The sequence below is a fragment of the Spirillospora albida genome, assembly GCF_000718255.1.
GTDB classification, from domain to species: Bacteria; Actinomycetota; Actinomycetes; order Streptosporangiales; family Streptosporangiaceae; genus Spirillospora; species Spirillospora albida.
In genome coordinates this window covers 54,892-112,562 of the sequence record NZ_JOFJ01000001.1, presented here as the reverse complement: position 1 = coordinate 112,562, position 57,671 = coordinate 54,892, and the positions used below count along the sequence as shown (strand labels likewise).

Annotated in this window: 44 protein-coding genes, 3 pseudogenes and 3 CRISPR repeat arrays (2 of these 50 only partly in view); of the genes and pseudogenes, 17 read left to right on the top strand and 30 right to left on the bottom strand. The window is 72.0% G+C overall.

Annotated elements, in window-relative coordinates; genetic code table 11:
* Positions 1–3,263: the 5' portion of a WD40 domain-containing protein gene (locus IE99_RS0100520; RefSeq protein ID WP_030144851.1), read on the bottom strand. Its footprint begins 2,539 nt before the window's first position; the window shows 3,263 of its 5,802 coding nt (coding positions 1–3,263); its start codon is at positions 3,261–3,263; its stop codon lies beyond the left edge, outside the window.
* A gap of 66 nt (positions 3,264–3,329) precedes the next feature.
* On the opposite strand from IE99_RS0100520, the gene IE99_RS0100515 reads away from it, so the two are divergent.
* Complete coding sequence (locus IE99_RS0100515; protein WP_245623004.1) at positions 3,330–4,562, top strand: ArsB/NhaD family transporter; 1,233 nt, start codon at positions 3,330–3,332, stop codon at positions 4,560–4,562.
* Here IE99_RS0100515 and IE99_RS0100510 read toward each other — a convergent pair.
* Genes IE99_RS0100510 through IE99_RS0100500 form a run of 3 tightly spaced genes read right to left on the bottom strand, consistent with a single transcriptional unit; the run spans position 4,559 to position 7,146 of the window.
* Complete coding sequence (locus IE99_RS0100510; RefSeq protein WP_051711728.1) at positions 4,559–5,437, bottom strand: inositol monophosphatase family protein; 879 nt, start codon at positions 5,435–5,437, stop codon at positions 4,559–4,561. The genes IE99_RS0100515 and IE99_RS0100510 overlap by 4 nt on opposite strands.
* The gene (locus tag IE99_RS0100505; protein WP_051711726.1) at positions 5,434–6,111 is read right to left on the bottom strand and encodes a hypothetical protein; all 678 of its coding nucleotides are present in this window, start codon (positions 6,109–6,111) and stop codon (positions 5,434–5,436) included. Before IE99_RS0100505 ends, IE99_RS0100510 begins: the two co-directional genes overlap by 4 nt.
* 21 nt (positions 6,112–6,132) lie before the next feature.
* Entirely contained in the window at positions 6,133–7,146 is a 1,014-nt protein-coding gene (locus tag IE99_RS0100500) for a hypothetical protein (protein ID WP_030144847.1), read from the bottom strand.
* A gap of 145 nt (positions 7,147–7,291) precedes the next feature.
* On the opposite strand from IE99_RS0100500, the gene IE99_RS0100495 reads away from it, so the two are divergent.
* The 3 genes from IE99_RS0100495 (at position 7,292) to IE99_RS0100485 (ending at position 11,198) form a co-directional block, all read left to right on the top strand.
* The gene (locus IE99_RS0100495; protein ID WP_084219221.1) at positions 7,292–8,443 is read left to right on the top strand and encodes a sensor histidine kinase; all 1,152 of its coding nucleotides are present in this window, start codon (positions 7,292–7,294) and stop codon (positions 8,441–8,443) included.
* A gap of 75 nt (positions 8,444–8,518) precedes the next feature.
* Positions 8,519–10,636: an excinuclease ABC subunit UvrB gene (uvrB, locus tag IE99_RS0100490; protein WP_030144845.1), complete on the top strand. Its 2,118-nt coding sequence runs from the start codon at positions 8,519–8,521 to the stop codon at positions 10,634–10,636.
* Positions 10,637–10,703: 67 nt separating this feature from the next.
* Positions 10,704–11,198, top strand: a complete 495-nt coding sequence (locus tag IE99_RS0100485; RefSeq protein WP_030144844.1) for a GNAT family N-acetyltransferase — start codon at positions 10,704–10,706, stop codon at positions 11,196–11,198.
* 116 nt (positions 11,199–11,314) lie between these two features.
* On the opposite strand, the gene IE99_RS0100480 is transcribed toward IE99_RS0100485, so the two are convergent.
* The 6 genes from IE99_RS0100480 to IE99_RS0100455 all read right to left on the bottom strand — a co-directional run bounded on the left by IE99_RS0100480 (position 11,315) and on the right by IE99_RS0100455 (position 16,706).
* A complete protein-coding gene (locus IE99_RS0100480; protein ID WP_030144843.1) occupies positions 11,315–13,054 on the bottom strand; it encodes an ABC transporter ATP-binding protein in 1,740 nt (579 codons plus the stop codon).
* Positions 13,044–13,475 (bottom strand): lasso peptide biosynthesis B2 protein, encoded by a 432-nt coding sequence (locus IE99_RS0100475; protein ID WP_030144842.1) that lies wholly within the window; start codon positions 13,473–13,475, stop codon positions 13,044–13,046. Before IE99_RS0100475 ends, IE99_RS0100480 begins: the two co-directional genes overlap by 11 nt.
* 46 nt (positions 13,476–13,521) lie before the next feature.
* Complete coding sequence (locus tag IE99_RS0100470) at positions 13,522–13,779, bottom strand: lasso peptide biosynthesis PqqD family chaperone (RefSeq protein WP_030144841.1); 258 nt, start codon at positions 13,777–13,779, stop codon at positions 13,522–13,524.
* Positions 13,776–15,629, bottom strand: a complete 1,854-nt coding sequence (locus tag IE99_RS0100465) for a lasso peptide isopeptide bond-forming cyclase (protein ID WP_037558418.1) — start codon at positions 15,627–15,629, stop codon at positions 13,776–13,778. The genes IE99_RS0100470 and IE99_RS0100465 overlap by 4 nt, the downstream gene beginning before the upstream one ends.
* 18 nt (positions 15,630–15,647) lie before the next feature.
* Positions 15,648–15,755 carry a keywimysin-related RiPP gene (locus IE99_RS31605; protein ID WP_157609940.1) on the bottom strand — a complete coding sequence of 36 codons (108 nt, stop codon included), beginning with the start codon at positions 15,753–15,755 and terminating at the stop codon, positions 15,648–15,650.
* Between the two features lie 369 nt (positions 15,756–16,124).
* Positions 16,125–16,706, bottom strand: a complete 582-nt coding sequence (locus IE99_RS0100455) for a DUF4126 domain-containing protein (protein WP_030144839.1) — start codon at positions 16,704–16,706, stop codon at positions 16,125–16,127.
* A 159-nt stretch (positions 16,707–16,865) separates the two neighbouring features.
* On the opposite strand from IE99_RS0100455, the gene IE99_RS0100450 reads away from it, so the two are divergent.
* Positions 16,866–17,879: an SGNH/GDSL hydrolase family protein gene (locus IE99_RS0100450; RefSeq protein ID WP_245623003.1), complete on the top strand. Its 1,014-nt coding sequence runs from the start codon at positions 16,866–16,868 to the stop codon at positions 17,877–17,879.
* A 51-nt stretch (positions 17,880–17,930) separates the two neighbouring features.
* On the opposite strand, the gene IE99_RS0100445 is transcribed toward IE99_RS0100450, so the two are convergent.
* A complete protein-coding gene (locus tag IE99_RS0100445; RefSeq protein WP_030144837.1) occupies positions 17,931–18,509 on the bottom strand; it encodes a TetR/AcrR family transcriptional regulator in 579 nt (192 codons plus the stop codon).
* Between the two features lie 72 nt (positions 18,510–18,581).
* On the opposite strand from IE99_RS0100445, the gene IE99_RS0100440 reads away from it, so the two are divergent.
* The gene (locus IE99_RS0100440; RefSeq protein ID WP_030144836.1) at positions 18,582–19,154 is read left to right on the top strand and encodes a dihydrofolate reductase family protein; all 573 of its coding nucleotides are present in this window, start codon (positions 18,582–18,584) and stop codon (positions 19,152–19,154) included.
* A gap of 3 nt (positions 19,155–19,157) precedes the next feature.
* Here the strand turns inward: IE99_RS0100440 and IE99_RS0100435 are convergent, their stop codons facing one another.
* A complete protein-coding gene (locus IE99_RS0100435; protein WP_030144835.1) occupies positions 19,158–20,627 on the bottom strand; it encodes a flavin-containing monooxygenase in 1,470 nt (489 codons plus the stop codon).
* A gap of 101 nt (positions 20,628–20,728) precedes the next feature.
* Between IE99_RS0100435 and IE99_RS0100430 the strand changes: the two genes are divergently transcribed.
* The 3 genes from IE99_RS0100430 to IE99_RS0100420 all read left to right on the top strand — a co-directional run bounded on the left by IE99_RS0100430 (position 20,729) and on the right by IE99_RS0100420 (position 24,342).
* The gene (locus IE99_RS0100430) at positions 20,729–21,340 is read left to right on the top strand and encodes a TetR/AcrR family transcriptional regulator (protein WP_084219184.1); all 612 of its coding nucleotides are present in this window, start codon (positions 20,729–20,731) and stop codon (positions 21,338–21,340) included.
* A 152-nt stretch (positions 21,341–21,492) separates the two neighbouring features.
* Entirely contained in the window at positions 21,493–23,358 is a 1,866-nt protein-coding gene (locus IE99_RS0100425) for a hydroxysqualene dehydroxylase (protein WP_211258692.1), read from the top strand.
* A gap of 78 nt (positions 23,359–23,436) precedes the next feature.
* Positions 23,437–24,342 (top strand): DMT family protein, encoded by a 906-nt coding sequence (locus tag IE99_RS0100420; protein ID WP_030144832.1) that lies wholly within the window; start codon positions 23,437–23,439, stop codon positions 24,340–24,342.
* Here the strand turns inward: IE99_RS0100420 and IE99_RS31600 are convergent.
* Both IE99_RS31600 and IE99_RS0100415 read right to left on the bottom strand, forming a co-directional pair.
* On the bottom strand, positions 24,250–24,777 hold the full coding sequence (locus IE99_RS31600; protein ID WP_157609938.1) for a hypothetical protein: 528 nt from the start codon (positions 24,775–24,777) through the stop codon (positions 24,250–24,252). The two genes, IE99_RS0100420 and IE99_RS31600, sit on opposite strands and share 93 nt — an antisense overlap.
* A 73-nt stretch (positions 24,778–24,850) precedes the next feature.
* A complete protein-coding gene (locus tag IE99_RS0100415; RefSeq protein ID WP_030144831.1) occupies positions 24,851–25,501 on the bottom strand; it encodes a GNAT family N-acetyltransferase in 651 nt (216 codons plus the stop codon).
* 31 nt (positions 25,502–25,532) lie between these two features.
* Here IE99_RS0100415 and IE99_RS33600 point away from each other — a divergent pair.
* Together IE99_RS33600 and IE99_RS28685 are read left to right on the top strand one after the other, a co-directional pair.
* A pseudogene (locus IE99_RS33600) lies at positions 25,533–25,793 on the top strand (DUF6461 domain-containing protein); the annotation flags it as partial.
* A 147-nt stretch (positions 25,794–25,940) separates the two neighbouring features.
* Positions 25,941–26,884 (top strand): annotated as a pseudogene (locus tag IE99_RS28685) (alpha/beta fold hydrolase).
* A 33-nt stretch (positions 26,885–26,917) separates the two neighbouring features.
* Here IE99_RS28685 and IE99_RS0100405 read toward each other — a convergent pair.
* Positions 26,918–27,259, bottom strand: a complete 342-nt coding sequence (locus IE99_RS0100405) for a winged helix-turn-helix transcriptional regulator (protein ID WP_030144830.1) — start codon at positions 27,257–27,259, stop codon at positions 26,918–26,920.
* Positions 27,260–27,306: 47 nt separating this feature from the next.
* Here IE99_RS0100405 and IE99_RS33330 point away from each other — a divergent pair, with 47 nt between their 5' ends.
* Positions 27,307–27,873, top strand: coding sequence for a carboxymuconolactone decarboxylase family protein (locus tag IE99_RS33330; RefSeq protein ID WP_030144829.1), 567 nt, complete (start codon positions 27,307–27,309; stop codon positions 27,871–27,873).
* A gap of 4 nt (positions 27,874–27,877) precedes the next feature.
* On the opposite strand, the gene IE99_RS0100395 is transcribed toward IE99_RS33330, so the two are convergent.
* Together IE99_RS0100395 and IE99_RS0100390 are read right to left on the bottom strand one after the other, a co-directional pair.
* A complete protein-coding gene (locus IE99_RS0100395; protein ID WP_051711724.1) occupies positions 27,878–29,422 on the bottom strand; it encodes an adenylate/guanylate cyclase domain-containing protein in 1,545 nt (514 codons plus the stop codon).
* A 93-nt stretch (positions 29,423–29,515) separates the two neighbouring features.
* Positions 29,516–30,487 (bottom strand): helix-turn-helix transcriptional regulator, encoded by a 972-nt coding sequence (locus IE99_RS0100390; RefSeq protein WP_030144827.1) that lies wholly within the window; start codon positions 30,485–30,487, stop codon positions 29,516–29,518.
* 92 nt (positions 30,488–30,579) lie between these two features.
* Here IE99_RS0100390 and IE99_RS0100385 point away from each other — a divergent pair, with 92 nt between their 5' ends.
* Positions 30,580–31,005 (top strand): VOC family protein, encoded by a 426-nt coding sequence (locus tag IE99_RS0100385; protein WP_030144826.1) that lies wholly within the window; start codon positions 30,580–30,582, stop codon positions 31,003–31,005.
* Between the two features lie 85 nt (positions 31,006–31,090).
* Positions 31,091–31,744: pseudogene (locus IE99_RS33595) on the top strand (VanZ family protein); the annotation flags it as partial.
* A gap of 45 nt (positions 31,745–31,789) precedes the next feature.
* Positions 31,790–36,030: direct repeats of the CRISPR family, unit length 29 nt; unit sequence GGGACCATCCCCGCGTGCGCGGGGAGCAC.
* A gap of 86 nt (positions 36,031–36,116) precedes the next feature.
* On the opposite strand, the gene cas2e reads toward IE99_RS33595, so the two are convergent.
* The 10 genes from cas2e to IE99_RS0100335 form a co-directional block, all read right to left on the bottom strand.
* The gene (gene cas2e / locus IE99_RS0100375) at positions 36,117–36,467 is read right to left on the bottom strand and encodes a type I-E CRISPR-associated endoribonuclease Cas2e (protein ID WP_030144824.1); all 351 of its coding nucleotides are present in this window, start codon (positions 36,465–36,467) and stop codon (positions 36,117–36,119) included.
* A complete protein-coding gene (gene cas1e / locus IE99_RS0100370) occupies positions 36,464–37,417 on the bottom strand; it encodes a type I-E CRISPR-associated endonuclease Cas1e (protein ID WP_030144823.1) in 954 nt (317 codons plus the stop codon). Before cas1e ends, cas2e begins: the two co-directional genes overlap by 4 nt.
* Positions 37,417–38,106: a type I-E CRISPR-associated protein Cas6/Cse3/CasE gene (gene cas6e / locus IE99_RS0100365; RefSeq protein ID WP_030144822.1), complete on the bottom strand. Its 690-nt coding sequence runs from the start codon at positions 38,104–38,106 to the stop codon at positions 37,417–37,419. The genes cas1e and cas6e overlap by 1 nt, the downstream gene beginning before the upstream one ends.
* Positions 38,106–38,819, bottom strand: a complete 714-nt coding sequence (cas5e, locus tag IE99_RS0100360) for a type I-E CRISPR-associated protein Cas5/CasD (protein WP_030144821.1) — start codon at positions 38,817–38,819, stop codon at positions 38,106–38,108. The genes cas6e and cas5e overlap by 1 nt, the downstream gene beginning before the upstream one ends.
* On the bottom strand, positions 38,816–40,015 hold the full coding sequence (gene cas7e / locus IE99_RS0100355; RefSeq protein WP_030144820.1) for a type I-E CRISPR-associated protein Cas7/Cse4/CasC: 1,200 nt from the start codon (positions 40,013–40,015) through the stop codon (positions 38,816–38,818). Before cas7e ends, cas5e begins: the two co-directional genes overlap by 4 nt.
* Positions 40,012–40,668 (bottom strand): type I-E CRISPR-associated protein Cse2/CasB, encoded by a 657-nt coding sequence (gene casB / locus IE99_RS0100350; RefSeq protein ID WP_030144819.1) that lies wholly within the window; start codon positions 40,666–40,668, stop codon positions 40,012–40,014. Before casB ends, cas7e begins: the two co-directional genes overlap by 4 nt.
* Positions 40,665–42,356 carry a type I-E CRISPR-associated protein Cse1/CasA gene (casA, locus tag IE99_RS0100345; protein WP_037558414.1) on the bottom strand — a complete coding sequence of 564 codons (1,692 nt, stop codon included), beginning with the start codon at positions 42,354–42,356 and terminating at the stop codon, positions 40,665–40,667. The genes casB and casA overlap by 4 nt, the downstream gene beginning before the upstream one ends.
* A complete protein-coding gene (locus tag IE99_RS0100340; RefSeq protein ID WP_030144817.1) occupies positions 42,346–45,207 on the bottom strand; it encodes a CRISPR-associated helicase/endonuclease Cas3 in 2,862 nt (953 codons plus the stop codon). The genes casA and IE99_RS0100340 overlap by 11 nt, the downstream gene beginning before the upstream one ends.
* A gap of 314 nt (positions 45,208–45,521) precedes the next feature.
* A CRISPR array of direct repeats spans positions 45,522–47,880; the repeat unit is 29 nt; unit sequence GTGCTCCCCGCGCACGCGGGGATGGTCCC.
* 90 nt (positions 47,881–47,970) lie between these two features.
* A CRISPR array of direct repeats spans positions 47,971–49,891; the repeat unit is 29 nt; unit sequence GTGCTCCCCGCGCACGCGGGGATGGTCCC.
* A 1,514-nt stretch (positions 49,892–51,405) separates the two neighbouring features.
* Positions 51,406–51,654, bottom strand: coding sequence for a DUF397 domain-containing protein (locus tag IE99_RS29955; protein WP_051711721.1), 249 nt, complete (start codon positions 51,652–51,654; stop codon positions 51,406–51,408).
* Positions 51,651–52,505, bottom strand: coding sequence for a helix-turn-helix domain-containing protein (locus tag IE99_RS0100335; RefSeq protein WP_051711720.1), 855 nt, complete (start codon positions 52,503–52,505; stop codon positions 51,651–51,653). Before IE99_RS0100335 ends, IE99_RS29955 begins: the two co-directional genes overlap by 4 nt.
* Positions 52,506–52,649: 144 nt before the next feature.
* Between IE99_RS0100335 and IE99_RS0100330 the strand changes: the two genes are divergently transcribed.
* Positions 52,650–53,066 carry an ATP-binding protein gene (locus tag IE99_RS0100330; RefSeq protein ID WP_051711718.1) on the top strand — a complete coding sequence of 139 codons (417 nt, stop codon included), beginning with the start codon at positions 52,650–52,652 and terminating at the stop codon, positions 53,064–53,066.
* Here IE99_RS0100330 and IE99_RS0100325 read toward each other — a convergent pair.
* From IE99_RS0100325 to IE99_RS0100315, 3 genes are read right to left on the bottom strand one after another with little or no spacing between them, the layout of a single operon-like run.
* Positions 53,050–54,198, bottom strand: coding sequence for an NAD(P)H-dependent flavin oxidoreductase (locus IE99_RS0100325; RefSeq protein ID WP_030144814.1), 1,149 nt, complete (start codon positions 54,196–54,198; stop codon positions 53,050–53,052). The genes IE99_RS0100330 and IE99_RS0100325 overlap by 17 nt on opposite strands.
* Before the next feature lie 24 nt (positions 54,199–54,222).
* Positions 54,223–55,857, bottom strand: a complete 1,635-nt coding sequence (locus IE99_RS0100320) for a thiolase C-terminal domain-containing protein (protein ID WP_157609937.1) — start codon at positions 55,855–55,857, stop codon at positions 54,223–54,225.
* A 29-nt stretch (positions 55,858–55,886) separates the two neighbouring features.
* Positions 55,887–56,873, bottom strand: coding sequence for a GlxA family transcriptional regulator (locus IE99_RS0100315; RefSeq protein WP_037558474.1), 987 nt, complete (start codon positions 56,871–56,873; stop codon positions 55,887–55,889).
* Positions 56,874–56,961: 88 nt separating this feature from the next.
* On the opposite strand from IE99_RS0100315, the gene IE99_RS0100310 reads away from it, so the two are divergent.
* Positions 56,962–57,591, top strand: coding sequence for an HD domain-containing protein (locus IE99_RS0100310; protein WP_030144811.1), 630 nt, complete (start codon positions 56,962–56,964; stop codon positions 57,589–57,591).
* 23 nt (positions 57,592–57,614) lie between these two features.
* On the top strand, positions 57,615–57,671 hold the 5' end (the start) of the coding sequence (locus tag IE99_RS0100305) for a TetR/AcrR family transcriptional regulator (RefSeq protein WP_030144810.1). Its footprint extends 576 nt past the window's final position; the window shows 57 of its 633 coding nt (coding positions 1–57); it begins with the start codon at positions 57,615–57,617; the stop codon falls past the right edge of the window.

Sequence of the window (57,671 nt, the reverse complement as noted above, 5' to 3'; positions counted from 1 at the left end):
GCGAGGACCCCGGCGGCCCAGTCCTGGAGGGCTCGGGTGTCGGCGAGGTCGCACAGGAAGTCGACGGTGAGCTGCGACAGGGGGCGGCGGGCCAGGACGCCGGGCGCGGCGTCCCGGTCGAGTTCCCGGGCGACGTGCCGGGCGACGAGCCACTCCATGACGGAGGCGTGGATGAACCCGAACAGGCCCTCGTCGGTGCGGACGAGCAGGCTGCCCGCGCCGACCGCGTGCGTGACCTGGTGCGGCGACAGCCGCCCCTCGGTGAGGCCGGTGAGCGCGTCGGCGACGTCGGTGAGCTCGGCGAGCCGCAGGTACTGCTCGTTGCTCTCCCACAGCCGCAGCGCGAGCGTCCCGACGGCCGTCCACATGTCGTCCATGCCGAGCCCGGACGGCCCGCCGCGGCCCCGCACCCGCTCCGCCTCGTACGCCAGCCACGACGAGAGGATCTCCCTGTACAGGTCGGCGGGGCTGACGGTGGAGCGCGCCTGCGCGACGGACCGGAGCCGCTCTTCGGGCAGGTCGGCGATGAAGCTCAGCATCCGGGGGTTGGACGTGAGGCCGAGCAGCTCCTCGATGTCGGCCAGCAGCCGCAGCCGCGCCTCGGCGGCGGACTCGTCCCCGTACCGGTTCACCAGGTAGGAGCGGACCTGCGGGGGCGCGAAGTCCTCCAGGCCGAGGACGCGCCGGTGCGGCAGCACCCCGACCTTCTCGCCGAGCGCGGTCAGCACCTGCGCCTGCGACTTGAAGTGCTGGGTGCGGCTCGCCACCACGATCTTCGCCTTGTCCTGCGCGGCCTGCAGGAGCGTGTCGAGGTGGTCGGCGGCCTGGTCGTAGGTGACGCGGGTGACGAGCTCGTCGAACCCGTCGAACAGCAGGACGATGCGGCCCTGCCGCAGCATGTAGTGGAACGCCTTCAGGTCGATGAGCTCCTCGCCGTGGTTGGCGAGGTGCGCGGCGACGAGGCCGTCCACCGAGTGGGCCTTGTCGAGGGCGCGCAGCTCGATCAGGATCGGCACGACGTGCGGCAGCTCGCGGGGGATGCGGCGGGCCAGCTCGCGCAGCGCGAACGTCTTGCCGCGGCCGAAGTCGCCGAGCAGCAGCAGGAACCGGCCGTGGTCGGCGGCGAGGAGCCGCAGCATCTCCCCGACGACGTCGTCGTGGACGGCGCCGGTCCCGTGCTGGTCGGTGCCCGTGCGGAAGCGGTCGAGTTCCCGGAACCGCTGCGGGACGTACAGCGACGGCGGGTACAGGCCGCCCTCCGACAGCCGCGCGGTCTGCGCCCCCACGTACTCCGTCAGGTCGACCAGGCCCTGGAACTCGGTGAGGCTCCGGACCCGGATGCCGCGCCGGAGCGCGTCGTCGCGGAGCGCGCGCGGAGGCGTCGGGCCGAGGTAGACGAGCTCGGACCCGTGGTCGGCTCCGTCGGCGTGGACGTGCCGGGCGAACGCGTCCACGTCGTCCTGCGTGACGCGCCCGACATGGGCGCCGATGCGGTACTGCCGGACGAACCCGTCCTCCAGGTGGGTGAGGAGGAGATGCGGCGGGTCGGTGCGGCCGTCGGTGCGGGGCTGGGGGACGACGCGGCGGATCGTGGCGCGCTCGAACCGGGTCTCGCACGCCTCGGTGAGGCGGTCCAGGAGGCGGGAGGCGGGGTCGTCGGGGGCGGGGTCGGAGGGCGTCTCGATCTCGGGGCGGGGCGCGGGGACGGGCGGGACGGCCCGCGCGCCCGGGAACGTCCCGTCCGCTTTCGGCCAGACCCGGCCGAGGCGCTCGGCGCCGCGCCGCTCCATGTCCTCGGGGATCCACCGCTCCAGGCCGTCGCGGCGCAGCACGACGGTCTGATGGCGCCCGGGGCCGAGCGCGGGGACGGCGGGCGTCCCGGTGCCGAGCAGCGGGACCGTCCCGAGGTCGGTCGCCGTGCCCTGGAAGAACGCGTGGACGCGGGCGCCCAGCAGGGACTCGACGATCTCGGTGTCGCGGACCGCTCCGGGCTCGCCCCGCACCGGGGTGTGCTCGATCGCGGCGAGCCGCAGCCACCCCTCGTCCTCGAAGTGCCGGAGCCGCTCGTTGAACCAGGCGGCCTGCGCCCGCCCGACACCGCCGTACCGGTCCTCCTCGCGGTGCGTGTACGGCAGCGTCGAGTTCAGGCCGGCGACGACGACCTTCAGATCCGGGACGGGGAACAGCGTCCACGGCTGGGCGCTGTCGAACACGAGGCTGTCCAGGCCCTGGTAGAACTCCTTGAACAGGCCGGAGAAATGCCGCCACTTCGGCCAGTAGGGCGGCTGCGGCTCGACGTCGTCGGCCTCGCAGGACGAGAAGTACGCCTGGCACGCCGCCTTCGTCACATCGTGCGAGCCGGGCACGATCACGACGCGCTGCGCCTCCAGGCCGAGCAGCGCCCGCAGGCTCGTCAGGAACCCGAGCGCCTCCCCGAACTCCTTGCGGCTCCCCGAGTGCGTCAGGTTCCCCGTCACGACGAGCAGGTCCGGACGGGGGACGCCGGCGTCGGCGAGCCGCGCCACGTCGCTGTAGATGCGGTCCTGGAGCTCGGCCGCCGTGGTCGGCTCCCCCGGCTCGGCGAGCGTCCTGCCGAACCGCGGCCCGGACACGTGCAGCACGCTGACGTGCTCGCGGGGCCTCTCCTCCGCGGCGGCGCGGGCGGGGAACGCCGGCGCCGCGACCGGCGCCCGCCGGACGGGACGCTCCGGCTCCGCCCCGGAGCGCCCGGCGCCCTCGACGCTGCCGGCCAGCGGCGGCCGCCCGGACGCGGGCCCGCCGCCCGGGAACGCGGGACCGTCGAGAGGGCGGGCGTGCCCCGCGAGCGCCTCGTCGATGCGCCGCATCAGCACGTCGCGCGCCGCGTCCGGGTCGTCCACGCCGACGAGGTCCACGTAGGTGATGGTGGACAGCAGCCCGTCGATGGCGCAGTCCTCGATCCGGACGGTCACGAGCTTGCGGGCCGGGTCGTCCGGATCGGCCCGCAGCGCCGCCATCCACTCCAGCCGCCCGTACCGCGACCGCAGGTAGTTCCTCGACAGCACCGCCACGACCGCCTTGGCCTCCGACAGGCCCCGGTCCATGAAGTCGATGAAGTTGGTGCCCGGCACGAAGTCCCACGCCTGCATCATCGTCCGGTGCCCGGCCGCCTCCAGCTGCCAGGCGATCCAGGACGCCCACCGCTCGTCGGCGGGGGAGTAGCTGACGAAGAAGTCGGTCGGGCGCTCCTGACGGGACCCGTGGGCGGTGCCGGGGGGAGTCATGGGGCCAGTATCGCGCCCGCCGGCGACGAGAACAGCGTCGTGTGACGGATATGGGATCATGTCGCCGTGCCGTCGCCGACCGCGCCGCTGCGCCGTGCCGCCCGCTCCGCCCGCGGCCTGGGCGTGCTCGACCGCGTCCGGATCGGGGTGCTGCTGCTCGGGCTGCTGTTCGTCGCGACCGGCCTGCTGCCGCGCGCCGAGGCGCGCGCGAGCGTCGAGCGGATCGCCCCCCTGCTGCTGTTCCTGTTCAGCGTCATCGTCCTCGCCGAGCTCACCAAGGAGGCCGGCGTCTTCGACGCGATCGCGCAGCGGATGGCGCGCGCCGGCCGCGGCGGCTACGGCGCCCTGTTCCTGCTCTGCGTCGCGTTCGCGTCCGTCACCACCGTCTTCCTGAACCTCGACACCACCGCCGTGCTGCTCACCCCCGTGATGCTGGCGCTCGGCGTCCGCGCGGGCATCGCGGCGCTGCCGCTGGCGATGACGACGGTGTGGCTCGCGAACACCGCGAGCCTGCTGCTGCCGGTGTCGAACCTGACGAACCTGCTCGCCGCCGGCCGCGTCGCGCTCGAGACCCCCGCGTTCGCCGCGCGGATGTGGGCGCCGCAGCTCGCCGCCCTCGGCGTCACGATGGCGCTGCTGTGGGTGTTCTACTGGCGGCGGGGGATGCGCGGCGCGGACGCCTACACGCCGCCGCCTCCGGAGCCGATCCGCGACCGGGTGCTGTTCGGCGCGACCGCCGCCGCGTGCCTGCTGTTCATCGGGGCGATCCTGGCCGGCGTCCACACCGGGATCCAGCTCGGGATCGCCGCGACCGCCGCCGCGGCCGTCGCGGTCGCGGCGTTCGCCGTCCGGGACCGGTCGGCGCTGCGGCCGGCGCTGATCCCGTGGCAGCTCCTCGTGTTCGTGACGGGGCTGTTCCTGGTCGTCCCGGCGCTGGAGCGGGTCGGGCTGGACGAGGCGATGCGGGCGCTCGTCGGGACGGACGACGGGGTCGCCGGCGCGTTCCGGGCGGCGTTCGCCGGTGCCGGGCTGTCGAACGTCCTGAACAACCTGCCCGCCTACGTGGCGGGGGAGTCCGCCGTGCCCGCCGCGAACCGCGACCAGCTCCTCGCCCTCATCGTCGGGACGAACGTGGGGCCCGTCATCACCCCGTGGGGGTCGCTCGCGACGCTGCTGTGGTTCGAGTGGTGCCGCAGGTGGGACGTCCGGGTGCCGCTGCGCAAGTTCGTGCTGACGGGCACCGTCCTCGCCGTCGCTGGCTGCGCCGCGAGCGTCGGCGCCCTCCTCGCGACCGGCTAGACGGGCGAGGCGGGCGACACGATCCCCCGCGTCGTGTCGAGCAGCCGGCCGAGCAGACCGGGCCGGGCCGCGACGAACCCGAGCTCCGCCGCCGGACGGTCGATGCCCAGCTCGTAGGGCCGGCCGTCCAGGCGGCGCAGCTCCGCGCCCGCCTCGGCCGCCAGCAGCGCCCCCGCGGGCAGGTCCACGATCTCCGGCAGGTACCCGACGATCCCGTCGATGTCGCCACGGGCCAGCATCACCCACGCGACGAGCGGCGCCCACAGCTGCAGCATCCGCGCGCTCCGCATCTCCAGGGTCGAGCGCAGGGCGAACGCGACCGGATCCGACGAGGTGACCTGGTGCCCCTGCGTCCAGGCCAGGACCGGCCTCTCGTCCCGCTCGGGGCTCGCGCACCCCCGCATCCTCAGCGGCGCGCCCGCCGGGCCGAGGGCGCCCTCCCCCCGCAGCGCCGACCACGTCCGTCCCGTCACCGGGTCGTGCACGACGCCGAGGACCGGTGCGCCGCCCACGCACAGGGCGAGGCCCACCGCGTACACCGGCATGCCGATCGCGACGTTGTTCGTCCCGTCGAGGGGATCGACGAGCCACACCAGGTCCGCGCGGGACCCGTTCGGCTCGGCGCCCTCCAGCACCCCGGACTCCTCCGCGATGATCCGGTGCCCCGGGAACGCCGACCGCAGCCGCGCCACGATCAGCTCCTCCGCCGCGACGTCCAGATCCGTGACCACGTCCCCGGCGCCCTTCGGGCGGACCCGGAGCGGCTCCCGCATCCCGGCCCGCAGCAGCACCCCCGCCGCCTCCGCCGCCTCCACCGCGACGCGGCGTGCCCTCCCCAGATCGACCGGGGACCCCGGCGGCGTGCTGGCGGTCATCGGGTCTCTCCCGTCGGCAGCGGATGCGCGGCGGCGATCAGGGCCGCCGCGCGCCTGAGCGCGCGCGCCGTCTCCTCGGGCGCGGACCGGGCGCGGCGCACCCGGTGCGTCGGAACGTCCAGCGGACCCAGCGACAGATCGCCCCCGCCGGGGGTGTGCCGCCCCAGCGCGACCGTCGCCGCGTCGTCGCCGTCCTCGATGAGCGTGCGGTGGAACACCCCCGCCGGGAGCGTGTACGACTCGCCCGTGCGGTGCGCCGCCGACCGCCCCGGGGAGTGCCGGACGGCGCGTCCCGTCGCGCGTAGCTCGTCCACCCCGCCCCGGCTCACGACCTCGAAGACCTGGCCGGTCGGATCGGGCGCGCCCGGCCGCACGTCCATGCGCACGTTCCGGACCGTCCCGTACAGGACGAAGCTGAGCAGGTCCCAGCTGTGGCAGTGCACCGGCGACGTCGTGGACGGCGCGGGCCGCACCTCCGGGGTCCAGATGTGCAGGCACACGCCGAGGTCGCCGCTGCGCTCCACGGGCAGGCACAGAAAGCCGAGGGGATGCCGCACCGCCGCGGCCGGGGACCGGCCCTCCGCCGCGTCCGCGACGACCCCGCCGGCCCACCGCGGCAGCGTCCGCGCCGCCGTTCCGGCGGCGATCTCCGCGCGGATCTCCTCGTACCTCATCGTCCCGTCACCCGCGCCGGCTCACTCGTACGGGTCCTTCGCGCGCAGCGCCTTGCGGACGATCTCGATGATGTCGCGCTCCGTGTAGCCCTGCGCCAGCTCGATCCCCAGCACCTCGAACAGCTTGCGGACCTCGTCGACGGTCGGCTCGTCGTCCAGCGGCGCCAGCCGCGCCAGCTCCACCGGCACCCGCCGCGCCTGGTCCAGGCTGGTCTGCAGCTCCGCGCTCACCCAGCCGTAGTAGAACTTCGTGCTGTCCACGACCAGGGCCTCGCCGCGCGGGTCGTCCCGCGTCACCACCAGCCGGGACGCCGCCAGGTCGTAGCGCAGCGTCGTCATCGTCCGCGCCAGCCCGATGTCGATGTCGAGCATCCCGAACCGCTGCTTGTGCCAGCACGCCGCCAGGATCGTCGCGTACGCCTCCTTGCGGGTGCGCTCCAGCGTCCACGGCTCTCCCGTCGCGTCCGGGCCGTCCGACACCGACCGGCGGTGCCGCGCGTACGCCTCGCACACCGCCACGTCCGTCGGGTCGAGGATCTCCAGCCGGAACAGCAGCGTGCGGCGCTCCCGCCGGGCGGCCGCCACGCACTCCGGCAGCGTCTTCGCGCGGATGTAGGTGCCGGTGCCGCCCTTGAAGAACCACCGGTCGGTGTCGCGGCGCGCGTCCGCCAGCACCTGCGCGACCTGCCCGCCGCCGATCACGCGGACCACCGACGTCTCGTCCAGCGCCCGCTTGGTGTCGGACAGCACGCCCTCGAACCGCTCGATGTGCGCGAGCCGGCCGCTCAGGTCGTCCAGCGTCGACGACGAGGCCCGCAACGTGTCGCGGACCTCCGCCTCCACCGGGACGCGCCGGCCGCGGTCGCGCAGCACCGAGGTGGCCAGCAGGCCGATCACGGCGAGGATCGCGCTGTTGGTGATCTCGCTCTCGTTGGGCAGGTTCACCCCGACCCCGAGCAGCGCGACGGTGATCGCGAGGACCAGCGCGATGACGGCGTCGGCGTTCTTACCGAACCAGTTGGTGAATCGGGTCATCGTGGGTGTTATCCCCGTCCTTGTCGGCGCCGTCATCGTAACCAGACCGGCGCGGGCGGGGCCACCGGCCCGCGACGCCCGCCGGGTGAGGGCTCCGGGACATGCGTGACCGTCCCTGTCACGGCCCCGCTATAGGCTCGTGCGCATGCACCCCCGGGACCGGTGGTCGGCGATGTGGCCGACGAAGCGTTCGCGCGCGCTCGACGTGTCCCTGGCGCTGGGCCTCGCCGCTCTGGACGGCGCCGTCCTGTGGTTCAAGACCGAGGACTTCTGGTTCCACGCACCCGTCGTCTCGGCGTGCAGCGCCGTCATCGGCCTCGGCCTGGTGGTCCGGCGCCGCCACCCGGTCGGCCTCACCCTCTTCGCCCTCGTGTTCGGCTCCGCCACGGGCGGCGGCGCGTTCGCCTACCTGGTCATCCTGTACTCGCTGGCCGCCTACACCGCGTCCCGCCGGACGGTGCTCGGCCTCGCCGCCGCCATGTACGTGTCCTCGCTGGCCTTCCCCAGCCCCACCGCGGAGGAGGGTTTCGCCGCGCAGGCGGTCTTCGGGGTCGCGTTCGTGATCGCCCCAGTCCTGCTCGGCCTCTACATGGGGGCGCGCAAGCAGCTGCTGGGATCGCTCCAGGAACGGGCGGCACGCCTCGAACGCGAGCAGCACCTCCTCGCCGAGCGCGCCCGTGCGGAGGAGCGCACCCGCATCGCCCGCGAGATGCACGACGTCGTCGCCAACCGGGTCAGCGTCATGGTCGTCCACGCGGGGGCCCTCAAGGCCATCGCCGCCCGCGACCCCGCCCGCGCCGCCGAGACCGCCGGCGTCATCGGCGACATGGGGCGCCAGGCCCTGGACGAGCTCCGCCACGTCATCGGCGTCCTGCGGCAGGGCGAGGAGGCCCTCCCGCAGGAGGCCGTCACCCTCGCCCACATCCGCGAGCTCGTCGACCAGTCCAGCGCCGCCGGCCTCCGGGTCGACCTCACCGTCCGCGGAGACGAACGTCCCATGGCCAAGGCCGTCGGCCGGGCCGTGTACCGGCTCGTCCAGGAGGCGCTCACCAACGTCCACAAGCACGCGGGCGCCGCCGACACCTGCGTCGTCCTCGGCCTCCTCCGCGACGCGGTCGAGGTGGAGATCACCAACGGGGTCCCGCACGCCGCCCCCGACCACGGCCTGCCGAGCGGCGGGAACGGCCTCGTCGGCCTCCGCGAGCGCGTCACCGCGCTCGGCGGGACGTTCGCCGCCGGACCGGCCCCGGTCGGCGGCTACACGGTCCGCGCCAGGATCCCGCTGCCCGCGTCCTGACCTGCGAAGACGGGAAATGTCGGAGGGGCCGAATACAGTGGTCCGGTAGGTGGGAGACGACCAGGGGGAGGCGGAATGCGGCCGATCACGGACCTGCGGCGCCGCGTGGCGCCGTTCGAGGTCATCACCGACATGACGCCGTCGGGCGACCAGCCTCAGGCGATCGCCGAGCTCACCGAGCGGATCGGCCGCGGCGTCAAGGACGCCGTCCTCCTCGGCGCCACCGGCACCGGCAAGACCGCGACCGTCGCGTGGCTGGTCGAGAAGCTGCAGCGGCCCGTCCTCGTCATGCAGCCCAACAAGACCCTCGCGGCCCAGTTCGCCAACGAGCTGCGCGAGATGATGCCGAACAACGCCGTCGAGTACTTCGTGTCGTACTACGACTACTACCAGCCCGAGGCGTACATCCCGCAGACCGACACCTACATCGAGAAGGACTCGTCGATCAACGACGAGGTCGACCGGCTCCGGCACTCCGCGACCAACTCGCTGCTCACCCGCCGCGACACCATCGTCGTCGCGTCCGTCTCCTGCATCTACGGCCTCGGCACCCCGCAGGAGTACGTCGACCGCATGGTGCGGCTCCGCGTCGGCCAGGAGATCGACCGCGACGACCTCCTCCGGCAGCTCGTCGGGATGCAGTACTCCCGCAACGACCTCGCGTTCACCCGCGGCACGTTCCGGGTCCGCGGCGACACCATCGAGATCATCCCCCAGTACGAGGAACTCGCCGTCCGCATCGAGATGTTCGGCGACGAGATCGAGAAGCTCTCCACGCTCCACCCCCTCACGGGCGAGGTCATCACCGAGGACGAGGAGCTCTACGTCTTCCCCGCGTCCCACTACGTCGCCGGCCCCGAGCGCATGGAGCGCGCGATCGGCGCCATCGAGGCCGAACTGGAGGAGACCCTCGCCGTCATGGAGCGGCAGGGCAAGCTGCTCGAGGCGCAGCGCCTCCGCATGCGCACCACCTACGACATCGAGATGATGCGCCAGGTCGGCACCTGCTCCGGCATCGAGAACTACTCCCGCCACATCGACGGGCGCGGCCCCGGCACCGCTCCCAACACCCTCCTCGACTACTTCCCCGAGGACTTCCTCCTCGTCATCGACGAGTCCCACCAGACCGTCCCGCAGATCGGCGCGATGTTCGAGGGCGACGCGTCCCGCAAGCGGATGCTGGTCGAGCACGGTTTCCGCCTGCCCTCCGCCATGGACAACCGGCCCCTCAAGTGGGAGGAGTTCCTGGAGCGGATCGGCCAGACCGTCTACCTGTCGGCCACCCCCGGCGGCTACGAGATGAACCGGGTCAAGGGCGACGTCGTCGAGCAGGTCATCCGCCCCACCGGCCTGATCGACCCCGAGATCGTCGTCAAGCCCACCAAGGGCCAGATCGACGACCTCGTCCACGAGATCCGGCTCCGTACCGAGAAGGACGAGCGGGTCCTGGTCACCACGCTCACCAAGAAGATGTCCGAGGACCTCACCGACTACCTCCTCGAACTCGGCATCCAGGTCCGCTACCTGCACAGCGAGGTCGACACCCTCCGCCGCATCGAGCTGCTCCGCGAGCTGCGCGAGGGCGAGTTCGACGTCCTCGTCGGCATCAACCTGCTCCGCGAGGGCCTCGACCTGCCCGAGGTCTCCCTCGTCGCGATCCTCGACGCCGACAAGGAGGGCTTCCTGCGCTCCGAGACGTCCCTCATCCAGACGATCGGACGCGCGGCCCGCAACGTCTCCGGCCAGGTCCACATGTACGCCGACACGATCACCCCGTCGATGGAACGCGCGATCGACGAGACCAGCCGCCGGCGCGCCAAGCAGCAGGCCTACAACGAGGAGCACGGCATCGAGCCGACCGCCCTCCGCAAACGCATCGCCGACATCCTCGACTCCCTCGCCCGCGAGGACGCCGACACCGAGACCCTCATCGGCGGCGGCGGCCGCCAGCAGAGCCGCGGCAAGGCCCCCGTCCCCGGCCTGGCGTCCCGCACCCGCGAGGTCGGCCGGCACGCCGCCGACCTCGTCGGCGAACGCCCCCGCGAGGAGCTCGAGGGCATCATCGAGCAGATGACCGCCCAGATGCACCAGGCCGCCACCGACCTCCAGTTCGAACTGGCCGCCCGCCTCCGCGACGAGATCAAGGAGCTCAAGCGCGAGCTCCGCGACATGAAAGAGGCCGGCATCACCTGACCGCGCGGCCGGAGCCGCGCCGTAAAACGGGTCGAACCGGCCGCGGACTGCGGCCTAGCGTGTCCCCATGGACACGTCACTGCGGCCCGCCCGCATCGACGAGCTGGCGGAGCTGGTGGCCGTCGAGAACTCGGCGGACGCCGCGTTCGCGGCGCTGGGCATCGTGTTCCCGCCCGGCCCCACCGTGGTCGAGACGGTCGCCGGGCAGGCAGAGATCCTCGTCGCCGGGGACCCGCCGGCCGGGTTCGCCGCCTTCAGGACGGTGGACGGCGCGACCCACCTGGAGCAGATCTCCGTCCGGGCCGACCTGATGGGCCGCGGCATCGGCGTCCCGCTCCTGCGGGCCGTGCAGGACCGTGCACGCGCGGCCGATTCGCCGGGCGTCACCCTCATCACGTTCCGGGACGTGCCGTGGAACGCCCCCTGGTACGCGCGCCACGGCTTCGCGGAACTGCCGCAGGACCGCTGGGGCCCCGGCCTGCGCGCCTACTGGGAGGCCGAACTCGAGGACGGCCTCCACACCCTGGGCCCCCGCCTGATCATGTGGTCCCCCTCCGCCTGAACCCGCCCCGCCGGCCGGGAGCGAGACAAGAAAGCCCTCTACGCTCTGAGTCGCCGTTTGATCACGTGGCCTCCCGCCCTGCGCCCCGGCGCCTGCTGGGGGCGGTGGTCGGGGGGCTATTGCTTGACGGGGCCCAGGCTTCGGCCTTCGGCCAGGGTGCGGTAGTAGGGGCTGGTGTCCATGAGTTCCTCGTGGGTGCCGGACGCGGCGATCCTGCCCTCGTCGAGGACGATGACGTGCGCGGCCGCGCGGACGGTGGAGAAGCGATGCGCGATCACCAGCAGCGCGCAGTGGCCGGTGATCTCGGCGAGGGTCCGGTGCAGGGCGAGTTCGCTCTCCAGGTCCAGATGGGCGGTCGGCTCGTCGAGGAGGAGCAGATCGGGGCGGGTGATGAGGGCGCGGGCGATCGCCATGCGCTGGCGTTCGCCGCCGGACAGTTCACGGCCGTGCTCGCCGACGCGGGTGTCGAGGCCGTGGGGGAGGCGGGCGACGAGGGCGGTGAGGTCGGTCATGGCGAGGACGCGGTGGATCTCGCCGTCCGGTGCGTCCGGGGCCGCGTAGAGGAGATTGTCGCGGAGGGTGCCGTCCAGGATCGGGCAGTCCTGCTCGACGAGGCCGATCCCGGCGCGGTGCCGGGACCGGCTCGACGCGGTGACCGGGACGCCGCCGAAGAGGATCTCCCCGCGGTCGGGATCGTAGAACCGCTCGGCGAGCGCGAAGATCGTTGACTTGCCGGCGCCGGAGCGGCCGATCAGGGCGACGTGCCCGTGCCGGGGCACCGTGAAGGTCGCTCCGCGCAGGACGGGACGCGCCGCCCGGTACCCGAACCACACGTCGCGGAACTCCAGGACGGGGGAGTCGGCTCGCGGAGGGGGCGCGGTGGCCGGTGCCTCATCGTCCTCACGTGGCAGCGCCAGTGCCTCCTCGATGCGGTGCACCGCGCCGGTGCCCTGCTGGACGACGCTGAGCGACTCGAACAGCGCCCCCAGCGGACCCGTGAGGTACAGCATGTAGAGGAGGAAGGCCACGAGGTCGGCGACGGAGGCGGTCCCGCCGGCGACCCGAGCACCGCCGATCAGCAGCACCAGCAGGAACGAGCCCGTCACCGCGAGTTCGGTCGCGGGGGCGACGAGCGCGTCGAATCCGGCCATCCGGACATTGGCGGTGTACGCCGCGCCCGCCCGGCCGCCGATCCGCTCGCTCTCGCGCGCTTCGGCGCGGCCGGCCTTGACGGTGCGGATCGCGCTGAGGGCCCGTTCGAGGTCGGCCGCCATCTCGCCCGCGGCCCGGCGGCCGCGCAGCGACGCGGCGCGCATGCCGCGCAGCGCGATCCCGAGCACGGCGCCGGCGGCCAGGACGACGGCCGCGACGCACGCGAGGAGCACCGGGTCCAGCCATGCCATCAGCGCGACCGTCGCGGCGAGGCCGACCGTCCCGGTCACGGCGTCGGTGAAGCCGCCCGCGACGACCTGGCGGAGCGCGAACGTGTCGGCGTCCGTGCGGGAGATGAGGTCGCCGACGCGGTGCCGGTCGTGGGCGGGCATCCGCAGGCGCAGCAGGTGGTCGATGAGGGACAGCCGGACGCCCAGCACGATGCCCTCACCGGTACGGGCGAGCTGGTACCGGACGAGGGCCTGCGCCAGGGCCTGCGCGGCGAACAGCGCGACCAGCATGCCGACGCCCCGCCACGCCGTCCGGCCCGCTCCCGCGGCCTCGATCACGTCACGCGCCACCAGCGGTAGCGCGAGCCCGAGGGCGGCCGCGACGAGCGTCAGCGCGACGGTCATGGTGATCGGCCCGCGATGCCCGGCGGTCAGCCGCAGGACGCCGCGCAGCCCGCCGGCCTCAGCCCGCACGGCCGGGCGGAATGGTGATCAGCGGCGTGAGGTATCCGTCCGGGGCGTCCTCCGCGACGGCCCGGCCCTCCGCCTCCACCCACGCGTGCGCGCCGAACGGTGGCATCACCCGGGCGCCGACGCACCAGGTCGGCCAGGCGCCCCCCATCCGGCACAGCAGCGCCGTGGCGAGGGACCGGGGCAGGCAGCCGCGCGGCCCCAGGCAGGTGAGGCTGACGGCCACCACCGCCTCCCGGGCGGCGAGCGCGTGCCCGTGCGTGGCGGGCCGGGCCCCCTTCCGCAGGACGGCGAGGACAACCCGGATGCGTCCCGGCGGCAGCAGCGCGAGGACCCGCGCCGCTCCCACCGCGACCCGGGCGGCCGCGCGCCGCGCGAGCGGCCCGCGCCGGGCCGGACGGCACAGAGCGCTGGGCACGGTCATGAAAGAACCTCCCGGGCCGGGCGGATCCGGCCGATGAGCGCGGTGGTCATGGCTGGGCCAGCTTGGCCGTGCGCAACTGATCCAGGAGTGCGGTGACGTCCCGCAGCGCCTGCCCGGGGGACACGTCGAACTCCGCGGAGAGGGCGGTGGCGGTCGTGGCGGGGTCGTCGCCGCCGGAGAGGCGGCGGACGATCAGGGCGGCGGTCGGGTTCAGCTGCCAGTACTCGCCGCTGCGTTCGTCGAGCAGGACCGTCCCGTAGGCGGTGTCCGCGGTGGACACGCCGGGACGCAGGCGCAGGGTCATCCGTTCTCCTGTTCCGTGGCGGGCACGGGAGCGCCGCGGGCGGGACGCTCCAGGGTGCGCAGCCACACCTCGCAGCCGATGGTGGAGTACAAGACCGCCTCCCGCAGCGCGGGCGTGGCGGGACGCGCGGAGAGGGCCCGCAGCCGTGCGGGGTCGACGAGGCCGAGGCGGGCCAGCCGGGAGTCGTCCCACAGCGCCATCAGGTCGGCGCGGTGGGCGCGCAGGCCGTCGGCGGCGTCCATCGACGCCTCCGCCTTGTTCGACCGCGCCAGGCACTCGGCCGGGACGACGCCGCGCATCGCCGCGACCAGCAGCGGTTTGTACCGCCACGGGGTGACGCGCTCCTCGGGGCGGACGGCGAGGGCCGCCTCGATCACCCGGTCGTCCAGGAACGGCGAGGCCGTCGGGAGCCCGGCGCGGGCGCTCATCTGCTCCCACTGCCGGATGATGCGGGTGCACGCGCGAATGGCCTGCAGGTCGGCGTGCCGGCCCCGGTCGGGCGCCAGCGGCTCGGCGGTCGCGGCGGCGTCCCGCAGGACCTCCGCCGCGGCGCGCTCCGCGTCGGGTGTGACCCAGTCGAACAGGCGCGGCGCCGCGTCCCAGCCGAGCGCTCCGGTGACCGGCGGCTGGGACGGGCGCCGCAGGTCCGGGACGGCGTCGGCGAGCCACCGGCGGTAGGACCGGCCGTCGGCGAGCGCCTGCGCCATGGGGGCGGGCGGCCAGTCGAACAGGGCGCGGAACGCGCGCAGGCGGGGCAGCGCCAGGCGCGGCCGGCGGCGGAGCAGGCCGTGGTAGTGCGCCTCCGAGCACCAGGCGATGTGGTCGCCGCCGATCCCGGTGAGGTGCAGGCGGCTGCCGCGCGCCACCAGCCGGGGGACGTGGCTGAGGACGCGCGCGCGGTCCATCATCCCGATGGACGGCTCGTCCAGGGAGTCGTCGATGTCGTGGAGCCCCGCGTAGACCAGTGGTGAGTCCTCGGCGGGCCATACCGCGTGCTCGACCTCCGGCAGGTGGCCGGCGGCCCGGCGCGCCCATGCGAGGTCCTCGTCGGCGGGGTCGCGGCCCGGCCAGGTGCTCGCGACGACCCGGGCCTCGCCGTGTGCGGCGAGGAAGCAGATCGAGGTGGAGTCGAGCCCGCCGGACAGGTCGCAGCTCACCGTGCCTCCGCCCGAGGTGCGGATCCCGACAGCCTCGGTGAGCGCCGCCCTGAGGTCGGCGGCGCCGGCGGCGAGCGGGCGGTCCGCCTCGGGTGGCGTCCACCAGCGGCGGGTGCGGGCCCGGCCGTCCGGTTCCACGGTGAGATGGGCGCCCGGCTCGACGGCGTTCACCCCGCGCCACAGCGGTGTGTGCGGGAGCGGATGCGGGACGGGCCAGAGCAGCCGAGCCGCGATCTGCCGCGTGTCGAGGGGGGCGCCGGTCAGGGCGGCGAGCACGTCGGCCCGGTCGGCGATCACGGTGATGCCGCCGACCCGGGCGTGGAACACCAGCCGGAGCCCGGCGGCGTCGCCCTGGACGCGCGTCCGGCCGTCGATCGCCGCGACGAGGTGCCGGCTGCCCGGCAGGCCGCGGGCGAGCCGGTCGAGTGCGGCGACGCCGGTCAGCCGGTCCGCCTCGCGGGCGAGCCGCTCCGCGTCGGCCGGGGTGCCGAGGACGGCCAGCCGGGTGTCTCCGGCCGCGGCGACGGTGATCCCGTCGTCCGGCCAGTTCCCGACCAGCCAGGGGCGCCCGGACGGATGGCGCAGCAGCCGCGTGTGGGGGAGGCCCGAGGCCACGGCGAGAGCGGCGTCGTGGTCCGGCAGCACCACGAAGTACGTCTCGCCGTGGCCCGGCATGCCGTCGGTCTCAGGCATGAGGGATGAGGGCCGTCGTCAGTTCTTGCTGAGGATCAGGCGGTCGTTGCCGTGCTTCTGCAGAAGCCCGGTGACCTTCCGGAAGGAGCCGACCGGCACGAGGACGGGTGTTTCGTACTGCTTCATCTTCTCTCCTGACTGTTCTCGCCGTTACTTCCAGGGAGCTCCCGATCCGCCTTCTCGGAAAGGTGGATCGCCGAGAACATGCCATGGCGCCGCTGAAGATCGCCACCATGAAGCCCGTTTGACCTCGGTGGATCCACATGGCCTCAACCGGTCGGCAAAACGGAGGAGATTCGGATAAAAGGAGTCGACGCCCGGGATACGGGGACGTCCGTTACCGCCGAAAGGCTGTCCGTCCGGCCATTCTTCAATGACCGTTCGGTTCATCAGATGGTCGACCGTCGGCCAGGCATGCGACGGTGGGCATCTATTTCGGGTAAATTGGCATATTCGGAGCGGCGTCGATGTTGCGTTCCGGGTGGGAGACCGCGTTCAGGCGGCGCGGCGCCGCTTCCGCCGGCGCCGCCTGATCAGGCGGAACGCGGCATAGGCCAGCAGCAGCAGGAGGATCAGCGCGACGATCGGCGCCACGATCGCGGTGATGCTCATCACGAGCGACACCGTGTCCTCCGCCGTGCTGACGACCGGCGCGCCGGTGCCGGCCGTCCCGGCGTTCACGAACGGCCGCGCCGACGCCTTGGCCGCATGGACGCCGAGCGCGACGAGGATGCCGGCCGCCCACCCGATCCAGGAGTGCTCCCGCAGGAGGTCGGACGAGTCGAACCGTCCGGCGGCGTCCGTCGCGGCGAAGACGGCCCCGCCCGCGGCGGGCCGCACGAACGTCTGGACGGCGTCGTTCACCGAGTCGACGACGGGCACCTTGTCCAGGACGACCTCGACCGCGAGCAGGGCCCCGAGCAGCAGGAGCACCCACCCGTTCGTGAGCCATCCGAACTCGGCGGGCAGCCGGACGAGGTCGCCGTACCGGTCGAGGAGCCCGACGACGAGCATCGGGATGAAGGCGTTCAGCCCCGCCGCGGCGGAGAGGCCGAGCCCGGTCAGTGCCGCGAACATGTCCGCCTCCTCCGCAAGTATCGTGGTCGTCCCTGGGGCGGGCGTCTTCCGCCCCACGGTACGAGATCGGCGGGTGGGAACCCCGGACATGACACGGGCGTCCGCCCTTGTGCGCAGGACAGGAGGACGATGATCAGCCCGGGGGAGTGGCCGCGGCGCGTGCGCGCGCGTCTCGGCGAGCGGAGGTTCACCGTCGCCGTCCTCGTCTCGCTGCTGCTCGTGGCGTTCGTGCCGCTGGTGGCGTTGCCCGCCGTCCGGTGCGAGCTATTCGGGAGCGGCTGTCGCGAACCGGACCCCGTGCCGCGCGCCGACCCGGTCGCGGCTCCGCGGCCGCCCACGCCGATCGAGGCCGCGACGTGGGGCGGGTACGTCGCGCTCGGCGACTCCTACTCGTCCGGTGTCGGGGCCGAGGCGACGCTCTCCGACCACAACCCGCTGGAGAAGTGCCACCGGACGTCCAAGGCCTACTACCACGAGGTGGCGAAGACCTTCACCTTCGCGAAGGGCGGCGCGTTCTGGGCGTGCTCCGGCGCCACCACGAACGACATCCTGGACGGACGCGGCGGTGAACCGGCCCAGCTCGGCCGCCTCAGCGCCGGCACCAGCCTCGTGACCATCAGCATCGGCGGCAACGACATCGGCTTCTCGAAGATCCTCGCCGCGTGCGTCGTCAAGCTTCCGTGGAGCGGCGGCTGCACGGACCAGGGCGGGGACGTCGCCGCCCGGATGGCCGAGCTCCGCCACGACCTGCCCGCCCTGATCGCCAAGATCAACGCGCGGGCGCCGCGGGCCCGCGTGCTCGTCCTCGGGTACCCGAAGGCGTTCTCGGAGGTCGCGGGGGTCGGCGGCGACAACCTCACGGTGTCCGAGCAGCGGTGGCTGAACGCCCGCGCGTACGACCTCGGCGAGCTGATCCGCCAAACGGCCGTCGAGGCCGACCGCAGGATCGCCGCGCGCGGCGGGCACGGCAGCGTCGAGTTCGTCGACGCCTACAGCTCCTTCGCGGGGCACGAGGCGGGCAGCGGTGACCCCTTCATGAACGGCCTGGCCGTCGACCTGCCGGCGATGCGTGCGGAGCCCCGCAGCTACCATCCGACGATCAAGGGTCAGCAGGCCCTGGCCGCCCTGGTGATCGCCCAGGTCCGGAAGGGGCCGGGACGCCCACTGCGCTGACCTCCGCCGCGTCCCGCACGGGCGGCCTTTCGAACCCGGGTTCCGGACGACCTACCCCTGGCGCGGCAGGGCGCGCTCGACGGCCTCGCCGATGAGGCGCTGGACGTCGTCCTCGGAGAAGATGTCCGGCAGCGTCAGGGTCTCGAGGATGAGCCAGTTCAGGGCGAGGTAGAGCAGACGGACGGTGTCGGCGTCGCCGGGCAGCCCCGAGTCCAGGTGGTAGCCGATGTTGAAGTCGAGGTCGGCGCGGATCCGCTCGGTCAGGACGGCGCGCAGCCCCGGCCGCCGCGTCGCCTCCAGCCGCAGTTCGAGGAGCGCCAGGTAGCCGCTGCGGAAGGACGAGACCCGCCCGACCGTCTCCCGCATCAGCTCTTTGATCATCGCGACGTCGCGCGTCCCGTGCCGGGGCCGCTCGAGCGTCGCCGCGTCCGGCCGGAGCCGCTCGTAGAACCGCTCCGCGACCTGGACGAGCAGGTCGTCGCGGTTCTTGAAGTAGTTGGACGCCGTGCCGACGGGCACGCCGGCCTCGGCGTCCACCGCGCGGAACGTCAGCCCGCGCGCGCCCTCCCCGGCCAGGACCTCGATGGCCGCGTCGACGAGCGCCGCCCGCCGCTCCTCGTTTCTCCGCATGTTGACACCACTCCAGTTGTAGTACTACATTCAAACCACTTCACTCATAGTACTACGAACGGAGTCGCTCTTATGCGAAAGCTCGTCTACTACGTCGGCGTCAGCATCGACGGCTACATCGCCGGTCCCGGGGGTGAGTTCGATTTCTACCCGGTCGCGGACGACATGGCCGCCTGGATCAACGAGCGCTACCCGGAGACGGTCCCCACGCACGTGCGGCCCCAGGCCGGCCTGGAGGACGCGCCGAACCGGCGCTTCGACACCCTCGTCATGGGCCTCGGCACGTACCGGCCGGCCCTCGACCTCGGCGTCGCCGGCCCGTACGCGCACGTCCGGCAGTACGTCGTGTCGACGACCCTGGACGCGATCGCGGACCCGTCCGTCGAACTGGTCCGCGACCCGCTGCCCGTCGTCCGGGAACTGAAGGCCGAAGACGGCGGCAAGGACATCTGGCTGGCCGGCGGGGGCGTTCTGGCCGGAGCCCTCCTTCCCGAGATCGACGAACTGATCATCAAGAGCTACCCGGTGGTCGCGGGCGCGGGCCGCTCCGCCTTCTCCGGCGGGTTCCGTCCGACGGGGTTCACTCCCACCGACCGCCAGGTCTTCAGCAACGGCGCCCAGGTCACCTGGTACACCCGCGCCTGACCGTCACCGTGCGAGGTGGTAGTCGGACGGGTCCAGGCGGCGGGTGCGGCGCCGGTACCCCGTCATCGACCCCGGCCAGTTGTTCGTGTTGCGGTGGCCGGAGTCGAGGTACCAGCTGTCGCAGCCGCCCTGGTTCCACACCGAGGTGCCGAGGCGGTGCTGGGTGGCCGCGTCGAACCGGTCGAGCACGTCCGCGCGGACGTCCATGCTGGTGACGCCGGACGCGAGGAGCCGGGCCGCCTGCACGATGTAGGCGGCCTGGCTCTCCAGCATGTGGACGATCGACCCGGAGCCCACGTTGGTGTTGGGCCCGTACATCAGGAAGAAGTTGGGGAAGCCGGGCACGGCGAGGCCGAGGTGCGCGCGGGCGCCGTCCTTCCAGGCGGCGGTGAGCTCGGTGCCGTGCGCGCCGACCACCCGCATCGGGGCGACGAAGTCCTGGGAGCGGAAGCCGGTCGCGAAGATGAGGGTGTCGGCCCGGTGGTGCCGGCCGTCGGCGGTGCGGACACCGTCGGGGACGACCTCGGTGATCGGGGCGTCGACGACGGCGACGTCGGGGCGGTTGAGGGCGGCGTAGTAGTCGCTGGACGTCAGGATGCGCTTGCAGCCCGGCTCGTAGCGGGGGGTGAGCCGTGCGCGCAGGTCGCGGTCGCGGACCGTGCGGAGCGCGTACCGGCACAGGGCCCGGATCGGGAGGGAGAGCACGCGGCGACCGTGCGGGGAGATCAGGGCGGGGTTCAGCAGCAGCTCGAACCACAGGAAGATTCCCAACCGGGACAGCCTCTGGACGGCGGGCACGCGCCGGTTGAGGGTGCGGCGCCAGCGGGGGTAGACCCGGTCGGGTTTGCGGCTGATCCAGTGCACCTCGATCTGGAAGATCGTGAGGCTCCCGGCCGCGGGGGCGATGAGCGGGACGAACTGGATGGCGCTGGCGCCGTTGCCGATCACGGCGACGCGGCGGCCGGTCAGATCCAGGCCGTGGTTCCAGCGGGCCGAATGGAAGGATTTCCCGGCGAAGGTCTCCAGGCCGGGCAGGGCGGGTGTGGCGGGATTGGAAAGCTGCCCGCAGGCGGCGACGAACAGGTCATGATGGCGGACGCGGCCGTCGGCGGTGTGCAGGCGCCACCGGCCCGAGGCCGTGTCGAACTGCGCGTCGGCGATCTCGGTCCCGAGGCGCAGGTGCCGCGTCAGCCCGTACTTGTCGGCGCAGTGCCGCAGGTAGTCCAGGATCTCGCCCTGCTCGGCGAAGCGGCGCGTCCAGTAGGGGTTGGGCTCGAACGAGAAGGAGTACAGGTGGGACGGGGCGTCGCAGGCGGCGCCGGGGTAGGTGTTGGCACGCCAGACGCCCCCGGGTCCGTCCGCCTTGTCGTAGATGGCGATATCGGTGAAACCGGCCTGTTTGAGGCGCACGGCCAGCCCGATCCCGCTGAATCCGGCCCCGACGATCGCGATCGATGGGTTCCTGCGCCCCATGGCGGCTCCCTGGCGTCCGGGTCGGCACCGGCCGGTTCATCGTCCGGCTACCGACATCACTGTCGGTTAGGGTGGGCCCATCGATGGAGGGGAGTCAAGACGTGGAACAGGATTCGCCCAGGACCCGGATGCGCGCGCCGGCGCGCCGGGCCCTGATCACCGCGGCCGCGGTCCGGGTCTTCGCCGGCAAGGGATACCACGGCACCTCGCTCGGCGAGATCGCGAAGGAGGCGGGGGTGGCGCGGACCGTCCTGTACGACCACTTCCCCTCCAAGCGGGTGCTGCTGCTGGCGGTCATCCAGGAGCAGAACGCGGCGCTGGTGGAGTACGTCGGCGCCCGCATCACCGGGTCGGGCTCGGCGGAGGACCGGATGCGGTCGACCATCGATGCCTATTTCGGCTTCGCCGAGGCCAGTCCGGCCGCCCGCAGGCTGCTCTTCGACGCGACGGAGGAGGACGACCCTGAGATCCAGACCGTCCGGCAGGGCATCCGCGAATCGCGCACGCGCGCGGTGACGGCCCTGCTCGCGGGGGACATCCGCTCGGTCGGCGTGGACCCGCACGAACCCATCGCCGAGGCGATGGTCGAGCTGCTCATCACGGGACTCGACGGCGTCGCCCAGTGGTGGGAGCGGCATCCCGGCATGCCGCGATCGATGCTGGTGGAGGGGGCGATGCTGATGCTGTGGACGGGTCTCGGCAACGCCCGCTGACCGCGACCGCGCCCGGCGCCGGGTTCCGCGTCCGACACGAATCGGCCGCCGCGAGGGGTTGACTCCCCGCGGCGGCCTTCGCATAGTAGGGGCCACTTAACCGACATGCGTGTCGGTTAAACCGTCCCACCCCCCAGCGCGAGGAGTGCGCCGTGGACGACAAGACCCCCGCAATGTCAGACGCCGACAACCCCGCCCCCGCCGGAGCGCCGGACGCGGGCGGCATGGACCGCCGCCGATTCGTCACCGGAGCGCTCGGCGCCGCCGGGGCGATCGCCGCGGCGGGCGTGCTCGGCACCGGAGGTTCCGCGTCGGCGTCCACCCGGCGGTCCGCCCACCGGGCGGCCCGGACCGGCAGGGCGGCGGCCGGCCGCCGCGTCGCCGTGTTCGGCGGCGGGATGGGCGGGCTCACCGTCGCCCACGAACTCGCCGAGCGCGGCTTCCAGGTCACCGTGTACGAGCGCAAGGCGTGGGGCGGGAAGTGCCGCAGCATGCCCGTCCCGAACACCGCGTCCGGCGGGCGCCAGGACCTGCCCGCCGAGCACGGCTTCCGGTTCTTCCCCGGCTTCTACCAGAACCTGCCGGACACGATGAGCCGCATCCCGCTGCCCGGCGGGGGCAACGCCGCCGGCAACCTGGTCGACGGCAAGGAGGTCGCCGCCTTCTACAACGGGACCAAGTTCACCCTGCCCGCCGCCGGCAGCATCATCGGCACGCTCAGCCCCGACTCGCTGCTGGCCTTCCTCAACACCGCGGTCAACGTGGTCGGGACCGTCCCCGCGTGGGAGGTCGGCTACTTCCTGCAGAAGATGATCGCGTTCGTCACCAGCGGGCCCGAGCGCCGCTACAAGCAGTGGGAGAACATGAGCTTCTCCCAGTTCGTCCACTCCGAGAAGATGTCGAAGCAGTACAACGAGCTGCTCGTCGACATGTTCACCGGCACCCTCGTCGCAGCCAAGCCCGACAAGGCCAACGCCCACACGATGGGCCTCATGGCCGAGGCATGGGTCTACAGCACCCTCGGCCTCGGCGGCTACAAGGCCCCCGACCGGCTCCTCAACGCCCCCACCAACGAGGCGCTCATCGACCCGTGGATGGCGTACCTGCGCTCCCTCGGCGTCACCTTCCAGGCCGACGCCGCCCTCACCCGCCTGGACGTCGCGGACAAGCGCATCACCGGCGCGCAGGTCACCGGCGCGGGCGGCGCCACCACCGTCGAGGCCGACCACTACGTCCTCGCCGTCCCGGTGGAGCGGGCCGTCCCGCTGCTCAACGACGACATCCTCGCCGCCGACCCGAGCCTCCGGTCGCTCCGCGAGCTGACCACCGACTGGATGAACGGCATCATGATCTACCTGCGGCAGCCGATCGACCTGGCCAAGGGCCACGTCGCCTACGCCGCCCAGCCGTGGGCCCTCACCTCCATCAGCCAGGCCCAGTTCTGGAAGAAGAGGTTCGGCAGCACCTACGGCAAGGGCGACGTCAACGAGTGCCTGTCGATCGACATCTCCGCCTGGGACAAGCCCGGCATCCTGTACGGCAAGCCCGCCCGCGACTGCACCCACGAGCAGATCTTCAAGGAGGTCGTCGCGCAGATCCGCAAGGCCATCCCCTGGGGGCCGGTCGTCCTCAACGACGTCAACATCCACTCCTACTTCATCGACCCCGCCATCACCGGCAACGGCACCCCCCAGGTCGCCAACGACGAGCCCCTGCTCATCAACAGGCCGAGCTCCTGGAACTACCGGCCCGAGGCCACGACCGCCCTGCCGAACCTGTTCCTGGCCTCCGACTACGTCCGCGCCGACATCAACCTCGCCACGATGGAAGGGGCGAACGAGGCCGGACGCAAGGCCGCCAACGCCATCCTCGACGCCTCCGGCGCCGGAGGGACCCCCGCCAAGCTCCTGAAGCTCTACCAGCCCAAGGAGTTCCAGGGCTTCTTCGACGACGACGACCGCCGCTTCAAGGCCGGCCAGGCCAACGCGTTCGACCTGTGGGACCCGGCCAAGCCCTGACCGCACCGAGAGCACCGTCCGCGGCCCGGCGGGTGACGCGCCCGCCCCGCCGGGCCGCGAACGGCCGGAAGGCCCCCGATGCCCACGCACTACCAGGCCCTCGCCGTCCTCTCCACCGGCATCTACTTCGCCGGCCTCGCCCACTTCAAGATGGCGGCCGCCGGCATGCCGGTGCTGCGCGGCCACCGGCCGCTGCGGCTCGCGGGGTCCCTGCTGCGCAGCCCGCGATGGCTGACGGGCGCGGCCGTCCTCGCGGTCGGCGCGACCGTCCAGGTCGCCGCCCTCACCGGCCTGACCGTCGCCGAGGCGCAGCCGCTGTTCCTGGCCGGGGTGGCGATGCTGCTCGTCCTGTCCCTGGCCGCGATGGGGGAGCGGCTGACCCTTCGCGAATGGGGCTGCGTCCTCCTCCTGGCCGCCGCGGCGGTGATCTTCTCGCACGCCGCCCTCACCCGCTCACCGGACGGGCCGCCCGCCGCCGCCCCGTCGACCCTCCTCGTCGTCGCGGTCGCCCTCCCGTCCCTCCTCGTCCCCTGCCTCGGCTTCCTCGCCGGCGACCTGACCCGCAAGGGCGCCCACTCGCGCCCTCTCACGGGGGTGGCGCTCGCCGTCAACGTGGGCGTCCTCACCGGCACCGCCGAACTGATGCTCAAGGGCGCCGCCGACCACGCCACCTCGCTGGGCGCCCTCGCCGGCACGCCCTACCCGTACCTGTTCGCCGTCACCGCGCCGCTCGCCCTCGGCGTCCTCCAGATCGCCCTCCAGCGCGGGCGCCTCGCGATCGTCGGGCTCGTCGCCACCGCCAGCGCCAAGACCTACCTGCTCATCGTGGCCACCCTTCTGTACCGCGAGCCCTGGCCGTCCGCCGGCGACCGGACCACCGTGGCCCTGGCCCTATCCATCCTGGCGATCGCCGCCGTCCCGCACCACGAACCGGCGCCCAGGACTCCGACGGGACACCTGGAACGAGAGGTCATCCGTTCCTGAAGCCCGATAGTCGGATTCGGCCAGCAATTCGGGCACCCTGCGGAGCAAGGCGTCCTGCTCCGGCGAGAAATCCCGGCGGACCAGCAGACGGACCTCCACCGACAACGGCCCGCCCTCAACGACGAACCCGGTCCGGCGGTCGCGCCACCAGCGCCACCGCACCAGCCCGAACCCGACCAGGACGCGCCGCACCCGCGCCCGCAACCGCCACGCGGCGATCAGAGCCTCCAGCGAGGCGTACACGATGAGCGCGAACATCCCCGCCGCGATCGCGCCCCCGGCCGCGAAGAGACCGACCAGGACGCCATCGGGCGCACCGAACGCCGCCGCGAGCAGGATCGGAACGCCCGTCCAGTACAAGAACGCCATCACCAGGACGGCCTTGTCGTCCTCCGGCAGGGAGACACCTCCCCTCCTGCCAGAAGTATCCGACAACGCCCGCCCAGGCCACCGGTAAGGCGGCCGCCGCCGGTTCACGCCGCAGCGGCCGCTTGCGAACGGCCCGCGGTCAAGAGGCGGGAACCCCCATCAGCGGAAGGCACGGCTCGAGCCCCTCGACCGTGACGGCCACCGAGCGGTGCCGCTCCCACTCGACGCGGCTCAGACGCATCCGGCCGGCGATCACCAGTGCGTCGCGGAGCACATGCCGCTCGATGCCGTCCGGCCGGTAACCGAGCTTGCGGGAAACGGCCTCCGACGCGTGATTGTCCAGGAAGGCGGCGGACGTGGCGTCCTGGACGTCCAGCCCGCCGAACGCCAGATGCAGTACCGCGGCCCGCATCTCGGTGCCGATGCCCTGCCCCTGGTACCGGCGCCCGAGCCACGACCCGGTGGCCACCTCCCGCCTGACGGCCAGGTCCCGCGCGCCGACGCTCTGGACACCGACCACGGCGCCGTCGAGGAAGACGGCGAGGAGGAGCGTCCAATCGTCGGGCCGCCAAGCGCCCAGCTCCCGCCAATGATGCAGGACGACGCTCCGCGCGACCTCCTCCGGCGCCTGGTCCGTCCACGGCACCGCGAACGGCATCACGCCGGCGTCATGGATCCCCCCGGCCGCCAGCTCGGCGAGCGCCGCCAGCTCCTCAGCCGACGGCAGCCGCAACTCCAGCCGCGGCGTCCGCAGCCGCAACCCCAGCAAGGGAAAATGATCGACCAGCATTCGGCCATGATGGACGCCCGACCGCTTCGCCTACGCCCGGCACGGAAAGATTCTGGTCGAGTTCGACCCGATGTTCCCGGCCGACTGGCACAGAATCACTCCGGACGTGCCCGTGAATGAAATGACCGACGCGGGCCTGCTTCCCGCGCCGGAAGGAGAAACACCCACGCACCCGGCTCTGAGAGCTCTCGAACTCGCGCGTCTGATCACGGGCGTTCACATCACTTTGGAGCTGCTCAACGGACGCCCCCAATGGGCACAGATGCCGGCGACCGTGCGCCCGGGTCCATGACCACGCCCGCTGCAGTCATCGGTTCAGCCGCCTTCCCGATGCGCCATCGAGCGTGCGCCTCGCGCTGCTGCCGTAATATCCGAGCGAAGCGCGCCGGCCGGTCATCCACCTGGTGATCCACTGCCGTGGGCGTGTTCGGAGGGTTCGATGACGGAGATCACGCATCGTTTCGTCCGGTCGGCGAGCGGGCTGGACATGCACGTCGCGGAGGCGGGGGAGGGGCCGCTCGTCCTGCTCCTGCACGGCTTCCCCGAATGCTGGTACTCGTGGCGGCACCAGCTCCTCGCGCTCGCCGAGGCCGGGTTCCACGCCGTCGCGCCCGATCAGCGCGGCTACGGCCGGACCGGCGGGCCCGCCGGCGTCGACCAGTACACGATCCTGCATCTGGCGGGCGACGCCGTCGGCCTCATCGACGCCCTCGGACAGAACAGGCGGTCGTCGTCGGCCACGACTGGGGCGCACCCGTGGCATGGGCGACGGCGCAGCTCCGTCCGGACAAGGCCCGCGGCGTCGTCGGCCTTTCCGTCCCGCATCGGCCACGCAGCTCCAACCCGCCGGTGGAGGGCATGCGGAGGAAGTTCGGTGACGGCTTTTACATGGTGCACTTCCAGCAGCCGGACGTCCCGGAAGCGGAATTCGACCGCGACCGCGCCACCACTTTCCGCCGGATGCTGTACGGCGACGCCCCCGAAGGACAGATGCCGGTCATCCCGGAAGGCGGCGGATATCTGGAGCTCTACCCGGAACCGGAAAAGCTCCCGGACTGGCTCACCGAAGACGACATCGCCGCCTACGTCGCCGAGTACGCGGGGAGCGGCTTCACCGGCCCCCTCAACTGGTACCGCAATCTCGACCGGAACTGGGAGCTCACCACCGCCTGGCACCGCGCCCCGATCACCCCGCCCGCCCTCTTCATCACCGGCGAACGCGACGCGGTGGTCACGTGGGAGCGAGGGGCGATCGACCGGCTGAGCGACTCCGTCCCGAACCTGCGCGGCACGATCTGGCTGCCCGACTGCGGCCACTGGGTCCAGCAGGAGCGTCCCGCCGAGGTCAACGAGGCACTCATCGACTTCCTGCGCGACCTTTAGGGGAGCGGCTGGCACGGTGACGACCTCACATGATCAGGTGTCCGCCTGCTCCGCCCAGCGATCGGCCCAGCGTTCCAGCCGCAGGAGGTCCGCGCTCAGCTCCCGGCCATGCGGGGTGAGCTCGTAGCCCCGATCGGCGCGCCCGACGATGCCGGCCTCGGCTAGCTCGGCGAGCCGCTGGGTCAGGACGCTCGACGAGATCGACCCGCAGCGTTCCTGCAGTTCACGGAACGTAGGACCGTCGATCTGCGTCAGCTCCCAGATCACGCGCAGTGCCCACCGGCGCCCGAGCAAGTCCAGGAGGGCCATGATCGGGCGTCCGGTCGCCGAGCCCCGGACCGGACGGCCCGGACGCGGCCTGGATGAGTCCGTCACACGACCTCCGCTTCTCTTTCCGAAGCAATCATGTTAGCGTCCCCATCATGCCTCGAATTCAGAAGCAAGCGCCGCGTGTCACGCCACTCGAACCTCCCTACGACGACACGACCCGCGAGGCGCTCGACCTCCTCGGCCCCCCGATCGCCCTCTTCCGCACGCTCGCCCGCCGCCCCGAACGAGCGCGCGGCATGCACGGCTGGGGCAGCTACTACCTCTCCCGCCGCACGGCCCTGTCCTTGCGGCACCGCGAACTGATCATCGACCGGACCACCGCGCGCTGCGGCGCCGAGTACGAATGGGGCGTCCACATCGCGTTCTTCGCCGACAAAGTGGGCCTCACCGCCGAGCAGATCCGGTCACTCACCCACGGCGACCCGACCGACCCCTGCTGGACCGACCCAGCGGACCGCGCCGTCCTCACCGCCGTCGACGCCCTCCGCGACACCGCCGACCTCACCGACCCCCAATGGACCGCCCTGACCACCACCATCGGCGAGGAGGCCGCGATCGACCTGCTGCTGGTCTGCGGCTGGTACCACGCGATCTCCTTCACCGTCCGCGTCCTCCGCCTACCCGCCGAACCCGGCACCCCGACCTTCACCGACCACTGACCGCTCAGGATGACGTCGAGCGGGGCGCGGCCAGGCGGGTCGGCTCGAGGCGGCCCCGAAGGGTGACCTCGCCCGTGATCTCCCAATGGGACGCCTCGTCCGGCCCGGCGGCGTCCAGAGCGGGGCCGGACGCCAGAACCAGACCAGGCGTCTTCTTCGCCAGCTCGGTGAGCCGCGCGGCCTCGTTCACCGGGTCGCCGATGACCGTGTACTCGAACCGCTTCTCCGCGCCGATGTGCCCGGCGACGGCGGGTCCGGCGGAGACCCCCACCGCCGCCGTCAGGCTCGGCACCTCGACGGCCAGGCGGGACGCCAGCTCGCGGGCGGCGGCGAGGGCGCGGGCGGGGCCGTCGGGCAGGTCCAGCGGCGCCCCGAAGATCGCGAGCGCGGCGTCGCCCTCGAACTTGTTGATCCAGCCGCCGTGCGCGTTGACGACCTGGACGACCACCGCGAAGAACTCGTTGAGCAGCGCGACGACCTCCGCCGGCGGACGGGTCGCGGCCAGCCGGGTCGACCCGACCAGATCCACGAAGATCACCGCGACGTCGCGGACCTCGCCGCCGAGTTCCACGCCGCGCTCCAGGGCGAGCCGCGCGACGTCCTCCCCGACCTGCCGCCCGAACAGGTCCTGGAGCAGCTCGTGCTCGCGGAGCCCCGCGACCATCTGGTTGAACCCCGCCTGCAACTGCCCGATCTCGCTGCCGTCGTAGACGGGCACCTCGGTGAGCAGGTCCTGCCGCTCCACCCGCGCCATGGCCAGCCGGACGGAGTCGATCGGGTCGGCCACCGCGCGCGCCGCGAGATAGATGACGCCCACGCCGACGACCAGGGCCGTCCCGGACAGCGCGACCATCGTCCAGCTGAGCTGGCGGCTCGACACGTCCGCGACGCTGAGGGACGCCGCCCCCATCAGCAAGATTCCGATCACCGGCACGGCGGTGCCGAGCCCCCACGCGAGCACCGACCGCGTCACGACCCCCGGCACGCGGGACCCGGCCGGGACGCGGCTCGTCAACGCCAGCACCGCCGCCGGCCGGAACAGCCGCTCCGCCACCAGATGGACGATCATGCACGTGGTGAGGCCGCCGAGCAACACGGTCAGCCCGAGCTTCACCGCCATGAGCGGCGAGAACGGCAGATTGATCCCCGCCCACCCGACCGCCGCGAACCCCCACAGCACCCCGTGGACCTTCATCAGCAGCAGAGGCGACCGCAGGACGAGACGCTGCTCCGCCTCGGTCAGCGTCCGGTCCGTCCGGAACAGCCGCCGCATCGGCCGGAACACCCGCAGCCCGACCGCCACCCCCACCGCGATCGCGACGCTCGCGTACCCGAAGAACAGGGCGACGTTGGCCCGCTGCAACGTCTCGTGCCCCCGGACCTCCTCTGGATCCGGCAGCACGACCGTCGCGAGAAGGAGCACCACCAGCGAACCCACCACGTTCGCCAGCACGGAACTGATGATCACCAGCCGCCGGATCCGCCGCTCCACGATGGCGCGCGGCGCCCCCGGCGGCCCATCGATGAACCGCCCCAGCTTCTGCCCCATACACCGCGACTGTACGCAAGCCGCGCCCCACAGACCCCACAGACCCACTCCCGCCCCTGTCGCCTCCCTCACACGGTCGCATGAGTCAGGTGGTCAGCCTCCCGAGGAGCGGGACCCCTCGGCCGCGGCGGCGTATCGGCGGGCCAGGTCGGCGAAGGCGGCCTTGAGTTCGGGCGGCCCGATGACCTCGATGCCGACGCCGAACCGGCCGAGGGAGGCCGCCAGCCCAGTCCATGACCACGAGCCTTGGACGAGCCGGGAGCGCCCCGGCGCGACCTCCTCGACGACTCCGTCGCCGGTGTGACGGGCCACCTCGGCGGCGGAGAGATCAAGGATCACCTCACCGGTGCACGGCCATCCGCCGGTGCCGTTCGAGCCCTTGAACCTGCCGACCAGGAAGGAGGCCGCATCCCCGCCGGGCACGGCGCGCGGGGAGAAGCGGGGGCCGGTGGGGGTGCGCGGGGTGATGCGGTCGGCGCGAAAGACGCGCCAGTCGTCACGCTCGAGGTCCCATGCCAGGAGGTACCAGCGTCCGCCCCGCGCGAGAAGGTGATGGGGCTGCACCCGTCGTGGTGGCAGGTCGCCCTCCACGCCGTAGTCGAAGCGCAGCTCCTCGCGGGCCTTCACGACGCCGCTGAGCGTCATGAGCACACCGCTGTCGACCTGCGGGGCGTCCCGCTGCCCGACGGGGGTGACGTGGAAGGCGTCGATGCGGTGGCGCAGCCGGGCGGGCATGACCTGCCGGACGGTGGTCAGCGCCCGCGCGGCGGCCTCCTCGATACCCGCACCGCTGACGGTCGCGAGCCGCAGCGCGATGGCCAAGGCGACCGCCTGCTCGTCGTCGAACAGCAGCGGCGGCAGCTCCGTCCCCGCGCCGAGCCGGTAGCCCCCGTCCGGGCCCTTGATCGCCAGCACCGGATAGCCGAGCCCGCGCAGCCGGTCGACGTCACGCCGGACGGTGCGCGGGCTCACGCCCAGCCGCTCGGCGAGCAGCGCCCCTGGCCAGTCCCGGCGCACCTGCAGCAACGAGAGCAGTGACAGCAGCCGCGCCGAAGTCTTCTGCATCCCCCCATCTTGGCTGAGGTAGCGGCCACATCCTGTCCGCTTCACCTGCGACGGTCATCCAAGGCAACAAAGAGCCAACGAAAGGAATCGTCATGACCGTCAACGTGGTGACCCATCTCAACTTCCGCGGCGAGGCCCGCGAGGCGCTCACCTTCTACCGGACCGTGTTCGGCGGGGACTTGGCCGTGGTGACCTACAAGGACGCCGGAAACGTTCAGGAGCCGTCCGAGACCGACCAGGTGATGTGGGGCCAGGTGACAGCCGACAACGGCTTCCGCGTCATGGCCTACGACGTCCCCTCCACCCTGCCCTGGAACCAGGGCCAGAACGCCTTCTTCGTCTCCGTCCGGGGCGGAGACGCCGAGGAGATCACCGGGTACTGGGAGAAGCTCTCCGACGGCGCGACCATCCTGTGTCCGCTGGCCCCCGCCCAGTGGGCGCCTCTCTACGGGATGCTGAAGGACCGCTACGGCGTCACCTGGGTCCTGGACGTCGTCAGCGAGTACGACGCGTCCTGACCCCCGAGCCAGGACGGCGGGGCTCACCACCGGCTGCGCGGCCTCTTCGGTGGCGACGACTCCGCGTATCGCGGGCGTATCGAAAATGCATACGCCCGCAATACGGTCCTCCGTCTTGAATGCAGGCATGGAACAGGGAGCATCGTCGTCCGCCCCGGCCCGACGTGTGCGCTGGCTCGTGCCCGTCGGTCTGGCGGTCCTCGGTGCGGCGATCGCGGCGTTCGGCCCCATCGGCGCGGTTCTGAGGATCTTGTCCGTGCCGCTGCACAGGCCGGGGTGGCACGTCTGGGTGGGCACGATCAACGGCGTGGTGCTCATCACGGTGGCCGCACTGCCGTTCGCCGCGCTGGCGGTGTGGGTTCTGTCGCGCCGCCGGAGCGCCGCCGACGCGGCGCGGGCGTGGCGCATGTCGCTGGCCGAGGTCGGCATCGTCTACGGGACGGTGCCGTGGGTCTGGATGATCGTGCTCCCGGGCGACGAGGGTGGAGCCGTCACCAAGCTGGTGCCGCTGCAGGACCTGCTCTCGATGAACATGCCCCAGATTGTCGGCAACCTGCTGGTGTTCGCGGCTTTGGGGTTCTTCGCCCCGCTGCGGTTCGCGGTGCTGGCGTCGACACCGCGGATTCTGGTGCTCGCGGCGGGCTGCTCGGTCCTGGTCGAGACCGCGCAGTACGTCCTGAGGCTGGACCGGGTGTCGTCCGTGGACGACGTCCTGCTCAACACCGCCGGCGCCGGACTCGCCGCCCTGGCATCGCGCCGCTGGTGGCGCCCCACGGCCGCCACGGCGCCCATCCCCACGTGCGCGGGAAGCACGTGATCGCCCACAGTTGAGGGCGGGACAGGTCCGGACCATCCCCGCGTGCGCGGGGAGCACGCCTGTGCCCACTCGGCATTCGTGCTCGGCAAGGGATCATCCCCGCGTGCGCGGGGAGCACACGATCCGGGAACGTCGCGCTTCCTCAGCGCTGGGACCATCCCCGCGTGCGCGGGGAGCACGTCGGCACGGCGATCCGCTGGGTCTGGACGACGGGACCATCCCCGCGTGCGCGGGGAGCACGCGCCCGGGGAGACGCGCGGCAGCGAGCGGTAGGGACCATCCCCGCGTGCGCGGGGAGCACGAGCGCGGCGTCCGGTGGCTCTGGGAGAGCGAGGGACCATCCCCGCGTGCGCGGGGAGCACCGGCCGATCGGCCGGTGGGACGCGACGCACGTGGGACCATCCCCGCGTGCGCGGGGAGCACACTGCCACGCGACAGCGGCGGGCGTCCTCGAAGGGACCATCCCCGCGTGCGCGGGGAGCACTACGTCCGGACCCGGCCAGAGATCATGGAGGCGGGACCATCCCCGCGTGCGCGGGGAGCACCCGGATCTGAGGGGGCGGGCGATGGCTGACAAGGGACCATCCCCGCGTGCGCGGGGAGCACCCGGATCTGAGGGGGCGGGCGATGGCTGACAAGGGACCATCCCCGCGTGCGCGGGGAGCACGTCGACGAACTCGCCGACGATGCGGACGCCGAGGGACCATCCCCGCGTGCGCGGGGAGCACCCGGTGTCGACCTGCGCCTGGTAGGGCTCGCCCTGGACCATCCCCGCGTGCGCGGGGAGCACGAGTGCGCGCGCAGCCCCATGGGTTTGTTGGCGGGACCATCCCCGCGTGCGCGGGGAGCACCTGAACTCACTTCCCCACAGGCCCGACCAGGCGGGACCATCCCCGCGTGCGCGGGGAGCACGGCATGAAAGCCGCATGGCCGGCCCCGCCGTAGGGACCATCCCCGCGTGCGCGGGGAGCACGGGGCCGCGGAGTCCGCGACGGCGCGCGTCCATGGGACCATCCCCGCGTGCGCGGGAAGCACACGGACTTGGGCTCCCCGTTCGGCCACGTCCCGGGACCATCCCCGCGTGCGCGGGGAGCACCTCTTCCGGGGTGGGCATCCGGGCACGGCCCCGGGACCATCCCCGCGTGCGCGGGGAGCACGGAGCGTCCGGCCCGTACCGGCTCCTGATCATGGGACCATCCCCGCGTGCGCGGGGAGCACGCCGTCCACCACCCACGCCCGGACGGAGCTGCTGGACCATCCCCGCGTGCGCGGGGAGCACCGCGCCGGCGGACCGGTGCGGGGCCGTGAACAGGGACCATCCCCGCGTGCGCGGGGAGCACAAGGCGGCGGCCCGGGACGGCCAGGATGGGCTGGGACCATCCCCGCGTGCGCGGGGAGCACCGGGCTCGGGAATCGCATCGTCCTTTGTCATCGGGACCATCCCCGCGTGCGCGGGGAGCACGGGGTCGCGTGGGTGGCGCTGCTCACGGTCCTGGGACCATCCCCGCGTGCGCGGGGAGCACTCCATCCGCACCTGCCACCGCCCTCGGCCGCGGGGACCATCCCCGCGTGCGCGGGGAGCACTAGCGGTCGAGGTACTCATCCATGTGCTCCTTGGGACCATCCCCGCGTGCGCGGGGAGCACAGGTCATTGGACGTCTGGACGTCCAGACGTCCGGGACCATCCCCGCGTGCGCGGGGAGCACGTGAGCTGAATCGTTTGATCGGCATGTATTACGGGACCATCCCCGCGTGCGCGGGGAGCACTACGGCCAGTCCTGGGGCACGATCGCGAACGGGGGACCATCCCCGCGTGCGCGGGGAGCACCTGACGTACGCCGACCACGTGTCAGGGTCGATGGGACCATCCCCGCGTGCGCGGGGAGCACGATCACCGCGGAGGAACGCGGTTTCCTCGCTCGGGACCATCCCCGCGTGCGCGGGGAGCACGACAAGTCGGGTCTCGGTGGGCGCCTGAGCCTGGGACCATCCCCGCGTGCGCGGGGAGCACCTCGTCTGGCTCCGCGACCACCAGCCCGAGGCGGGACCATCCCCGCGTGCGCGGGGAGCACGGAGGTCGAGCGCGCCGCCTGACCGTCCACAAGGGACCATCCCCGCGTGCGCGGGGAGCACCTCGAACTGGTAGTCCTCGGCGAGGCGGATCTGGGACCATCCCCGCGTGCGCGGGGAGCACCGGCAGAAGGGCGAGTGGCAGGCATTCGTCCGGGGACCATCCCCGCGTGCGCGGGGAGCACTCTTTCAGGACCACGTGCAGCGGCCAGACGTAGGGACCATCCCCGCGTGCGCGGGGAGCACGTCCGCACCGTCACCATCGACGGGAACCCCTGGGGACCATCCCCGCGTGCGCGGGGAGCACTTGGACGAGGCCCGGCCGCCGCCGGGCCGGGTGGGACCATCCCCGCGTGCGCGGGGAGCACCCACGTGGCGATATCGAGCCGAGATACTTGCAGGGACCATCCCCGCGTGCGCGGGGAGCACAGACTCCGGACGGTGTACCCGGCGGCCCGATCGGGACCATCCCCGCGTGCGCGGGGAGCACACCTGGTCCAGACACAAGTTAGGACCGGTCCTGGGACCATCCCCGCGTGCGCGGGGAGCACCCGGAGCCGCCGCACTTGCGGCCCGCGAGGTTGGGACCATCCCCGCGTGCGCGGGGAGCACAAGACCGGCTATCACCCGACGGCGACTTAGCCGGGACCATCCCCGCGTGCGCGGGGAGCACTCAGCAACCGCTCTCAGTACTGGATCAGCTCGGGGACCATCCCCGCGTGCGCGGGGAGCACAGGTTGCGTTGATCGGCGACGGTGTAGCCCGCGGGACCATCCCCGCGTGCGCGGGGAGCACTGCCCCGCAGCACCGCCTACGACGCCCTCACCGGGACCATCCCCGCGTGCGCGGGGAGCACTCACCTTCATGCCGCGCCAGGCATTCGAGATGGGGACCATCCCCGCGTGCGCGGGGAGCACGAGCTGCGCGCCGCGCGTCATGATGTCGAAGGCGGACCATCCCCGCGTGCGCGGGGAGCACTCCCTCCACCGTCGCATCGCCGCTTCCTCTCAGGGACCATCCCCGCGTGCGCGGGGAGCACGGACTGGTTCGCGCTGAGCTGGTGCGTGTGGCGGGGACCATCCCCGCGTGCGCGGGGAGCACACCACCCTCAACGCGCACTACACCGACGCCGCGGGACCATCCCCGCGTGCGCGGGGAGCACGTCCAGGCGGCACGCTCCGTACCCCACGGACCGGGACCATCCCCGCGTGCGCGGGGAGCACAAGCCCTCGACCGCCCAGAACGAGCCGGTGGAGGGACCATCCCCGCGTGCGCGGGGAGCACCTGTAGCGGACGTCCGGGATGACGCGCTCGCCGGGACCATCCCCGCGTGCGCGGGGAGCACTGCTCGCGCAGGGCCTTCAGGTAGACCGCGGTGGGACCATCCCCGCGTGCGCGGGGAGCACACCCGGGGCGACACCTCCGGGCCGATCCCGTCGGGACCATCCCCGCGTGCGCGGGGAGCACCCGTCGTGGTTGGTGGTTTCGATGCAGGTGCCGGGACCATCCCCGCGTGCGCGGGGAGCACTGCCCGGCACCGACGACGCCATCCGCGCCAGCAGGACCATCCCCGCGTGCGCGGGGAGCACTGGCTCGTCGACGCGCCCCCGGACGTGTCCCTGGGACCATCCCCGCGTGCGCGGGGAGCACAAGCCCTCGACCGCCCAGAACGAGCCGGTGGAGGGACCATCCCCGCGTGCGCGGGGAGCACCTCCAGAGACATCTCCAGGGCCTCGATGATGCGGGACCATCCCCGCGTGCGCGGGGAGCACTCCGCCCACGTGACCGACGCGACCGCCTGCCCGGGACCATCCCCGCGTGCGCGGGGAGCACCTGCGGTTGCCCTTGCGCGCTCCTGCGCTGCGGGGACCATCCCCGCGTGCGCGGGGAGCACCGTGTCGCCCCTCAGACCGTGATCGTCGCGTCGGGACCATCCCCGCGTGCGCGGGGAGCACACGTGCCCGTACCAGCGCAGCACGAAGCCGGTGGGACCATCCCCGCGTGCGCGGGGAGCACGCCACCATGCGGCAGCTCATGGTCCAGACGAAGGGACCATCCCCGCGTGCGCGGGGAGCACCTCGGGCACGTCCTGCCGCTGCGCGCTGCGGGGGGACCATCCCCGCGTGCGCGGGGAGCACTCTGGCTGACCTGCGGGTTTATCCGGCGGGAGAGTCATTTGGAAGCACTTTATGAGAGTTGGACATACCGGGCAGAGGGGTGGGACTCACCGGTTGCCGTAGCGGCGGCGTTTTGAGGCCTTGCTCCAGCCGGAGGGTGGGGGATTCGCGGAGATGGTGGGTTGAGTCTTGGGCCGGCGGATGAGGGTGAGGCCGTCGTGGTCGATGGGGTGCCATTTGTGGTCGCGCGTCTCGAACGTGAAGCCCTGCTCGGTGTTGGTGGTGTAGGTGAGCAGGGCCCGGCCGGTGTCGGCGTATTGGTGGACTTCGTCCCAGAGGGCTTGCCGGACTCGGGTGGACGGGTTCCCGATGAAGACGCCGGGGGCGATTTCCAGCAGCCAGCGGGTGAGGAAGCCGCGCAGGCCGGCGGGGCAGTTGGTGAGGATGATGATGGTCACCAGTGCACGTCTTCGGCGTAGTTGCGTCCGGATTCGATATTGATGCCGCGGTCGCTTTGCAGAGTGACATGGTCGGCGTCGTCTGCGGTCGGGTCTTGTGCGGGGGCGTCGGGCAGCAGGAGACGTTTGATGTCGTGGACGCAGCGTTTGAGCAGGCCGACTTGGTTGACGCGGTCGCGGATGGCGCGGCGGGTGCGCGACCCGACGTCCTCGGGGCCTTCGGCGGCGATGTCGAACGCGATGGGGATGGCGATTTCGGTCTTGTAGAGGTCGGCGATGTCCAGGACGAAGGCGAGTTCGTGGCCGGAGTGGATGAACCCCAGGCCGGGGGCGCAACCGAGGGCGGCGACGGTGGTCTGGGCGATGCCGTACATGCATTGGGCGGCGGCGGTGACGGCCTGGTTGGCGGCGTCGCCGACGTCGTAGTCGCCCGGGACGTAGTGGCGGCCGTTCCAGGCCAGGCCGACCTTCTCGGCTTGGGCGCGGTAGCAGTCCTTGACGCGGCGTCCTTCGCGGCCGAGGAGTTCGTGGCGGGACAGGCCGTCGACGTTCTCGCCGGGGAACCGCATCCGGTACATGGCACGGGCGACGTCCAGGCGGGTGCGGCGGTTGGCCCAGGCGGTGGCCTGGGCCTCGACGAGGGCGGACGAGCGGGTGAGGGCACGTCCGCCGGAGTAGAACCGGACGCCCTGTTCGCCGACCCAGACGACGCCGGCGCCGCTGTCACCGAGCACGCTCATGGCCTGGTGGGTGACGCGGGTACCGGGGCCGAGCAGGAGGGTGCCGATGGTCGCCGACGGGATGTGGGTGATCCCGTCGGCGTCCTCGGCGGTGATGGCGTTGTCCTCGCGGTGCACGATGCAGCGTTCGAGGTAGACGAACGAGAGCCGGTCGCTCATCCGGGTGAGTTCCCTGGGTGAGGACGCGCCGCGCTTCCCGACGGTCGACATCAGGCTTTGGCCAGCGTCATCAGGCCGCAGCCGTACGCTTTGGCCTTGCCGAGCCCCTGGGTGAGCGTGCGGCGGAACGCTTCGGGGTCGGTGACCTCCAGACGTCCGTCGTAGGTGACGGTGACCAGCGTGACCGGCTTCGACATGCCCTTCTTCTTGAAGGAGAGCTGCCGCCTGTTGTGGATGAGGAGCTCGTGTCGTTCGAGGTCGTCCTGGTGACCGTTGGCACCGGGTTTGCGGACGAGCCGGAAGCCGCCCTGCTCCTGGCGTTGCTGCAACCAGCGCAGCTGGTTGCGGGGGCCGATGTGCGCGGTGGTCTTGGTCGGTGCCCCGTCCTTGTTCCGGACCGAGTGGACGGGATTGGCGGTGAGCCGGAACGCCCACCGGTCCCCGGCGGAGAGGCGGTCGAGGAACGGTCCGTAGTCGAACGTCTCCCAGCGGGCGGTGGTGGGCCACCCGGCCTGTTCGACCAGGTGCGTGAGGTCGGGCTTGTAGGGGCTGACGATGCACAGATGCGTGCGGGCACGGGTGTCGCGATCCAGGCGCCACAGGACCCGCGGGGCGTCGGGGCGCTGGTCGGGGAGTTCGGCGAACGAGGACATGACCGCGGCGTGCAGGACCTGGGGGGACGACAGCAGTTTGCGGGCGCCGACACGTTCGGTGTTGATGCGGAAGCGCGTCAGGTACATCACTGGCCTCGCAGGACGGCGGTCGGATCGTGAGCGGGGGGAATGCCGGTGCGCGCGTCCCTGGCGGCGGGGTTCGGGATGTCCACGTGGCCGTGGCGGACACCGCGCAGGGCGTAGCGGCGGTGCCGTGGGTCGAAGCTGAGCGGCTGGTCGCGCAGAGTGTCGACGTGTCCGTCTTCCTGAACGAGGGTCTCCAGCCGCACCGTCGGTTCCCGGTGCCTGCGCTGATGCCACGGAGCGGCCTGCCAGCCTTCGGCATTCAGCCGTTCCTCGATGCTGGTGGCGGCGTGAACACCCAGCTCGATCCGCTGGGACGGAGGGCACGACCGCCGGCCGAGGTAGGGCAGGTACACCGGATTCTGCAGCGCCCGGTCCAGCCGGCGGATCAGGTCGTCATCGCCTTCCACCGCGGCGACGAAGACCGCGTCGGCCAGGTAGAACCGTTCGGAGACCGGCATGGATCGTCCGGTCTCGAAATGGTGGGCGGTCTGGTAGTCGCGGACGGGCACGCCGCGCTGGTCGACGCGGACGCCGAACCGCAGCGCGGCCAGGTCGGACACGTCGTCGCTGCGTTGCCGGCCGAGGGCGGCGGCCAGCAGGCCGATGACGCCGCTCTTGGTGGGGGCGGGCTCGGTGGTGCGGCGCGCGAACCGCGCCGACGCGCCCCATGCCTGCAACGGCCCGGCGAGCCGCAGGGTCAGGACGCTGCTCATGCGCGGCCGTCCTGGCGGCGGGCGACCTCCTCGCCGACCGCGTTGACCAGCTCGGGCAGGGACATCTGGGTGCCCAGTTCCGACAGCGGCTCGGTGTTCTTGCCGACGCGCAGCACCCACGTGTGGGCGTTGTCGGCGACGCCGTAGGCGGCTTCGATCTCCGGGACGTAGCGGGCCAGCCTCTCGGAGGCCTCCTGCAGGTGTCCGCCACCGGCCACGGCCTTGCAGGGCTCCTCGAACGCCGAAACGAAGCTGATCGGACGGGACGAGCGGACCTTCACCACGACCGCGTCCGGGAGGGTGTGGTTGCCGAAGGTATTGACCTTGCCGGTGGGCATCGAGGTGATGAACCCCTGGACGAACGCCTCGACGGCCCGGCGGACCGGCTCGGTGACCGGCTCGTCGTCGCGCAGGCCCTTGCCGAGGTTGGCGCGCAGCAGGTCGACGTCGAGGGCGGCGTAGCGGTAGAGGGTCGCGGAGTTGAACTCCACGGTGCCGATCATCCCGGCGCCGAGGTCGTCGTCTTCCCGCTCCTTGTGGTCGTCGACGGCGGTGTAGTAGTCGGACTCGTTCTCCACCTGGTGGACGCTGATGGCGTGCGCGACCTGCGTGGCGGCGTCCACGTTGATGTCGGCGCCGTCGGCGACCATCCGTCCGAACAGTGCGATGTCGACCGAGTGCCGGGCGTTGGCGATCGCCTTCGCCCTGGCCTTGTTCTCCTTGTCCTTGAAGAAGGACTTGATGTCGGTGCGGCCCTCGACGGCGAGTTCGGCGAGCCCGTCCAGCTGACGGGCGCTGAGGAACATCAGGTACTTGGCCTCCGGCGCGGCGGCTGGCTGTTGCTCACCCTTGTCCTTGCCGGCGCGGCGCTTGGGCACCTCGATCTTGGAGTTGGTGGCGTTCTGGACGGTCTCGGCGGCCAGTTCCCACGCCTCGGCCTGCTCGATGGACTCGTCCAGGTCGTGGATGCGGACGGCGAGCAGCTCGGCCACCCGCTTGGTCCGCACGCCGAGCTCGCTGGGGTCCAGCAGGTCGTGGAAGGTCTTGCGGGTCGCGCGCTTCCACGCCTGGCTCGACACCCGGGCCCGCCGGACCCCGCCGTACACGGCGGTCTTGGGCGTGCCGGTGTCGTCCCGGTTCAGGTTGCTCGGCGGGACGTTCTGCAGCACGTGCAGGTCGATGATGGTGCGGGTCATGTGACGTCCTTGTCGATCGAGGCATCACCATGCGGTGTGCGGTCGGGCTGCTGGGGCTCATCGGTCTCGGCGCGGTAGGCGTGGAATCCGCGGCCCCACCGCTGGCGGACCTGCGCGAGCCCGCCGGGTGTCTGGGCGCGGTAGAGGTCCACGGCCAGCTGCGCGTAGTCCAGCGGGATCGACTCACGGCGCAGCAGGGAGACGATCTCGCGGAGCCGGTAGGCCATGGCGTCCAGGGTTCCGGCCGTCCCGACGCGAACGAAGCGCCGGCGGATCGGCTCGTCGATCTTGTCCTTCGGCATCAGCCGGCGGACGGCCGCGCCCAGGCCGACCTCGGGCTTGTGCATCCGCTGGGTGGTGCGCGACTGCTGGTGCAGAGCGAACAGCGTCACCGCCAGGAAGGCCGCCGTCTCGGCCCGTTCGGCCTGGCGTTCGCCGAGTTCCTCGTAAAGCCGTTCGACACCGGTCAGCCCCCACAGCTCCGGCACATCCTGCGGGAGCTTGCCGGCACCGCGGCGCAGCTGCGCCAGCCGCCCGACCGCCGCGCTGGTATCGCGCAGGTAGCCGTCCTGCAGTTCGGAGACGAACTCGCCGACGACCCGGCGCACCAGATCGGTGGCGTGCCGCCGTTCGTCCGGGACGGTGACGGTCATGATGCTGCCTCCATGGGCTGCTCCTCAACTTCTCGACCTGCCGGCTCCGGGCCGACGCCGGGGAGCACCTTGCGGAGCCGGTGCCGGAAGGTCGCGTCGGCGCGCGGCGCGTTCAGCCACAGCTCCTGGCCGCTCTTGGTCTGGACGACGCGCCCCTCCCACGCGCCTTCACCGGCGTCCCGGACCTCCTGGTCGCCGAGCCGGCCGACGATGCGTCGCGCTCGCTCCTGCCATTGCGCTCGCTGGGACTGCGGCTCGTCCTCGGGGCTCAGCGCGGTGAGCCATTCGCGGAAGGGGCCGTCCAGCATGCCGAAGCCCAGGGTCGTGGCGTGTGCGCGGGCGGGTTCGGGGTCGGCGCCGATCGCGCGGGCAAGGTCGGCGGCCAGGTCGCCGAGTACGTCCACGGCCTGCTTGGCGTCGTCGACGGCGTCGATCGCGGCTTGGCCGAGCAGGCTGTCGCGCTGATGCAGCAGGACCACCGGCATCGTGATGGCGTCGTCCACCACCTCGTCGATCACCGACTGCTGGGTGCCGTACTGCGCGCCGACCAGCCGTGTGCGGACGAGGAAGTCCTCCGGGAAGTCGCCTTCGACCGTCAGGCGGGCGACCCAGTCCAAGATCCGCGGACGGACGATCTCCGCCGCCTCCTGGCGCTGGCCCGCACCCGCGACGCGGCCGGCGACCAGCGCGCCCAGCCCCCGCCAGGCACTCGCGGCGGGATCGTGCTCGCGCGGCAGGTAGACCTGGGGCTCACCCAGCTTCTTCTCCTGCGCCGGGCTGCGCCGCCACGCCGTCATCGGCTCGCGCTGATGCATGTTGCGGGGCGCCAGCGGGTCACCGTAGGCGAGCACCACCCCGGTCACCCCGTCGTGGTCGCACGCCAGCCGCACCCTCCGGGACTGCCACGTGTAAAGGTCACGGACGCCCCCTGGCCGCCGGCTCAACTCCAGCGGCTCCATCTCCTGCGGCCCTGGCGGCGGGTGACGCCACGCGGGACGATCCGCCCCGGCATCGACCCGGAACCCGGGGGTGTCGAAAGCGATCAGGTTGAGCAGCAGCGTCTCCCGCAGGTTCGCACCGTCGACGAAGATCCCGCCCAGGTTCCCCGTCCAGCCGACCCCCTGCGGGTACACCTTGCCGCCCTTGGCGCGGGTGTCACCGGCCGCGCCGGTCTTGATGCCGGAGGTGTCGAAGGCGTGCGCGTGCACCACCCAACGCGCCGCCTCGGCGAACGACAGCCGCTGCACACCATGTGCCCGCATGGTGAAGAACCGGGTCCCGTTGGGGACGTCGGCGACCAGCCGGTCCAGCGACGCGACCTCGTCCTTCTCGGTCCGCAGGCCGGCGGTCTGGAAGAACGGGGTCTCGGGGTGCAGCAGATCGAACCGTTGCCGGTGCCGGTCGAGGTATGCGGCGATCCCATCGGGGCCGTCCAGCGGCAGGCCGTCCTCCCACAGCCGCTGCCAGTCGTCCAGGTCGACCGGTCCGTCCACGACGTCGTGCAGGACCGCCAGCAACAGCCGTAGCAGCGCCAGCTCCTGCGTGGGGACGTCGCCCAGGAGCCGCCGCACCTGACCGGCCTCGACGAAGACCTCCAGCAAGGACAGTTCGTCCTCGGTGCCGTCCTCGCGCAGCACGGGAAGCCACGGCCGCACGGTCAGATCGAACGCCGCTTCGTCACTCGGCACGGGTCACCTCCAGCCCATCGGCGCCGGAGTAGCGCAGCTCGTATCCGGCCAGCCTGGTCTGGTGGTTCTCATCGAGCATCAGGATCAGCTCTCCTTCGAGCCAAGGACACTCCTTCGACTGCCATGCCGGGACGCACTCCGCCTCCAGGTCCCCGATCGCCCGGTCGAGGACGTCGGGGATCGTGAACTGGAACGGCAGCCGCAGCCCGCACGCCGCCACGACCCGCGCCACGTCCGGTGGCGGCGCGACATCGGTCGGCACCTCCCGTGCGCCCCGTCCTGCGGTCAGATGCGGGAGCGTCCGGACCGTCCCGTCCGCGAGGCGCTGAACGACCAGGACCTCCAGCGACTCCCGGCTGTCGCGCACCTGCGCCCGGCCCGCACGCGTGTCATCGGCGTCGCCGACACCCGCGTCCACCCAGCCGACCAGCGAGCGGCCCGGCCGGCCGACGTCGGCGATCTGGAAGCTCTCCGCCTTGCTCCGCTGCACCCGTTGCCGCGTCACGTGCTTTCCGTGCGCGCGTGCCAACGCGTCCTGCCACTCGGGCGGCCCGACGGGGCCCGTCCCGTAAACCGACTGGACGAGAGGGCTGATGTCCTCCGGCAGCCGCACCACGCGCCCCGCTTCCGCCAGATACGGACGGAGCGCCGCCGCAGAACGCAGCAGGACGTGCGGACTGTAGATCCTCTGCGAGGGTTTCACCGGCTCGACGGGCACCGCGTCCCAATCCGCACCGGCCACCAGGCACCGCGCCGTGCGGAGCCCCGCGGGACGCTCCCGCACATGACGATGCAGCCGCCCCATCCGCTGCAAGAGCAGATCAACAGGGCACAGATCCGTCACCAGCAAGTCGAAATCGATATCGAGGGACTGCTCCGCGACCTGACTCGCCACGACGATGTGCCGCGACGGACGACGTTCACCGGACGGCCCGAACGACTCCAGCAGCCCCGCGTCCTTGGCGACCCGGTCGAGATCCACGAACCGCGCATGAGCGACCGAGACCTGACCCTCACCGAACCGATCCCGAAGAACCCTCGCCGTCTCCATGACGCGATCAACGGTGTTGCGCACCACCAGCGCACAACCGCCGCCGGCGAGTTCCCGGGCCAGCCGATCCGCGAGCACGTCCACGCCATCGCTCAGCGGCTCCAGCCGCACATCGTTACGCCGCCCCGACGGCCCGACCTCCTCGACCACGGCCGGACGCTCCGGGGCGACCGCCGTCAGCAGCGGGTACCCGCGCGCCTCCTCCACCACGTCCAGATGAGCCGTCCGCGCGTACGCCTCGACCAGTTCCCGGCGCCGCCCCGCGGGCAACGTCGCGGACAGCACGATCACCGGCACCCGGTACTCGCCCAGCCACGCGAGCACACGGTCGAGGTAGGAGTTCATGTAGGAGTCGTACGCGTGTGCCTCGTCGATCACGACGACCTTGCCCGCGACGGCCAGATGCCGCAGCGCCAGATGCCGACTCTTCAACCCCATGAACAGAAGCTGGTCGACCGTCCCCACCACGAACGACGCGAGCATCGCCTTCTTCCGCCCGCGCAGCCACTGGTGCGCGACCAGTTCGGAGGTCACCGCACGCCGATCGCCACGCGGATGCCACTCGCCCGAGGCTCCGTCCACCTCGACGCCCTTGAGCGCACGCCCGGCACGCATGAGGTCACGGAATCCGTCGTTGAGCGCGGCTTTGGAATGCGCCAACGTCACCGTCCTCGCGGTGCCGCGCTTCCCGTCCGGCGTCCGCCGGGCCCAGCTCAGCATCCGCGGGAACATGGCGTTGCCGGTCGCCATCGTCGGGAGCGCGATGAACACGCCGCCGGCCTTCGACCGCCCAGCGAACACCTCGGCGACCGCCAACGCCGCCTCGGTCTTCCCCTCACCCATCGGCGCCTCGATCACCATCAACCCGGGCGCCGCCATTTCCCGCGCCATCTCGACCGCACGCTCCTGGACGGGACGGACCTGCGCACCGGGGGGAAGGTCAAAGCGAGCGGAGAAGAGCTTTGTCGCACTGACATTCGGCTCGACCGGCCACCACGGCTCCGGCAACGCGAGACCGTCCCACGCCGCCCTGATCCGCTCCTCATCACTGGTGTTCTGTGCGTCCGGGAAGTACGGGAACAGATCTGCATTGCTCGCGATCCAGTCGGCGACGATCACCAATCCGCTCAGGAGTGCCTGCGCCGGCTGTGTGAGTTTCGTGTCCCGCCAATCAGCCAAGCGACCTTCGACGCCGCACATGGCCGCACATGCGTCGAGGATTTCCCGCTGCACCTTGCGCCAAATCGGCTCGCACGTGGGGGAGCGAAGCAAATGGCGATGGGTATTGATCGTCCGGATGTCTTCATTCGTAGGGGGTATCCCATGATGCCCGCCCGCGACGACCGTGAACGGCAGAGTCGCCGCCCGCCCCCACCCCTGATCGGCCAGCCACTCCCGCAACAACACCTGGCCGGCCAGGCCATGAGGCGCCAGTCGACGATCGGAGAGCTCCCTGCGAAGCGGCATGTCCAACCCCGCGTCGCGCATCTTGTCGGCAAGTGAATCGACCTGACAAGCGAACGCAGGCGTCGCCTTGCCGACGTCATGCGTCGCGGCCAGCCAGATCGCCAACCGCCGCGCGTCCTCAAGCCCGCAGGGAAGTGCCTCGGCCACAACCATCTGCGACTGACGCGGCAGCCAGCGATCCCACAGCAGAGCCGCAATCGCGCCGCTATCGGCAAGGTGCCGCCACAACGGCAACCATCCATCGCTTTTGCGATCGTGCTTGGCCCACACCGTCCGGGCCTCCGGCGATAACCGCTCTCGCAGCCACGTGCCCCGCGCCTCCCCGATGAGCATGCAACTGATTTAGCACGCTCCGCGAGCACGCCGCCCGCGGAACCGAAAAGATCCAGAGAGGGCTACGCAGTCGGCCGACGACCCTGAGTAACGGCCGCACCCCGCCTGACCTGGCGGGACTATCGCCTGCCGCCAATGCAAGCCTGATCAGTTGTCCACAAGGGGTCACGCCGAGAAGCCTGCTTGCCCTGCCGCACGAGCACCGCCAGCCTTGGACGACGCAGCCGTCCACAGACTGGCAGTCCAAAATGTCCGACTCTGCAAAAGTGCTTTCAAACCGCACTCAGCGCCGATAACGTCCCAGGTCAGCGAGAGTGCTCCCCGCGCACGCGGGGATGGTCCATGACCCAGCGTCGGATCCGCCGCCGACGGTTCGTGCTCCCCGCGCACGCGGGGATGGTCCCAGGTCGAGGCGCCGCCGTTCCTCCGGGGTCGCGTGCTCCCCGCGCACGCGGGGATGGTCCCCTGGATGCGCTGGTCTCCGGATGAGACGTTGTGTGCTCCCCGCGCACGCGGGGATGGTCCCCCCGGCGTCGCGGAACTTCGGGGCCAGATCCGGTGCTCCCCGCGCACGCGGGGATGGTCCCGCTTCGCGGCTGTTGCGGGCGAGGCCGGTCCGGTGCTCCCCGCGCACGCGGGGATGGTCCCTTTCGATCATGACGATCGACCCCCACGACCCCGTGCTCCCCGCGCACGCGGGGATGGTCCCGCGGCGGCTGGGACGACCACATGCTCGCCGAGGTGCTCCCCGCGCACGCGGGGATGGTCCCTTCTCGGCGGGCTGTCCCGCACCAGGCCGGCGGTGCTCCCCGCGCACGCGGGGATGGTCCCGAGTACGGGCTCTGCGCCGCATGCACCAACTCGTGCTCCCCGCGCACGCGGGGATGGTCCCCCGCCCCGGCCTTGCCGCCGGGCGACCCCGAAGTGCTCCCCGCGCACGCGGGGATGGTCCCGCGACGCCGTCCTGACCGAGCTCGGCCGCGCGGTGCTCCCCGCGCACGCGGGGATGGTCCCTCTCGCCGCCCTGGAGCGCGCCCTGGAATGGGGTGCTCCCCGCGCACGCGGGGATGGTCCCCGGCCGGTCCTGTCGGTCCATCCCTCCCGGAGGTGCTCCCCGCGCACGCGGGGATGGTCCCGGTTCAGCGTCGATTACGACCTCACCCGGCCGGTGCTCCCCGCGCACGCGGGGATGGTCCCCCGGTCGTGGGGGTCGAGTCGCTCCACACGCTGTGCTCCCCGCGCACGCGGGGATGGTCCCAACACCGCCACGCTGGCCGACGACCCGCACCTGTGCTCCCCGCGCACGCGGGGATGGTCCCGCGGCCGTGATCTGCCGGTCGGCCCAGGCCGAGTGCTCCCCGCGCACGCGGGGATGGTCCCAGCCACGCCAGGTGGAGGGCGGTCGGGCACGCGTGCTCCCCGCGCACGCGGGGATGGTCCCTCGGCGTCGCTCGGCAGGTCCGACAGCGGCCAGTGCTCCCCGCGCACGCGGGGATGGTCCCCCGTTCCTTGACGCGGCATGGGAGACCCTCACGTGCTCCCCGCGCACGCGGGGATGGTCCCTCGCGCAGCTGCGGCAGGTCGGTGACCAGCGGGTGCTCCCCGCGCACGCGGGGATGGTCCCTGCCGGGACCGGCCGCCCAGGCGGGTCCGGAAGTGCTCCCCGCGCACGCGGGGATGGTCCCGACCTGGTAGACGCGGCCACCGACGACGCTGCGTGCTCCCCGCGCACGCGGGGATGGTCCCAGTTGCGCGCGTACGCCCGCCAGGTCGTCGAGGTGCTCCCCGCGCACGCGGGGATGGTCCCAGGACTTTGCCGTCGGCGTCGGTGTATTCGTAGTGCTCCCCGCGCACGCGGGGATGGTCCCGAGGACGTCGAGATCGAGGTCGGCGTCGACCTGTGCTCCCCGCGCACGCGGGGATGGTCCCCGGCGAACGCCGGTCTTAACCTGCATGCATGAGTGCTCCCCGCGCACGCGGGGATGGTCCCGCCCGCCGCAAGGCCAGCCTGATCGTGGGCATGTGCTCCCCGCGCACGCGGGGATGGTCCCTGCCTCAACGGGGTCCCGTCGTGAACGCACTCGTGCTCCCCGCGCACGCGGGGATGGTCCCCTGGGCGAGGTCGCGATGACGATCGTCGGCCCGTGCTCCCCGCGCACGCGGGGATGGTCCCCGGTTCGCGACGACACCGATGATGATCGACCAGTGCTCCCCGCGCACGCGGGGATGGTCCCTTGATGTCCGGCGTCGCCGTCGTCGAGGAGTAGTGCTCCCCGCGCACGCGGGGATGGTCCCAACGGCGCGTACTCCCTTGTCGAGGGCCCTCGGTGCTCCCCGCGCACGCGGGGATGGTCCCTGGACGTCGGCGAGCTCCTCGTCGTCCTTCTGGTGCTCCCCGCGCACGCGGGGATGGTCCCCAACTCGATTTCAACGGCCGGACGTGCCAGACGTGCTCCCCGCGCACGCGGGGATGGTCCCCTTGCAGGGTGACCCTGTAAGGTCTGAGGTGTGTGCTCCCCGCGCACGCGGGGATGGTCCCGCCCTGCGGAGGGCGTGCGCCTCGGCGGCCTTGAGCGCCATCTCGTGCTCCCCGCGCACGCGGGGATGGTCCCGAGAAGCTGCGCGCCGCCCGAGACGAGGAGACGTGCTCCCCGCGCACGCGGGGATGGTCCCTCTGCGACCTGCTCGGCGACGACCCCGACGACGTGCTCCCCGCGCACGGGGATGGTCCCCAGAACTGCCCCACCCTGGCCGGCCGCCGTCAGTGCTCCCCGCGCACGCGGGGATGGTCCCTACATCCCCGGCGTGAGCGTGGAGCACTTCACGTGCTCCCCGCGCACGCGGGGATGGTCCCGCGCGGCGGAGGGCGTGCGCCTCGGCGGCCTTGTGCTCCCCGCGCACGCGGGGATGGTCCTCCGACAGCGGGTCAGTGAGGTGCGCGCCCCGGGTGCTCCCCGCGCACGCGGGGATGGTCCCGCCGGGTTCCGGGTGCCGGTCGCGCTGACCCGGTGCTCCCCGCGCACGCGGGGATGGTCCCTTCACGTTCCGGCCCGCGGGCAACAGCGTCGTGTGCTCCCCGCGCACGCGGGGATGGTCCCTCCGCCGATTTCCGCGAAACGTTCCCTGTTTTGTGCTCCCCGCGCACGCGGGGATGGTCCCGCGGTCGTGCTGGCCCGGCTGAACGCGCTGGGGTGCTCCCCGCGCACGCGGGGATGGTCCCCGGACGCTCATGCTCATCGCCCAGCCGCACCAGTGCTCCCCGCGCACGCGGGGATGGTCCCGGCAGAGGCATGAGGGGTCCCCGATCGGTTAGGTGCTCCCCGCGCACGCGGGGATGGTCCCAGGCACGTCACGTGCGCCTCGGTGAGGTCGAAGTGCTCCCCGCGCACGCGGGGATGGTCCCTCAAATTCCAGCGAACCGAGGTCGAGGTCGATGTGCTCCCCGCGCACGCGGGGATGGTCCCAGCGTCCGCGACCTCGTCCTCACCCACCCCGAGTGCTCCCCGCGCACGCGGGGATGGTCCCGCCCGCCGGAAGGCGTCCCTGATCGTGGGCATGTGCTCCCCGCGCACGCGGGGATGGTCCCCCGGGCGACCCCGCGGTGAACTTCAGCGGGAAGTGCTCCCCGCGCACGCGGGGATGGTCCCTTCAACATCACCTCCGAGCCGGCCGAGAACGTGTGCTCCCCGCGCACGCGGGGATGGTCCCCGCACGCCGAGCCCGAGCCGCGCGAGGCCATCGTGCTCCCCGCGCACGCGGGGATGGTCCCAGGACCGTGAGCAGCGCCACCCACGCGACCCCGTGCTCCCCGCGCACGCGGGGATGGTCCCGCCGCCCTGAACCAGCTGGGGTTGACGTACGGGTGCTCCCCGCGCACGCGGGGATGGTCCCAAGATGCTCGCCAGGTTCACCGGCGCCATGTGGTGCTCCCCGCGCACGCGGGGATGGTCCCCTCACCGCCGCCCTGCGTGAACTAGACCGACTGTGCTCCCCGCGCACGCGGGGATGGTCCCCGACCACGAATCCACGAAGAGGAAGGAAGTCGGTGCTCCCCGCGCACGCGGGGATGGTCCCAGCAACGCGAGACCGGCGCCCGCCGGGTGATCGTGCTCCCCGCGCACGCGGGGATGGTCCCGCCAGAGCTAAGGCCGAGGACTGCGCGAAGGCGTGCTCCCCGCGCACGCGGGGATGGTCCCAGCGAGACGGGAGACCCCTCATGACCGTCACCGTGCTCCCCGCGCACGCGGGGATGGTCCCGTGCCGTCCATGACGGCGTCGCGGGTGGCGCTGTGCTCCCCGCGCACGCGGGGATGGTCCCGTGCCGTCCATGACGGCGTCGCGGGTGGCGCTGTGCTCCCCGCGCACGCGGGGATGGTCCCTCCCACTTGTGGGCCGCACCCTCACATTGCGGGTGCTCCCCGCGCACGCGGGGATGGTCCCGCCTACGGCATCCCCCCGGACCGGCTGATCAAGTGCTCCCCGCGCACGCGGGGATGGTCCCAGCACCTTCAGGCCGCGCCCGCCCGTGCCGTCGTGCTCCCCGCGCACGCGGGGATGGTCCCAGGACAATACGGCGGGGGCGAGTCAATGAACGGTGCTCCCCGCGCACGCGGGGATGGTCCCCACCCCCGGACGGCCGGATGCGCGACCGGCATCTGCTCCCCGCGTACGCGGGCATGGTCGCCGCATGGACAGGTGATGATCTTGGTGTGCGAGTGTTCCTCGCGCACGCCAGTGCTAATCAATTCGAAAGGTCGAATGCACACAATCAAGACTACCAAGACATAATCGATGGGCGATTGACGGCAGTTGGACTGATGTGCAATACAGCGGAGTGGCCTGCTGTAGGCCACTCCGCTCATGAACGACGGTCGAATCCGGCCGCCAGCCCCGCGTGCGCGGGGAGCAGTTTTAAAATGACCTAAGGCTAGCCCCTACCACGGGCTCATCCCTGCGTGCGCGGGGAGCAAGGCAGTTGCGATCGTAGGCTACCGCCCCAGTTGACGCTTCACCCTAGGCTGCTCACGGGCCTGGACCCCAGGCTGATTTGGCTTGCTCAACGTCTCAGGGAGCAAGAAGCGAGCGACCCCAAGCAAGAGCTCCTGCACCCATCGCCGCGCCCACTAGCGCAGAGTGAGGAAGGTCTGCCGTGGACAGGAAGGTCAGCACCTGAGATGCGACGCCCACGATGACAGCGAAGAGCAGAAGGAGAAACGCCCGCAGATCGAGGACGGGACCGGGTGGTTGGTGCATGCGATCATCTCCAGAGTGATGTCTTTGGTGAACGGGTAAGGCTTACCCCTACCACGTTGCTTCCTTCCTCAGGATGGTACCCGCCGGACGGGGGGCTGGGTTGGCTAGTCCGAGTAGCGCAGGGCTCGCTGCAGCATGCCAACGCCCTTCCAGGCTGCCTTTTGTCGAGGTCAGCCCCGATGTGGTTCACAAGATCCTCAAGTGGCCAGGGGTGGACACCTTCCCGAATCTGTATTCGGAACGTTTCCTTGGGATCAGAGTGATAGAAGGGTGCTCGCTAGAGCGGATGCCCAGGGTGTTAGAAGGGCAGCAGGCGGGTGGACCGACCGCTGGACGGTGGACCTCGACAGAGAGTCCAAAATGTCCAGCTTTCAAAAGTGCCTCAATACAGCCCTCCGTGGCGATAACGTCGCAGGTCAGCGAGAGTGCTCCCCGCGCACGGGGGATGGCCCCCGGCACCACCGACCGGCCCGGCGCCGTCCCGGCGTGCTCCCCGCGCACGGGGGATGGCCCCTCCAGCATCATGCCCATGGACGGCGCGACCGGGTGCTCCCCGCGCACGGGGGATGGCCCCAGCGCCCCGCCGATCAGCCACGGCGGCGCCAGGTGCTCCCCGCGCACGCGGGGACGGCCCCTCTCATCGCCCGAGGAAGCGCGCGCAGCCCGCGTGCTCCCGCGCACGCGGGGATGGTCCCGCCCAGTCCGTCCGCCAGTCCGACCCGAACGAGTGCTCCCCGCGCACGCGCGGATGGTCCCCAACCGACATCCGCGGTCAGGCCCATGCCACCGTGCTCCCCGCGCACGCGGGGGATGGTCCCACTTCCGGGTCACCGCGCATTGACTGTGTCGCGTGCTCCCCGCGCACGCGGGGATGGTGCAACGACCACGAGCCCGCCCAGCTCGTTGCGCAGGAGGCGGCTGTAACTCCATGACATGACGGAGCGGCTAGTGGCCACGTCCCGGTGTGGGTCGGAGCCGAGTGGCAGTGCTGGACGCAAGTGATGCGTCCGGTGTCTTGATGGCGCAGATCAGGGCCGTCCAAGCGTGCGGGGCAAAGGTCAGGACTGGGCCGTCAGGGTCCTTTGAATCTCGGACGGCCACGACCTGCTGTGCCTGGGCTACCTCAACGCATTCTTCGATGTCAGAGTTGCTGTGGCTGCTCTTGCGCCAACGGACGGCAGGATTCTCTGTCATAGCCCTGACAGTATCCCGTGGACGAGGTCGCGTGAATCAGGTTCTGGTAGGGCGATGGTCCTTGCCTCGCTGTACAGGCTGCGACATTTGCTAATCACGTCGTGATCTTCATGTGTCGTGCGCCTCGTGATGTGGTCGGTCAGAGCTACGCTGAGGATGGGTGGAGTGCCGATATCCATAATCTCGAACTGACCGGGGTAGGCGTTTCCCGGGTCGGCAGCGAATGGGAGGACCTGCAGGTGCACGTGGTTCTGCTCGGATTCAAGGAGAAGCCTGCGCAACTGGCTGCGCATCACCTGGCGTCCGCCGCGAATGCGCCGAAGGGCGGCCTCGTCAAGCAATACATCTAGGTGCACCGGATCCTCTCTGCTCAGGACCTGTTGCCGGGCCAGACGGAAATCGACGAAGTGGTCCAGCTTCCTTAGTGGCGAATGAGGGAGGCGATTCTGCTGAAGTGCTCTAGCGTAATCCTCGGTTTGAAGTAGCCCGGGAACGAAGGTCGTCTCGGCATTGACTTTATGGGTGCTCGACCATTCCAGGGAAGCATGATCTAGAGCTTCTGGCGAGACGAGGTCGCGGTAGGCGTCCCACCAGCCGGGTTGGCGGTCTTGCTCTGCGAGGGTCGTGAGGGCGGCTCGGAGGTCCGGAGGCGCTTCGTAGACGTCCAGGATGTGGGTGAGGTCGCGTAGGCGGAGCCATTGGGCGCCGGTCTCGATCTTGCTGAGGGATGACGCGGAGCGCTCGAGGTGGCGACCGGCGGTGACGAGCGTGTAGCCGGATTCCTCGCGGAGTCGGCGCAGCTCACGGCCGATCTTGCGGAGGCGGACGGTCGATCGGGGAGCTTCCGTCATGCGATCAGGCTGTCACGCTCCGCGCATGATCGCCGGGAAACTCATGATCGATCAAATTTTCCTGAGGGGTCGTTTCTGGGACCACGGATCGTATGGCCGCGGTGGCACTGAGCTATGAGCCTTGGGGCGACAGGAAGGGACCCCATGGCTCTCAGTGAGATCATCGCGTCGCTCACGCTGCCCGGTGCGGAGCGGTCGGCCCGGTATGCGCGGCTATTCATCCGGGACGTGCTGGGGGAGCGGCATCCATCGCTGGATGATGTGCAGACGTGTGTGACAGAGGCACTCACGAATGCGATCGAGCACACGAAGTCCGGAAAGGGCGGGCAGGTGACCGTCACGGTCACTGTGGACGCTTCGGACATCGTCGTCGAAGTGCTCGATGACGGGGCGGACGGGGCGCGACCTGTGATGCGTGACGACCCACTCGCGGAGGACGGGCGGGGCCTGCGGATCATCGACGCGCTCGCCCTGGCGTGGGAGGCCAGGGCGAGCGGTGATGGGACGACCGTCTGGATGCGGTTCGCCGGGCCGCCGCCGGGTGTCAGTCCGCCGAGGTGATCTTGTTGAGGCGTTCGACGGCGTCGGCGAACTCTTCCAGCATGTCGTAGACGACCTGGCGGGCCGGCTTGACCGTCTTCATGAGGCCGACGCACTGGCCGACGAAGTAGTTCGCCAGCTCGCGGGCACCCGGGTTGCCGCTCTCGGAGAGCTTGTTGATCTGGCGCATGGCGCCCTCGGCGACGATCATCTGGAGGGGCATGCCGAGGGCGCCGGGGCTGTCCGGGCCTTCCCACTCGTCCGTCCAGGCAGACTTGAGCTGGCGGGCGGGCTTGCCGGTGCGGGAGCGGGAGCGGATCGTGTCACGGGACGTGGCGGCCAGCATCTTCGCCTTGACCGCGGGCGGCGTCTCGGCCTCCTCCGTGGTGAGCCAGACGGAGCCGCACCAGACGCCGGACGCGCCCAGCGCCATCGCCGCGGCCATCTGGCGGCCGGTCGCGATGCCGCCGGCGGCCAGGACGGGAACGGGGGCGACCACGTCCACGACCTCCGGGACCAGGACCATCGTCGAGATCTCGCCCGTGTGGCCTCCCGCCTCGCCGCCCTGGGCGACGATCAGGTCCACGCCGGCGGCGACCTGGCGGCGGGCGTGCTCCGCCGTGCCCACGAGGGCGGCGACCGGGATGCCCGCCGCCTTCGCCTTCTCGACCATGACGGGCGGGGGAGTGCCGAGCGCGCTCGCGATCAGGCGGATCGGGTGGGAGAGCGACACGTCGATGAGATCGTTCGCGCCCTGCTGTGTGACGCCCGTCCCGCCGCGCCCCGCGGAGTGCTTGGCCTTGTCGAAGTCGGGCGCCGGGACGTCGTACTTGGCGAAGAGGTCGGCGAGGAACTTCCAGTGCTGCTCGGGTACGGCCGCGAGCATCGTGTCCATGCCGCCCTTCCCGGCGGCGGCCCGCTTCGCCGACTCGTCGATCTTCGCGGGGACGAGGACGTCGACGCCGTAGGGGCGGCCGCCGACGTGCTCGTCGATCCAGCGAAGCTCCTCTTCGAGGCGCTCGGGGCTGTACGCGACGGCTCCCAGAACGCCGAGTCCGCCCGCGTTCGTCACTGCCGCGACGACGTCGCGGCAGTGACTGAAGGCGAAAAGCGGGACGTCGATGCCGAGCGTTTCACAGACCTGGGTGCGCATGCTCCGACGGTATCTAACCGAATGTCATTCGGTCCAGAGGACGTACGCCTCGCCGTCCTCCGGATGGACGTAGGTCGCGCGCAGCGGCAGGCCCTCGCGCAGGACGGACACCCCGGACAGCCGCCCGTGCAGCCACGGCCCCTCCGCGAGCTCCACCAGCGCCAGGTACGCGGGCGGCGGGGCGGTCCCGTCGGCGGACGGACGGCCGTGCGTGACCGTCCACGTCACGAGGGTGCCTTCGCCGCTCGCGTCCGCCCAGGCCAGCGTCGCGGCACCGCAGTGGGTGCAGCCGGTGGCGTCCGGAGCGAACCAGGTCTCGCAGCTCTCGCAGCGCTTGATGACCAGGCGGTCGTCGGCGGTGCCGTCGAAGAACGGGTCGGTGCGGCCGTCCCGCTTGAGCCTCCCGATCTCCACCGGCCCGGACGGGACGGACGCCGGGGCGGGCGCGGCCTCCCGGGCACCGGAGGCGCGGAGGGCCGGGCGACCGGCCGGGGCGACCGGCGCGGACTTCTCGTGCGGGCTCAGGATCAGCGTCGAGTGGTGGTCGAGGATGCCGCCGTTGCCGCTCACCAGGATCACGTCGTTGGCGTCCACCTGCCGGTCTCCGCCCTCGCCGCGCGCCTGGATGATCGCTTCCGAGAGCGGCGTCATGCCCCACATGTAATAGGACGACAGCTGCCCGCCGCCGGTGTTCGTCGGCAGCGATCCGCCGGGCCCGAGGGCGCCGGACGCGGCGAACGCCCCGCCCTCGCCCTTCTCGCAGAACCCGTAGTCCTCGAGGGACACGAGGACGGTGTACGTGTAGCAGTCGTACAACTCGGCGACGGTGACGTCGTCCGGGGTGATCCCCGCCATCTTCATCGCGGTCGGCCCGGAGGTGAGGGCGCCCGTCGTGAGGCCGAACTCCGAGTCGCGCTCCTTCCGGTGCCCGGGGTGGCCCTGGCCCCAGCCCCACAGGTGGACGGGCGGCTTGGCCAGTGACCGGGCGCGGTCTGAGCCGGTGACGATGACGGCGATGGCGCCGTTCGACACCAGGCAGCAGTCCAGGAGGTGGAGCGGTTCGGCGACCCAGCGGGACGCCTGGTGGTCGTCCAGGGTGATCGGCTCGCGCATCTGCGCGAGCGGGTTGCGGGTCGCCCATTCCCGGGTGGAGACGGCGATGGCGCCGAGCTGCTCGCTCGTCGTCCCGTACCTGGCCATGTGACGCTGGGCGGCCAGCGCGTAGTGGGCGTTGACGCTCCTCAGCCCCAGGGCCGCCGTCATCCCGCTGAATCCGTACCATTCGGGCGCGTCGCGGTGGTAGGCGGCACCGGACGACTGCTTCGGCTTGAGGGGCGCGTCCGCGAAGACGCAGGCCACGGTCGTCGCGGCGCCGCTCATGATCGACATGGCGGCGTGCGCGATCATCGCGCCGGCGGTCGCGCCGAAGGAGTTGACCGTCGAGAGGAGCCGCAGGTTCCGCAGGCCCAGCGCGTCGGCGAGCTCGATGCCGGGGGAGCCGCCGAGGCCGTGGCTGACGAGCAGGCCGTCCAGGTCGGCGAGGGGCAGGCCCGCGTCGGCGGCGGCCAGGCGCACCGCGTCGGCGGCCAGTCGGCGCGGGCTGCGCCCGTACACCTTGCCCAGCTCGGTCATTCCGAGGCCGGCGATCGCTGTGCTCAACTCGAACTCCTCCTAGACGACGACTCCCCTCACGTTACCGAATGACGTTCGGGAACTTGCGGGGGCGTGGTGCGGAACGCGTTCCGGTACGCCTGCGGGGAGGCTCCGACTCGGCGGGTGAAATGGGCGCGGAGCGTGACGGGAGAGCCGAAACCGGACGCGGCGGCGATCCGCTCGACCGGCAGGTCCGTCGTCTCCAGCAACTGCTGGGCGCGGCGGATCCGGGCGTGCGACAGCCATCGCAGCGGGGTCGTGCCGGCCTGGTCGCGGAAGCGGCGGGTCAGCGTCCGGACGCTGACGGACGCGTGCCGCGCGATGTCGTCGAGGGTGAGCGGCCGGTCGAGGTTGGCCTCCAGCCAGGCGAGGACGGGCTGCAGCGCGGTCGCGCCGTCCGGGGGGTCCTCGTGCCGGATGAACTGGGCCTGGCCGCCGTCGCGCTGGGGCGGCATGACGATGCGGCGCGCGGTGCGGGCGGCGGTCGCGGAGCCGTGGTCGCGCCGGACGATGTGCAGGCACAGGTCGATGCCCGCCGCGATGCCCGCGGAGGTGAGCACCTGCCCCTCGTCCACGTAGAGGACGGACGGGTCGACGTCGACCGACGGGTGCCGCCGGGCCAGGGCGTCCGCCATCCGCCAGTGCGTGGTCGCGCGCCGCCCGTCGAGGAGGCCGGCGGCGGCGAGGACGAAGGCGCCGACGCAGATGGACGCGATGCGGGCGCCGCGGGCATGGGCGGCGCGGAGCGCGTCGACGACCTCGCCGGGCGGTTCGTCCAGGAAGGTGTCGTGCCCCGGGACGATGATCGTGTCGGCCGTGGCGAGCGCGTCCAGGGGGTAGGGCGTCCGCAGGCGGAGGCCGCCGAGCGGGCCGGGTGTCGCGATGCCGTCCGGGGGTGTGCAGACGCGGACGTCGTACAGCGGGACGTCCTCGGCCGTCGTGGTCATCCCGAACACCTGCCCCGGCGTGGACAGATCGAAGGGGACCGCGCCGTCCAGCGCCGGTACCGCTATGACATGCATGGCCAGAACGTAGCGCACAGCGTCATTCCGGCCACTGGTGCCCCCCGTCCGGCGCGGGCACGATCAAGGCGACCGAAGGAGGAACCCCTTGACCGATTTCCGCTTTCCCGGCACCGACCTCGCCCGTGAGGCGTACGACCTCGCCTTCGCCGAGGAGAGTCCGGCGCTCGCGAACCACAGCGTCCGCAGCTACCTGTTCGCCCGCGCGCTCGCCGACCTCGACGGCGCTCCCTACGACGACGAGGTGCTCTTCCTCTCCTGCGTCCTGCACGACATCGGCCTGACGGATCGCGGCGACGGGTCGCAGCGGTTCGAGGTCGATGGCGCCGACGTCGCGGCGGGCTTCCTGCGCGAGCACGGCTGCGCGGAGGAGCGCGTCCAGATCGTCTGGCAGGCGATCGCGCTGCACACCAGCAGCGGCATCGCGCACCGCATGCCCGGCGAGATCGCCCTCGCGCATATCGGCATCGGCGTGGACGTGAGGCACATGGGCGCCGAGCGCCTCCCCGCCGGATTCGCCGACGAGGTCCACGCGGCGTTCCCGCGTCTCGAGCCGGGCTGCGGCCTGCTGAAGATCATCACCGAACAGGTGGCGCGCGACCCCGCCAAGGCGCCCTTCGGCTCGCTGCCCTACGAACTGGCACGGCAGCAGGGCGTTCTCGCGCACGAGCTCCGCTGGGAGGAGCTGGAGCGGAACGCGTGGAGCGGCGTCGCCTGACCGCTCTCGCTAGTGTGGGGGAGATGAGCGGCGCTCCCGAACAGAACCTCCTCGCCCGCGCGCTGTCCCGCGCCGGGGAC

Excerpts from the sequence above, each read along its gene's own strand:
- IE99_RS0100510 (WP_051711728.1), bottom strand. The coding sequence starts at position 5,437 with ATGACCGCCAGCACGCCGCCGGGGTCCCCGGTCGATCTGGGGAGGGCA.
- IE99_RS0100505 (WP_051711726.1), bottom strand. The coding sequence starts at position 6,111 with ATGAGGTACGAGGAGATCCGCGCGGAGATCGCCGCCGGAACGGCGGCG.
- IE99_RS0100500 (WP_030144847.1), bottom strand. The coding sequence starts at position 7,146 with ATGACCCGATTCACCAACTGGTTCGGTAAGAACGCCGACGCCGTCATC.
- IE99_RS0100495 (WP_084219221.1), top strand. The coding sequence starts at position 7,292 with ATGCACCCCCGGGACCGGTGGTCGGCGATGTGGCCGACGAAGCGTTCG.
- uvrB (WP_030144845.1), top strand. The coding sequence starts at position 8,519 with ATGCGGCCGATCACGGACCTGCGGCGCCGCGTGGCGCCGTTCGAGGTC.
- IE99_RS0100485 (WP_030144844.1), top strand. The coding sequence starts at position 10,704 with ATGGACACGTCACTGCGGCCCGCCCGCATCGACGAGCTGGCGGAGCTG.
- IE99_RS0100475 (WP_030144842.1), bottom strand. The coding sequence starts at position 13,475 with ATGACCGTGCCCAGCGCTCTGTGCCGTCCGGCCCGGCGCGGGCCGCTC.
- IE99_RS0100470 (WP_030144841.1), bottom strand. The coding sequence starts at position 13,779 with ATGACCCTGCGCCTGCGTCCCGGCGTGTCCACCGCGGACACCGCCTAC.
- IE99_RS0100465 (WP_037558418.1), bottom strand. The coding sequence starts at position 15,629 with ATGCCTGAGACCGACGGCATGCCGGGCCACGGCGAGACGTACTTCGTG.
- IE99_RS31605 (WP_157609940.1), bottom strand. The coding sequence starts at position 15,755 with ATGAAGCAGTACGAAACACCCGTCCTCGTGCCGGTCGGCTCCTTCCGG.
- IE99_RS0100455 (WP_030144839.1), bottom strand. The coding sequence starts at position 16,706 with ATGTTCGCGGCACTGACCGGGCTCGGCCTCTCCGCCGCGGCGGGGCTG.
- IE99_RS0100445 (WP_030144837.1), bottom strand. The coding sequence starts at position 18,509 with ATGCGGAGAAACGAGGAGCGGCGGGCGGCGCTCGTCGACGCGGCCATC.
- IE99_RS0100440 (WP_030144836.1), top strand. The coding sequence starts at position 18,582 with ATGCGAAAGCTCGTCTACTACGTCGGCGTCAGCATCGACGGCTACATC.
- IE99_RS0100435 (WP_030144835.1), bottom strand. The coding sequence starts at position 20,627 with ATGGGGCGCAGGAACCCATCGATCGCGATCGTCGGGGCCGGATTCAGC.
- IE99_RS0100420 (WP_030144832.1), top strand. The coding sequence starts at position 23,437 with ATGCCCACGCACTACCAGGCCCTCGCCGTCCTCTCCACCGGCATCTAC.
- IE99_RS0100415 (WP_030144831.1), bottom strand. The coding sequence starts at position 25,501 with ATGCTGGTCGATCATTTTCCCTTGCTGGGGTTGCGGCTGCGGACGCCG.
- IE99_RS33330 (WP_030144829.1), top strand. The coding sequence starts at position 27,307 with ATGCCTCGAATTCAGAAGCAAGCGCCGCGTGTCACGCCACTCGAACCT.
- IE99_RS0100395 (WP_051711724.1), bottom strand. The coding sequence starts at position 29,422 with ATGGGGCAGAAGCTGGGGCGGTTCATCGATGGGCCGCCGGGGGCGCCG.
- IE99_RS0100390 (WP_030144827.1), bottom strand. The coding sequence starts at position 30,487 with ATGCAGAAGACTTCGGCGCGGCTGCTGTCACTGCTCTCGTTGCTGCAG.
- IE99_RS0100385 (WP_030144826.1), top strand. The coding sequence starts at position 30,580 with ATGACCGTCAACGTGGTGACCCATCTCAACTTCCGCGGCGAGGCCCGC.
- cas1e (WP_030144823.1), bottom strand. The coding sequence starts at position 37,417 with ATGTCGACCGTCGGGAAGCGCGGCGCGTCCTCACCCAGGGAACTCACC.
- cas6e (WP_030144822.1), bottom strand. The coding sequence starts at position 38,106 with ATGTACCTGACGCGCTTCCGCATCAACACCGAACGTGTCGGCGCCCGC.
- cas5e (WP_030144821.1), bottom strand. The coding sequence starts at position 38,819 with ATGAGCAGCGTCCTGACCCTGCGGCTCGCCGGGCCGTTGCAGGCATGG.
- cas7e (WP_030144820.1), bottom strand. The coding sequence starts at position 40,015 with ATGACCCGCACCATCATCGACCTGCACGTGCTGCAGAACGTCCCGCCG.
- casB (WP_030144819.1), bottom strand. The coding sequence starts at position 40,668 with ATGACCGTCACCGTCCCGGACGAACGGCGGCACGCCACCGATCTGGTG.
- IE99_RS0100340 (WP_030144817.1), bottom strand. The coding sequence starts at position 45,207 with ATGCTCATCGGGGAGGCGCGGGGCACGTGGCTGCGAGAGCGGTTATCG.
- IE99_RS29955 (WP_051711721.1), bottom strand. The coding sequence starts at position 51,654 with ATGACAGAGAATCCTGCCGTCCGTTGGCGCAAGAGCAGCCACAGCAAC.
- IE99_RS0100335 (WP_051711720.1), bottom strand. The coding sequence starts at position 52,505 with ATGACGGAAGCTCCCCGATCGACCGTCCGCCTCCGCAAGATCGGCCGT.
- IE99_RS0100330 (WP_051711718.1), top strand. The coding sequence starts at position 52,650 with ATGGCTCTCAGTGAGATCATCGCGTCGCTCACGCTGCCCGGTGCGGAG.
- IE99_RS0100325 (WP_030144814.1), bottom strand. The coding sequence starts at position 54,198 with ATGCGCACCCAGGTCTGTGAAACGCTCGGCATCGACGTCCCGCTTTTC.
- IE99_RS0100315 (WP_037558474.1), bottom strand. The coding sequence starts at position 56,873 with ATGCATGTCATAGCGGTACCGGCGCTGGACGGCGCGGTCCCCTTCGAT.